Below are 55,042 nucleotides of genomic sequence, written 5' to 3'. Positions count from 1 at the left end.
TGGCGCCGACCGCCGCCGCGCCGAGGAGGGCGCCGGCCTCGCGGTCGGGGACCGACAGCGGCAGCGACACGTCCCGCGCGGCGGCGAACCAGGCGGCGGCGGCGCCCACGCCCCCCAGCACGAGCGAACCCTGCACGGCCGCACGGGCCAGGTGGCGGTCGATGCCGGTCGACGCGACGACGACATCCCTGACCGGCCTCGCGGCGGCGTCGGTCAGGTTCACGTACGCCGCGAGCGCGACCAGCGCCCCGACGACGACGGTCAACTCGGCGGCGACCACGCGCGGGTCGCCGCCGCGGCGGGCGCGGACGGAGGGCGTCCGACTGCGACTCATGGGCACAGATGTAACGCAGACTGTAATAAAACGTGGCCCCGGTCGCCGGACGACGAAACCGGTTTCACGCGCGCGACCGAGGGCTCGGGCATGGACGCACGCGTTCGCGAACACGCCGAGATCATCTGTGACCACTCCGTCGACCTGCAGGCCGGCGACGAGGTCGTCGTCGACGCCCACCCGGAGGCCGAGGACCTGGTGACGGCGCTGCACGAGGTCATCGCCGACCGCGGCGCCCGCCCGCTCGTGATCCAGGACCGCACGGGCAAGCGCTTCCGCCGGGCGTTCCTCCGCAACCACGACGGCGACTTCGAGCAGCCGGACCACCAGATGGCGCTGTACGAGGAGATGGACGTGTACATCGTGATCCGGGGCAGCGACAACGTCACCCAGACCAGCGACGTGGACCCGGCGGTCTCGACGGCCTACGAGTCGGCCACCCGGGAGCTGCTGAACGAGCGCCTGTCGAAGCGGTGGTGTCTCACCCAGTACCCCGCGCCCGCCAACGCCCAGCTCGCCCAGCAGAGCACGGAGGGCTACGAGAACTTCGTCTGGGACGCGATCGTCCGCGACTGGGACGAACAGCGGGCGTTCCAGGCCCAGATGGTCTCGATTCTGGACGACGCCGAGGAGGTGCGCATCGTCTCCGGCGACTCGACGGACGTGACCATGAGCGTCGCCGGCAACCCCACCTTGAACGACTACGGCGAGCGCAACCTCCCCGGCGGCGAGGTCTTTACCGCCCCCGTCCCCGACTCCGTCGAGGGCGAGGTCCACTTCGACAAGCCGCTCTACCACCAGGGCCGCGAGGTGACCGACGTGTACTGCAAGTTCGAGAACGGGGAGGTCGTCGAACACTCCGCCGGGAAGAACGAGGAGGTCCTGACGAACGTGCTGGAGACCGACGATGGGTCGAACCGCCTGGGCGAACTCGGCATCGGGATGAACCGCGCCATCGACGAGTTCACGTACAACATGCTGTTCGACGAGAAGATGGGCGACACCGTTCACATGGCGGTCGGCCGCGCCTACGACGACACCGTCGGCGAAGGCAACGAGCAGAACGACTCGGCGGTGCACGTCGACATGATCGTCGACATGAGCGAGGAGTCGTACATCGAGGTCGACGGCGAGGTCGTCCAGCGGAACGGCACCTTCCGGTTCGAAGAGGGGTTCGAGGGGTAGCGCGGTTGGAGCAGCGGAGCCACCAGTAGCACACGGCGACGGAGCCGGACCGTTCAGGCGTCCGCGGCGTCGGGCTCTCCGCCCGATTCGAGCAGCGGGAGGTCGACTTCGAGCGCGTCGTACCACACGGTCGGCCGTTTCGACTGGCCGTCGGTCTCGAAGTCGATCAGGCCCAGTTCTTCCAGCTCCGTCAGATTACGGTGGACCTGCCGAACGTCGCGCTCGACGAGACGGGCCGTCTCGCGGATCCCGGACGGTTCCTCGCGGGCGATCGTCCGGAGCAACTCGAGGTTCTTCGGTCGCGTCACGCGGTGGAGCTGGTCGGCGTCGTGGAACGTGACCTCGAAGTACGGGTCGGGTCGTTCCCCGTCGTCGATCGTGCGGAGTGTCTCCTCGATGCGGTCGCTGTCGCTCCGCTCGAAGCGGATGTGCAGGACGCGGTCTGACGCCGGGTCAGTGCCAGTCGTGGCCATGGTCGTTCACCTCTGGTCGAAACTTCTCGTACGAAACGGGCGGGCCGAACTCGGAAATGCGTTCCGCCGGATCGAACCGGGCACTCACTCCACGAGCGCGCCGAAGACGGCCCGTTCGATCTTCTGGAGGTGTTCGCCGACGGTGGCGGGCGAACAGTCGGCGGCCTCGGCCACGTCCTCGTGGGTCGCCTCGCGGGGCGCCTCGTAGTAGCCGACGGCGACCGCCGCCTCCAGGACCTCCCGCTGGCGGCTCGTCAGCGCGTCGAGCAGGCGGCCGCTCTCGGGGTGGTACTCGCCGGTCTTCTCGACGGTGACCTCGTAGCCCTCTGGTTCGGGGAACTGCATGGCGCGGGCGAACGCCGCCTCGGTGCCGATCAGCGTCACTCGCTGGTCGCCCCGGTCGGTGAGTTCGATGGGCATGTCGCGGACGAGTTCGAGCTCGCGGTCGCGTTCGAGCATGTACTCGACGAGGTCGTTCGTCTCGACGCGGGAGTAGCCCCAGCCGCGGCCCTCCTCGCCCGCGGCGACGGTGAACTCGCGCACCTCGGGCGTCTCGGCCATGATCGCCCGGTAGCGGTCGATGTCGCCGGTCAGTTCGGTCAGCAGCGTCACCGTCCCGTCGCCCAGGTCGTCCATCCGGTGGATCGCCTCGCCCGTCACGTCCGGGTCGCGGGCGATCCGCTCGCCGACGGGGTGAAAGCCCTGCCCCTCCGTCGGACTCACGAGCAGCGTCACGTACCGCATGGGTCGGTGTACGGCCCGCTCGGCAAAGATTCGTCGGTCGAGTGGACGGTCCCCCGACGGGTCAGGCTTCGACCGCGTCCCGGCGCCGCCTGCGGCTGACGACGACGTAGGCGAACCCGACGAGCGCGAGCGCGGTCGCGACCACGGTAGTGACCCAGTACCCGAACAGCTCCGCCGCGGCGACGAGATACAGTACGACGAGCAGTGCGAGGACGATGTTCTGTCGGCGCTCGATGCGGCGGAGGCGCGCCTGGAGGGCGTCGTCGTCCATACCGCGACAGTGTGGCGCCGCCGCGTCAAAGTTCCTCCGGCCGTCGCGGTGGGGTTCGCCGCGGCCCGACGTACTTTGTCACTCGCTCACGAGATCCGGGTATGGAGGAACTCACCGAGGGCGTCTACGCGTTCACGGAGACGGTCGAGACCGACGACGGCGAGCGGGCCTTCCACCCGGCGGCCGTCGAGACCGAGCGGGGCCTGCTGCTAGTCGATGCGGGGCTCCCGGGCCAGGCCGAGGCGCTCGGCGCGGAGATCGAGGCGGCCGGCTTCGCGTGGGCGGACGTGTGGGCGGTCCTGATAACCCACCAGGACGGCGACCACGCGGGCGCGCTTGCGAGCGTGCAGGAGGAGACCGACGCGGTCGTGGTCGCCCACGAGGCCTGCGCCCCCTACGTCGACGGTCGAGAGGAGCCGATCAAGGGCGACGGCGAGCGCTACCCGGCGGTCCCGGTCGACGTGGAACTCGTCGACCAGGAGGTCTTCCGGACGAGGGCGGGGCCGATGCGAGTGGTCTACACGCCGGGTCACGCGCCGGGGCACGTCTCGCTGTACCTGCCCGACGAGCGGCTGTTGCTGGCCGCGGACGCGCTGACGGCCGCCGACGGGGAACTGCAGGGCCCCAGCGAGCGCTTCACCCTGGACACGGCCGAGGCCGGGCAGTCGGTCGCGCGGCTGGCGAGCCTGGCGGTCGACGGCGTCCTCTGCTACCACGGCGGGTTCGCCGCGGCCGACGACGACCGGATCGCCGCGATCGGCGAGTCCATCGAGGGCTGACTCCGCCCGGGTGCCGACTATTCTGACCGTCCCGGGCGCCGACTTCTCGGACCGGCCGCAGCGCCGATCCGCCGGGCTTACTCGCGCTCCGCGCACTGAAAAGCCCCGGCAGATTTTGCGGCGACCGTCCCCGCGTCGTTCGCACGTCTGACGGTCGTCTGACACCGGGTTTTCAATCCGTGAGAATCGTTCCGACAGGTATATAGGTGGTTGCTACATGTTGTCACACATGGCGCCGGATATGGTCGCTGAAGCCGAGGTGGAAACGAACGCCGAAGTCATGGCCTCCGTCGAGGAGGGCCCCACCGAGACGCTCGTAATCGCCGACATCAGCTGCGACGACGCCTATCTCACAGCGCCGCTGGCCGACGCCGCCACCCTCCCGGAGTGGCGGTGAGGGCCGCCCCGTTCTGACTCGTCGGCGGTCGCCCGGCGCCGAGTCGGTTCGGATTCTCGCATCGTCCCGTCCGATTCTCACCGTTCGTGACTGCAGTCGCTCGTTCGACCGCCCGACCGGGGTCGCCCGTCCGCCCCGACTGTGTCGACAGTGTCGATAGTGTCCTCGACCGTGTCCGGAGAAAACAAGCGTTATACCCCGGCGAGGGGATCTGACGCCCATGAAGGTACTCGTCACGGACCCGATCGCGGACGCGGGTCTGGACCGGTTACGCGATGCGGGCCACGAGGTCGAGACAGCCTACGACGTGGAGGGCGACGCGCTGCTGGACGCCGTCGCGGACGCCGACGCGATGGTCGTCCGGTCGGGCACGGAGGTCACCGCGGAGGTGGTCGCCGCCGCGCCGGACCTGCAGATCGTCGGCCGGGCAGGCATCGGTGTCGACAACATCGACATCGAGGCCGCCACCGACCACGGCGTCATCGTCGCCAACGCCCCGCAGGGTAACGTCCGGGCCGCCGCCGAACACTCCGTCGCGATGGCGTTCGCGACCGCCCGCTCGATCCCCCAGGCCCACAACCGCCTCCGGGACGGCGAGTGGGCCAAGGGCGAGTTCCTCGGCACCGAGCTCAACGAGAAGACGCTGGGCGTCGTCGGCTTCGGCCGCGTCGGCCAGGAGGTCGCCAAGCGCCTCGACGCGCTGGGCATGGATCTGGTCACCTACGACCCCTACATCAGCCAGGAGCGCGCCGACCGGTTCGGCGCCGACCTCGTCGACTCGCTGGACGAGTGCCTCGAACGCGCCGACTTCATCACGGTCCACACGCCGCTGACCGACGAGACCGAGAACATGATCGGCGAGGAGGAGCTCGCCCAGCTCGAGGGCGGGTACGTCGTCAACTGCGCCCGCGGCGGCATCATCGACGAGCCCGCGCTCGCCGAGGCCGTCGAGGACGGCCTCCTCAAGGGCGCCGCCATCGACGTGTTCGCCGACGAGCCGGTCGACCCCGACAACCCGCTGCTGGCCGTCGAGGACGTGGTCGTCACGCCCCACCTCGGCGCCTCCACGGAGGCCGCCCAGGAGTCGGTCGCCACCTCGACCGCCGACCAGATCCTCGCCGCGTTCAACGGCGAACCGGTCATCAACGCCCTGAACGCCCCCTCGATGGACGAGAGCGCGTTCCCCGCCGTCGAGCCGTACCTCGAACTCGCCGACACCGCCGGCACCATCGCCGTCCAGCTGTTCGGCGGCCACGTCTCCGACGTGGAGGTCTCCTACGCCGGCGACATCGCCGAGCACGACACCGACATCGTCACCGCGACCGCGCTGAAGGGCGTCTTCGAGGACGTCGTCGAGACGCAGGTCAACGCCGTCAACGCCGGGCGCATCGCCGAGGAGCGGGGCATCGACGTGACCGAGTCCAAAACCAGCTCCGCCGAGGACTTCCAGAGTCTCGTCACCGTCACGGTCTCCGACGGCGAGGACTCGGTCAGCGTCTCCGGGACGCAGTTCGCCGGCGACGACGCCCGCATCGTCCGCATCGACGGCTACCGCGTCGACGCCGTCCCCCACGGCCACATGCTCGTCGCCCGCAACGAGGACGTACCCGGCGTCATCGGCTTCATCGGCACCGTCCTCGGCGAGGCCGACGTGAACATCGCCGGGATGTTCAACGGCCGCGAGACCATCGGCGGCGAGGCGCTCACCGTCTACAACCTCGACGACCCCGTCCCCGACGACACCGTCGCGCGGCTGCTCGACGACGAGCGCGTCATCGACATCACGCAGATCTCGCTCAACGGGCAGTAGCGGCGCTCACGCTCGTCGACGCTACCGCCCGTCGACGCTGCCGCTCGTCGACGCTGTTTCTCGGGTTTCTCGAAAACGGCGGTCCTCCCCACGCGACGGCCGCGACTATCTCAGTAGCCCGCGGAGGCGGTCGAGCGCGCCGGTCGGGCGGTCGCGCTCGTCGTCCGCGGTGTCGCCGGCTTCGAGGTCGAACTCGTCGGCGACGAGTGGTTCGTCGCGGCAGGCGTCGCGTCCCCGGAGGACGCGTTCGTAGCGGTCGACGACGTGCTGGAGGTCCGCCTCCTTCGATTCGAGACGGCGTTCGAGCGTCGCGACTCTGGCTTCCAGCAGGGCGATCTTCGCCAGGTAGAACGTCTCGGGTCGCTCGTCTACCGTGAGAGCGGTCCGGTCGGCCGCTCCGGCGTCGGCTCGGCCGGTCGGTCCGGCGTCGGTCGTCGAGTGGCCGCACGACTCGCCCGCCGACTGGCGGTCGGTGCATGGATAGAGTTCCCCCTGTTCTGGTGGGTCGGCGTTCGCGGCCATGCCTCCGAACCGAGGTGTCGCCCGCGGAAAAAGACGGGGCAGACGAGCGCCCGACACGCGTCTGACGATCGGTGCTGTCCGGCCGCTTTCCTGCGATCTCCCGCAGTGGCTGTTTCGTGTCGGCCCGGTCGCTAGCCGGGAACGCCGCCGCAGTCTCCGGTGCGGTGAACGCCCTCGCCGCGCTCGCGAAGACAGCGAGAGACATCCGATCGCTCGGGCCACCCGAGCGATCGGATCGCCCGGGCGGCACCCGGGTCGCCCGCAGACCTCGCGCGATTCCGTCGCGTGAACGAACCCGCACTCCGGCGTGCGCCACCGCGGTTGCTCGGTGCCGATAGCATCCGGCGCGGAGCGCCGGTTCGCCGGACGCGAGGGAGCGAAGCGACCGCTGCGTCCGGTCTTTTTTCACCCATCTTTTTGCCGGAAGGGTTCCCCGCAGCGCGCTTCCAGCGCGCGAGGAAACCCCTCCGGGAAAAAGATGGTTCGTAACGCTCATTCCGCGCGGCGGAACAGTCGGGGGTATGCACGTCCTCGCGGCGACGAACAACCTCTATCCGGACCCGTCGGCGACGGGCTCGGGGCGGTACAACTACGAGGTCGGCCGCCGGCTCGTCGAGCGGGGACACCGGGTGTCGGTGATCACCAGACAGCGCGGGGACACCCCCGGGCGGGAGACGGTCGCCGGGATGGACGTGTACCGCTACGGCGCGTCGGTCCCGAAGCTCCCGGCGACGCTGCGGGAACTCGGCCGACTCGTCGAGTCGGTCCGGGCGACGGAGCCGGTCGACCTGGTCAGTTTCCACGGGGCGCTGAGCTCGCTGGGCGTCGACCGGGCGACCCCCGACGCGGTCCCGCGGACGTACACGGTCCACGGGCTGTGGGGCGTCGAGTACCGCGACCGGCTCGTCGACCCGAGCCCGTGGGCCGCGCCGTGGCACTGGCTCAACCGGACGCTGCGCCACCGGATCGAGGGTCGCGTGGTGGGCCGCAGCGACGCGACGGTCGTGCTGAGCGAGTTCATGCGCGAGCGGGTGCGGGACTACCACCCGGACGGCCCGCCGATCCGTGTCGTCCCGGGCGGCGTCGACGTCGACCGGTTCGCGCCGCTCGACAGGCCGGCCCCCGGGACCTTCGGCGACGAGGCCCTCTCGGTCCTGACGGTGCGGCGGCTCACGCCGCGGATGGGGCTGGAGACGCTACTCGACGCGTTCGCGCGGGTAGTCGGAGACGGACTCGACGCGCACCTGTACGTGGGCGGCGACGGGCCGCTCCGGGATGACCTGGTCGCGCGGGCCGAGCGCCTCGGCGTCGCATCGGACGTGACCTTCCTGGGGTACGTCCCCGAGGAGGACCTGCCGGGGCTGTACGCCGGCGCGGACGTGTTCGTCCTGCCGACGCTGGAGCTGGAGGGGTTCGGGCTCGCGACGCTGGAGGCGCTGGCCGCGGGGACCCCGGTCGTCGGCACGACCGCGGGGGCGACGCCGGAGATCCTCGGCCCGCTGGCCGACCGGTCGTCGGTCCCCGAGTCGCTGCTGGTGCCGCCCGGCGAGGCCGACGCGCTCGCCGACCGCCTGGCCGCGTGGGCGGGACTGTCCGCGGACGAGCGGGCAAGCGCGGGCGAGGCCTGCCGGGCGTACGTGCTGGCGGAGGGATACACCTGGGAAGCGGTGACCGACCGGCTGGAGGAACTGTTCGCGGACCACGTCGGGTGACCGTCGGAACCCGTTCCCGCGGTCGACCCGACGGGCTATCCGACCGGAGCGTCGCCGGACCGTCGCCGAACGCCGTCGGTCGCCGTTCAGTTGCTCCCGTCGCTCCGGACGGGGACCCCTTCGGGCGTGAGCACCCACCAGACCTCGTTGACGCCCTGGCCGGTCGCGTCGCCGGGTTCCTCGTCGTCGACCCAGTAGTACAGCGGCCACCCGTTCGCCGCGACCTGCACGGCCCCGGTGGTTCGCTCGAAGGTCGTCAGCTCGGCAGCCACGTCGACGCCGGCAGTCGGGTCGCCCTCGACGGTGAGCGGCGGCCACGCGTCGGCACACCCGTCGTAACAGGTGCTCGACCCCGAACCCTGCGGGTCGGGGTCGTACATGTACAGGGTTATCCCCTCGCCGTCGACGAGGGTCTCCCCGAGGTCGGGGTGCGAGCGGACTCGTACGGTCGGCGTCCCCGACCCCGCGGCGGTGCTCGTTGGGGACGCCGGTTCGGTGTCCGTCGGCGCGGGCGTCCCGGTCCCGGCCGCCGGGTCCGTCGCCGCCGGCGTGGGCGTCTCAGTCGGGGCAGCGGTGTCCGTCCCCGCCGGTTCGGTGCCGCCGCCGGACCGGTTCGAACACCCCGCGAGCAGTCCGCCGCCGACGACCCCACCGACGTACGTCAGGTACTCGCGCCGGGTGGCCGACCCGTCGTCAGTACTGAACCCTAACATGTTTTTTAGGCAGTCCTAAAACACAATAACTGCTGTGGTCCGTTGCGGCGGCGGGCAGTCACAGGGTGACACAACCGTTATGTAGCCGTTTTCCGTACTCCCGGTGAGCGATGAGCCCGCGCGACATCGAACCGTTCTCCGAGTCCGCGACCTATCGGGTCCTGCGGACGCTGCGGCGGTGGGCCGAGGGGAGCGTCCTGCTCTCGCGGCTGGGCGGCGAGCGCGCCCTGTTCGCGGCGCTCGCCGCGGTCGTACTCCTCAGCGTCGTGTCGGTGTTCGGCTCGAACCTAGGCGCGGGGGTCAAGTTCCTCAGCTTCGCGCTGGTGTTCGTCTCGGTCGCGGCGCTGACCGAGCGGTACCTCTACCCGGAGGCGGAGTGACCGCCACCACGATTCGAGGGCCGGCGCGGCGAAGACGGCCAGCAGGAAGACGAACACCGACCGGTGTCTGATCGTCGTGCCGAAGTTGGAGTCGATCAGGCCGTAGCCGACGATCCCGCCGAGGTAGACGACCAGCAGGGGGAAAGCTACGACTGGGTCGTGCTCGACGCGCCGGAGCGTCAGGTACGCCGTCGTCGCGAGGACGACCAGCAGCGGCAGCGAGAGGACGGCGACGAGGTCGAACGCCGAGTCGACGTGCAGCGGGAAGGGCGCGAACTGGAAGTAGATCGCCCGGACCGGCGCGGCCAGGAGCACGTCCAGCCAGGAGCCGTACCGCTCGAAGCCGAGGTAGGCGGCGCCGCCCATGATCCGATACTGCAGCCGCGAGTTGAGGGCGTCGACGGGGAACAGCCGGGTGAACAGCGCGAACCCGGCGACGCCGACCGGGACGCCGGCGAGCGCCAGCGACGCGAGCGTGACCTCCCGATCGGCGACCCGCCGGAGCCCCGCGACCAGCAGCGACCCGGCCGCGCCCAGCAGGACGAGGAGGGCCAGCTCCTCCCGCAGGAAGAAGAGCATCGCCCACAGCGGCGGGGCGGCGAGCCCCCACCAGTGGCGCCGGTCGGCGATCGCCCGCACGCAGACTGCGAGGAGGGCCAGCGCGAGCAGCGTCGAGAGGCCGTCGCGCATCGGGAGGCTGCTGAACAGGAACGGGAAGGGGAGAAAGAGCATCGCCAGCAACAGCCCGTCGGTCGATTCGAGAGGGTCGTACAGCCGGCGGGCGAGATAGCACGCCGGCAGGGCCATCAGCACGGCCAGCAGGCCGTTGACGACAGCCAGCGTCGTCGGGTCGGCGCCGAACATCGCGTAGAGGACCGCCTGGACGGTCCCGAAGGCGTCGAGCGACGAGAACGGGTTCGCCTCGGCGCCCCGGAGCAGGCCCGTCGCGATCGCGTGGAACTCGCCGATGTCCCAGGTGTAGGGTAGCAGCGGAAGGACGACCAGCGCGAACGCGAGGTGGGCCGCGAGCGCGAGCCCGCCGGACGCCTGGAAGAGCCGCGAGCGGCGCCGCGCGAGCAGCGCGAACGCCAGGACGACCGCGACGACGGCGAGGGCGACCATCGGCCGCGGGTTTTCGCGGGCGAAGTATATACCTGCGGATCGGCGAGCGGGGGCCGACTCCCGCTGGACAGTCGAGTGTGAGCTACTCCCCGGCGAGCACGTCGTGGTAGACGGCGCGCGTCTCGTCGAGCATCCGCGCCCGGGTGAACCGCTCGCGGACGCGCCGCCGGGCGTTGGCCGAGTAGCGGCGGTACCGTTCGGGGTCTCCGAGGAGCGTCCGCGCGGCGTCGGCGATCGCCGCCGGGTCGCCAGGTTCGACCGTCAGGCCCGTCTCGCCGTCGACGCTGACGAACGGGACCCCGGTCGGCAGCGCCGTGTTGATCACCGGGAGCCCGCGCTGCATCGCCTCCAGCTGGACGATGCCGAACGACTCGTTCTCGCCGGCCGAGGGGAGGACGAACAGGTCGGCCTCGCGGTAGAGCCGGTCGAGGTGCTCCTCGGAGACGAACCCCTCGAAGGTCACCCTGTCGGCGACCCCCGCCTCGCGGGCGTGCCGTTCGAGCGCCTCGCGGGCCGGTCCCTTGCCGACGATCGAACACGTCGCGTCGAGGTCCGACATCGCCGAGATGAGGTACTCGACGCCCTTGAACTCGACGAGCCGGCCGACGAACAGGAGGTGCCGTCCCTCGGGGGACCGGGGTTCGACGGGGTCGTCGTCGGCCTCGATCCCGATCGGGACGACCTCGGCCTTCTCGCGGAACTTCGCGACCTGCGCGCACTCGTCGCGCATGTTCGGCGAGGTGACGATAACCCTGGACACGTCGCCGAGGAACCGGTCGAGGACGGGCCTGTAGGGGTAGACGACCGGCCCCTTGCCGATGATGTCGTCGTGGAAGGTTGCGACCGCCGGCGTCTCCACCCGGTTGCACAGGTGGCTGACCGGCCCGAGTGGGAAGGGGAGGTGGTAGTGGACCAGGTCCGCCCAGTCGAGTTGCCGTCGCAGCCGATAGGGGAAGGTCGGGCTCATCGGCGTCGACTTGACCGCCCCGAGCGAGCCGGCCCGGACGACACGCGTCCCGTGTTTCTCGTCGACGCCGCCGCGCCCGCGTTCGGCGCACGTGAGTATCCGGAAGTTCGCGTCGTCGATCCCGGTCACCAGCGTCCGGACCAGCTTCTGGATCCCGCCGGTGAACGGGTAGTAGTAGGTACAGACCTGCAGGACGTTCGGCGCGTCGGCCGGCTGGGAGTCGCTGGACATGACTGGTGCGCGGTCGATCCGGACCGGGGCCGACGGGGTGCCGGACGGCCCCGAATCCCGTACGTCCACACCGGAACGATCCCGGAATAAGCGCTTCGATTCTTAGGCCGGCCAAAAACAGCGCGGACAGGGGGCACGTCCGCCCGAAACCGTCACGAGTCGTCGCCGAGCGGGGCCGGCAGGGCGACCCGGGCGCGCGAAGCGAGGTCGGCGAGGCGGACCGGCGGGGCGGGCCCGCCGACGGCGGCGCCGGCGAGGATCCAGTAGACCGCGTTGACCGACGGCCACCGGTAGGCGACGACCCACAGCGAGTACAGCGAGACCCCGACCAGCGCGGCGAGGACGCCGGCCCAGCGCCAGCGGTCCGCCGGCCGGCCCCACAGCAGCCGCTTCGCGGCGAGCCAGGTCGCGCCCGCCTGGGCGGTCACGTACGCGAGCAAGCCGGGCACGCCGGTGGCGGCGAGTTGCTGGAGCGGGAGGCTGTGGATCAGCCGGCCGGTCGTCCGGTGGACGTTCAGCCCGCCGCCGAGGCCGAACAGCGGGTAGCGGGCGGCCAGCTCCAGCGCGAGCGCGTACTGTTCGAGCCGGATCGCGAGGGTGTTCGTCCTGACGAACAGGACCCGGTCCGCGCCGCCGAGGACGGCGACCGCGGCCCAGAGCGCGACCGCGCCGCCCGCGGCCAGCGAACCCGGCCAGACCAGCCGCCGCGCCCGCGCCCCGCCCAGCCGGTCGGCCACCAGCGACAGCCAGTAGACGGCCACGACGCCGACGGTGCCGTACAGGCCGACGATCGCCGCGTGGGAGCCGCTCGCCACGACGCTGGCGACGCCCAGGAGCGCGCCGACCGGGGCGAGCGCGCGCCACCGCGACCGCGGCACCGCGGCCAGCGAGAGTCCCACGAGGGCGATTCCGAGCCCGACCGTCGCCCGGCTCTGGCCGACCGCAGCCCCCTCGTATATCACCGTCGCGCCCGCCGGGAACGCGGTCGGCGACGGCGAGGGCCACCACCGGGCGACGGCCGGTCCGAGCGCCCCGAAGTTGACGAGGTACCCCGCCCGCCCGGCGGCCACCTCGTCGACGGCGAACACCAGAGCCCCGCAGAGCCCGAGCGCGAGCGGCGAGAGCACCGCCCGCGGGTCGGCCTCGCGGGCGACGACCGCGGCCGTCACGAGCAGGAGGAGGTACCGCAGATGTTCCTCGGCGTACTGGACGGCCGCGCCGGTCGACGGCCCGTTCCCGACGGCGGCCGACAGGTACGCCCAGCCGGCGAACGCCGCGAGCGCGCCGACGACGAGCCACCCGTCGGTGCCCGGGAGCCACTCCCGGAGGGCGCCTGCTCGCTCGCGCCACGTGCCGATGGCCCGATTCCAGCCAGTCCGGTCACCGATGGCGCGAACGCGCCCGACCCGCTCCCGGATGGTCCGGGGGGAGCGGGGCCGGTCGAGCGCGCGGTCGGACAGCGCCACCCCGAGCACCCCGACCGCCAGCAGGTCCACGAGCAGGGGATCCGCCAGCGGGACGGGGTACGGTCCCGGGTAGGCGTTGACGTTGAACGCGACCGTGACGAACAGAGCGGCACAGAGCCCGTCGAACGGGCGGCCCGACACCGCGACTGCGAGACCGTACAGGCCCGTGCCCGCGGCGAGTAGTGGAGCGACCGGGAGCCCCAGGAGGTGGTATCCGGCCGGGACCGCGACCACGAGCAAGCCGACCAGCGCCGCCGCGAACGCGGTGGCGGGTCGGACGGCGTCGAACGCACTGGCGGCCGCGGAGCGCGCGTCGTGGCGGATCGTCCCGAACCGGTCGACCATCTACGTCTCACGATTACGGACGACCATATTAATCCCGCCCACTCCCCGGACCCGGTGGACTCCGGTCGCGGGCGCACACCTGTGACTGCCACAGACGGCCGCACACGGGCCGTCACAGGGCAACGCCGACGCCGCCCGGAGTGTCGTTCCCGACACGAACGCCACCCGAGCCCTCGTGTCAGCTGGGCGACTCCGACGAGGACGAAACCTGTACTCTTTTAATTTAGGTATGCCTAAACCATCTCGATGGCCGCGGATACCGGGTCGAACACGGAAGCGCGTTCACGCCCGACGCTGCTCGGCAGTGACTCGACCCGGGATCCGAAAAACGTCTATCGGGTTCTCTCGGGCGCGGGGCTGGTGGGGATCACGGCCCTGACGCTCGCCGTCGTCGGCCTCGCGGAGGCCCGCGGGGTGTTCGACCGCCACGCGCTGCTCTGGCACGCCAGCGACATCGGCGGCCACAGCGGGGACCTGCCGACGATGCTCGCGCTGACGGGCGTCGTGACGGTCGTGGCCGTGCTGCCGCTGTGCAAGCCCCAGCCGCGGCGGATCCTCGACACGGTGACGGGGACGGTCCGCTCGCTGCTGGTGGTGACGGCGGCCCTGGCCACGGTCGGTTACTTCGACTACACGCTGCGGCTGCCGCGGGTGGTACTGCTGTCGACCGTCGGGACCCTGTCGGTCGCCCTCCCGCTCTGGTTCGCCGCCCTGCAGCACTGGCAGCTCAAGCGGGGCGGCGGGACGCTGGTCGTCGGCAACAACCCCAAGCGCATCGAGGCCGCGGTCCAGGCGGCCGCCGAGCCGGTCGTCGGGTACGCCTACTCGCCGACGGACGCCCGCGACCCCGTCTCGGCGGAGGGGGTCGACGCCGACGGCGGCCACGCCGGGATCCCGGAGAAGCTGACCCAGTACGAGTGTCTCGGCGGGCTCTCGCGGCTGGACGACATCCTCCAGCGGTCGAACGTCGAGACGGTGATCCCCGCCCTGCCCCAGACCGACCGCGCGGAGTTTTTCGGCGTGCTGGAGACCTGCCACGACCACGACGTGAACGTGGAGATCCTCAACGAGCACAACGAGAGCGTCCTCGTCAAGGAGGAGGGCGCCATCTCCGCCGAGCGGACCAAGCGGCTCATCGGGATCAACATGGAGCCGCTGGACCTGCAGAACCGCCTGACCAAGCGGCTGTTCGACCTGGCGTTCGCGACGGTCGGGATGGCCGTCCTCGCCGTCCTGTTCGTCCCCATCGCGGTCGCCATCAAGCTCGACAGCCCCGGCCCGGTCTTCTACCGGCAGGAGCGCACCACCCAGTTCGGCGACACCTTCCCGGTCTACAAGTTCCGGAGCATGCGCCCCGAGGGCGAGCAGGCCGCCCCCGGGGAGGAGCAGGATAGGATCACCCGCGTCGGGCGGTTCCTCCGGCGGACGCACCTCGACGAGCTACCCCAGCTGTGGGCCATCTTCACCGGCCAGATGAGCGTCGTCGGCCCGCGCGCCGCCTGGACCGCCGAGGAGGAGTTCCTCCAGAACGAGATGGACACCTGGAAGAAGCGGTGGTTCGTCAAGCCCGGGCTGACCGGACTGGCCCAGATCAACGAGGTCTCCAGCGAGAACTCCCGCGCGAAGCTCCAGTACGACCTCACGTACATCCGCAACCAGTCGTTCTGGTTCGACGTGAAGATCGTCGTCCGGCAGGTCTGGATGGTGGTCACCGACTCGCTCGGCCTCGCCCGCCGGTGGCTCGCCGACCGCCGCGGCGCGGACTCGAACTGACGCCCGCCGCCGCCGGGTCCCACCCCCGTCGCGCCCGACGCGGAACCGCCACCCGAAACCGCACCCTTTATCTTTTAGGTTTGCCTAAATGCTCGCAATGGCCGCCGGTACTCAGTCGCACGTCGCCGCCACACCCGACGTGGAATCGCGCGAACGGCCCGAGATCTCCGTCTGCGAGGGCGGGCCCGGGACCTCGGTGTTCATCGAATCGGGCAACACCGACGGGTGGATCGCCAGCGACCTGACGGTCGACGTGACGCAGTAGCGACCGCAGGCGCGAACCCGACTCCTGAACTGCCCCCGAGCGGTGGGAGCGGCTCCGGACTGCGGACCCGGCTCGGACCGCAATCTGGCTCCGGACCGCGATCCTGACTCCGGACTGCGGTCCCGCTTCCGAGTGCGGACGGGGTCGACAGGGTCCGCTCTACGGGACGGAGCGGACGCTTCCGGACGGGTCGACGAAAAAACGGCTTCCGCGAGCGGCGGGTACTCGCTGGCTCGTCAGTCCATCGCGGCGTCGGTGACGAGGGTGTCGTCCTCGAGGTAGTGGTCGATGACGTGAGCGTGTTCCTCGAGGTCCTCGAGCTGTTCGCGGAGCATCTCGGCGGTGGCGTGGTCGCCGAGGCCCTCGGCGAGTTCGATGTGTTCGCGGTAGCTCTCGATGATGTCGCCGTACATCTCGAGGTCGTTCTCGAAGGAGGTCCGGATGTCGTAGACGTCCTCGTCCTCGGGCTCGACGCTGGCGTTCTCGGAGAGCGCGGTCATGCTCGCGTGCGGGACGCCCCCCAGCGCCTGCAGTCGCTCGGCGAGCTCGTCGGCGGCCGCCTCGACGTCCTCGTAGGCCTCCTGCAGCCACACGTGGATGTCGCGGAACTCCGCGCCCTCGACGTTCCAGTGGTGCTTGTGGAGCTGGTGGTACAGCACGTACGCGTCGGCCAGATCCGCGTTCAGCGCCTCGATGACCTGCTCTGCCTTCTCCTCGTCGAGGCGAACGGGGTTCTCTCCGACTGTCCCAGCCTCCTGACGGACTGTCTTCTGGGTGCTCATTGCACTCGGTGCTACGCGCCTGAACCACTTATAACTTTTCAAGATCCAGACATTTTTCGGACGGCCTAAACCGGCGCCGTCGGGGGATCGGAGGGGCGGTCGGCCGCAACCGACGGCGGTCGATCCGGGTTCCGTACGAGGTGGTGACCGAGTATTGGCCGTGTCTTTATCACACTCGATTCGAAAGGGTTGGTACTGAATGAGCGAGGACCACCGGCCGGCGGCCGCGTCGGAGGCAGAGGAGTCGTTCGTCTTCGACGAGCTCGACCGGGCGGACGGCGACGGCGCGCTCGACGCCGCGCCCGACGGCCCCCCGGGAGCGGAGACGATGTCGCGGGAGGCGGTCGAGTCGGCCATCGTCGACGACGTGGTCGAACACTTCGCGGCCGACTACGACCCGGCGGCGCTGGGGATCGACACGCCGAGCGAGGAGTCGGTCCGCGGGCGGTGGTTCGACTTCGGCTATCTCGACGACTGCGAGGTCGTCTCCTGGCGGTGGTCGCGCCGACCGTACTCCTACACGGCCATCGTCTACGACCCCGCGGAGAACGAACACCGCTACCGCGCGGAGACGCCGGTGTTGACCGAGTTCGAGCAGTACGTCCGCGAGGACCTGACGCGGATCCTCCGGCAGGACCTGATGCACCGCGACGTGGGCGCCGAGGAGGAGCGCGACGAGATCTTCGAGCTGGAGGTCCAGCGGATCTTCGACGAGCACGCCGCGGCCGTCCCGGCGGCGACGCTGCTGCGGATCCTCTACTACCTGCGCCGGGACTTCGTCCGCTACGGGAAGATCGACCCGCTGATGGGGGACCCGGCGATCGAGGACATCTCCTGCGACGGGGTCGGCGTCCCGCTGTTCGTCTACCACGGCGACTACCGCGACCTGGAGACGAACCTCTCCTTTTCGGAGGAGCGCCTCGACGCGTTCGTGACCCGGCTGGCCCAGCGGGCCGGCAAGTCGCTGACCGCCGCGGACCCGCTACTGGACGCGAGCCTGCCCGACGGCTCCCGGGCGCAGTTCACCCTCGGCTCGGACGTGAGCCTCCGCGGCTCGACGTTCACGATCCGGCGGTTCTCGGAGGACCCCTTTACGCCGACCGACCTCATCGACTTCGGGACGTTCAGCCTCGACCAGATGGCCTACCTCTGGCTGCTCGTCGAGAACGACAAGTCGGTGATGTTCGCCGGCGGCACCGGGTCGGGCAAGACCACCAGCCTCAACGCCATCTCCTATTTCATCCCGCCGGGCAACAAGATCGTCTCCATCGAGGACACCCCGGAGGTGCGCCTGCCCCACGACAACTGGGTGCGCAACGTCACCCGCGAGTCCTCGACCGCGGAGGGCCGGGGCGCGGTGACGATGTACGACCTGCTGGAGTCGGCGCTGCGCCAGCGCCCCGAGTTCCTGCTCGTCGGGGAGATCCGCGCCAACCCGCAGGTGGCCTTCACGTTCTTCCAGGCCATCTCGACGGGCCACACCGCCTACACGACCTTCCACGCCGACTCCGCGGACGGCGCGATGCGCCGCCTGGAGAACGAGCCGCTGAACATCCCCCGGCAGATGCTGGGCAGTCTCGACGTGATCTCCATCCAGCGCCAGGTCACGCAGGGCTCCCAGCGCGTCCGGCGCAACCACAAGCTGGTGGAGCTGACGCCGACGAGCGACGCGGCGGGCGGCGTCGAGGTCCGCGACGTGTTCGAACGCGACCCCGCGGCCGACGAGATGGTCCAGCGGTCGGCCTCGTCGCTGCTCCAGGAAGTCAAATACGAGCGCGGCTGGGACGACGACCGGCTCAGGCGCGCGCTCTCCCAGCGCCGGGAGGTCCTGCAGTACCTCCAGCGGGCCGACATCAGACACCACGAGGAAGTGGGCCGAGTGATCCACACGTTCTACCGCCAGCCCGAGACCGTCCTCGAACGGGTCCGCGCGGACGAACTCGACCCCGCGGAACTCCCCGCCCACCGGACGGAGTGACCGATGCCCGGAGACAGCGACGATCCGACCGGTTCGTCCGACGACGACCCACGGGACGGGCCCGACGACCCGCCGACGGGCGACGGTGAAGGGGACGCCGGCACCGGCCCCGACCGCGACCCTGACCCCGACCGACCGCTGGACACCGGGACGGACGCTGACGGAGATACCACCGAGACGGACGCAGATGCAGAAGCCGACGACGAGTGGGGCGTCCGCCACGGGGCGGCCGGCGGCGACGAGTCGGACGGTGACGGCACGGACGAACGCGGGACGAACGAGAGGACAGCCGGGGACGCGGCCGACGACGGCACGGGCGTCGGACCCGACTCGCCGGGCGCGCCGGCAGAACGGGACGGCGCCCCGGCGGTCGAGTGGGACGACACCGACGGTGCGGCGGCGCGCAACCCCGAGGAGTCGTTCCTTGGGCCGACGGAGGCGACCGCGGGGTTCGAGTCGATCGACCGCGAGGACCTCCGGGAACACTACGGACCGGTCCGGACGTTCTTCAAGCGCCGCGCCGACGAGTACGGGCGCTTCCAGCGCCAACTGAGCCGCGCCTGGCTCCGGGACACCTACGACATCTACCTCACGAGGCTGGTCCACCGGATGGTGCTCGTGGTCGGCGTCGCCGTCGCGCTCGCCGCGCTCGCGGGCGTCGGCGTCCTCGTCGCGGGCCGCCTGTGGGGGCTCCCTACGCTCACCGGGGCGACCGGACTGTCGGCCCCCGTGCTGGCCGGGACCGTCGCCGGCGCCGTCCTCGCCGCCGGCCTCCTCGGGGCAGTGCTGTACTGGGTGTGGCGCCGCGTCTACCGGATCCAGACCCGCATCGGCCGCCGGCGGCGGGAGATCAACTACAACCTGCCCTACGCTATCACGTTCATGTACGCGCTCTCGCGGGCCGGCGTCAGCTTCGACCGGATCCTCGTCCGGCTGGCCGAGGCCGAGGAGACCTACGGCGCGGCCTCCCAGGAGTTCGACCGCGTCGTCCGCGATGTGGAGATGTTCGGCAACAACCTCTACATCGGGCTGGAGAACCTACGGACGGTCACGCCCAGCGACGAACTCCGGCGGTTCACGGACGACCTCATGACCGTGCTGGAGAGCGGCGGCGACGTGTCGGCATTCCTGCGCGACGAGGTCGACGAGCAGCTCGACGCGGCCGTCGAGGCCCAGGAGTCGTTCGTCGAGCGGCTGGAGCTGCTCAGCGAGGTGTTCGTCGTCGGGTTCGTCGCCGCGCCGCTGTTCGTACTCGTGGTGCTGATCGTCGTGAGCTTCCTCGGCGAGGACACGCTGACGGCGATCAAGTGGCTGATCTACGTCGCGATCCCGCTGGCGCTGGCGGGGTTCGTCGTGCTCGTGGACATGGTCAGCCAGCCGTTCCGGTCGGCCCCCGTGGAGTTCACGCCCGGCCGGGAGCGCCCGGACCCGCCCGAGCCCGCCGAGGGCGACCCCGAGTGGCGCGAGGACTACGAGCGCACCAAACTCATCCGCGGGCTGCAGGCCCGGCTGCTGGCTCAGGTCGGCCGGGTCCGCGAGGAGCCCGAGCGAGCGTTCCTGTTTTCCGTCCCGGTCGCCGTCGCGCTGCCGGCCGCCGCCGTGGCCACCGGGGCCGTCACGGCCAGCGTCGCCGCGGTGGTCGAGGACCCGGTGACGGCGACGACCCAGTTGGTGGTCGCGCCGCTGGTCCTCGCGACCGTCCCCGTCGCCGTCGGCTACGAGGCGCGCGTCCGGCAGGAGGCGGCCTTCCGGCGGCGCTTCCCGGACGTGCTCGACCTGCTGGCGACGAGCAACCGCCGCGGGCTGTCGCTGACCGCGGCCCTGGCCATCGTCGCCGACTCGACGACCGGCCGCGTCGGCGAGCAGTTCGAGCGGCTGCGCAACGACATCCGGTGGAACTTCGACACCGCCGAGGCCTTCGAGGCGTTCGGCGACCGCATCTCCTCGCCGGCGCTGACCCGGACGGTCAAGCTCATCGCCGAGGGGAGCCGCGCGACCAGCGACCTCCACGCGGTGCTGGACGTGGCCGCGACCGACACGACCGAGCGTGTCCGCCTCCGCCGCCAGCGCCAGCAGGCGCTGCAGTCGTACCTCGCCATCGTCGTCATCGGCTTCCTCGTCTACCTGCTGGTCGTGCTGATGCTGTCGGCGAACTTCCTCGACCCCATCGAGACCTACGCCGCCGAGATGCCCGCGGACATCGACCCCGGCCCGGTGAACGTCGCGGCCATCCCCGTCGACCAGCTCCGGATGGTGCTGTTCCACTCGGCGCTCATCCAGGGCTTCGGGAGCGGCCTGCTCGCCGGCAAGCTCGCCGAGGGCAGCCTCTACGCCGGCCTCAAGTACGGCGTCGGCCTGGTCGTCGTCGCCGTCGTCGCCTTCATGCTCATCTGATCCATGTCCAGAAACGAACCCACACCACGGTCGCCGTCGCCGCTCGCCTCCGGGAGCGACAGCCGTTGGGCTTCGCCCGGCTTCGGGGACGACCGCGCGGTCTCGCCGGTCGTCGGCGCCGTGTTGATGCTGGCGCTCGTCTTCCTGCTGGTCGGAGTCATCCAGACCACGGCCATCCCCGCCGCCAACGCCCAGCTGGAGTTCCGCCACAGCGAGGAGGTCAGGTCCGACGTGGTCGGCCTCGCGGCCACCGCCGACCGGGTCGCCGACGGCGGCCACGCCCAGCTCGCGCAGGTCGCCGTCGGCTTCCGCTACCCGACGCGGCTCTTCTTCGTCAACCCGCCGCCGGTCGCCGGCACGCTCCGGACGACCGACGCCCGGACGGTCACGGTCGACAACGCCCGCGCGACCGGCGAGACCGGCCACTACTGGAACGGGTCGGCCCGGACGTTCCGCACCCACAGCGTCGTCTACGCCCCCGAGTACAACGAGTACGGCGCCGCGCCGACGACCGTCTACGAGCCCTGGGCCGTCTACGGCCGCGCCGACGGGCGCACCCTCCCGCGGACGGCGACGGATCTCGTCGACGGCCGACGGATCTCGCTGGTCGCGCTCGACGGCCGCTACTCCCGGTCGGTGCCCGGTACCGTCGGCGTCTCGGTCACGCCGACCAGCGCCCCCGTCCGGACCGTGACCGTCGCCAACGCGACCGACCCCGACACCGGCGAGCCCGAACCCATCACGCTGACCGTCCGGACCGGGATCCGCAACGACACCTGGGCGGAGTTGCTCGACGAGGAGATGACTGACAGCGACGGACACGTCGCGGGGTTCAGCTGTCTGCGCGAGCCGCCCGAGCCCTGTGGGGAGTTGACGCTCACGCTCGAACCCGGGACCTACGAACTCCGCCTCGGCGAGGTGGGGATCGGCAGCGGCGCCAGCGAGGAGCCCGCAGCGTATCTCACCGACGTGGCAGGCAACGCGACGGCCGTCACCGAGACCGGCCGCCAGCGGCTCGCGGTCGAGGCGCGCGACCGCTTCGACAACCCCGTCAGCGGCGTCCCGGTGACCGCCACGGTCACGAACGGGTCCGGAGAGGTCCGGCCCACCTCGTCCGTGACCGACGAGGGCGGGCGGGCGACGTTCGTCTACCGGGCGCCCGAGACCGTCAACGAGACGGCGCCGGTCACCGTCCGCGCGCAGTTCGGCGCCGGCGACGCGCCCCGCAACGTCACGTTCGACCTTCTGCTCGTCGACCGGACCGTCAACGCGTCGGCGGGAACGGCCGGTGACGGTACCGGTGGCGCCCCCGGGGACGGCGGACCGGGCGACGGCGGCGCCGGCGACGGCACCAGCGCGGGCGCGGTCGGGACCGTCGGCGGGACCGTCGACAGCGGGCCCAGTCAGGGCGAGGGCCGCGAGGTAACCTTCTCGCTCGACGCGGATCGGTCAGTCACGGTCACCGGGATCTCGGTGCGGACGGGGAACGACCTCGCCGACGGGGAGTACGTCGAGCGGAACACGACGGTCGACGGGTCGGCGCTCCCGACCGAGGTGTCCGGCGAGTTCGAGGTCGCGCTTCGCGACGTCTTCAAGAGTGCCAATCGCCGCGGGAGCGGCGACCTCGGCGTCGGCGAGTTTGTCGATCCCGCCGAGGCCGACCTCGTCGTCACGCTCCAGTTCGACGACGGGAGTACGCTGGAAGTCGGGATCGGATGATCCATCCGCTTCGGGGTTTCGCTCGCTTACGCGTTGATCTCCCGGTCAATCCGTCGCCGGCTCGACGTGCAAAGCCCGGTTCTCGTGGGCGATCTGGACGTTGTAGGTGCCGGGTTCGTCCGGCCCGATCTCGAAGGTCACGGGTACGCGACCGTGGGCCGGGAGCGCCACTGTCCGGGTCACGGTCTCGGCGCCGACCGAGAGCGGCACCTCGTAGGTCCCCTCGACCCCGGCCGTGTTGACCACGGTCAGTGACACGGTCGTCCGCTCGTCGGTCGCGATCCGCTCCCGTTCGACGGCGAAGTCCTCGACGACGATAGCCCGCTTGGGCACCGTTCGCCTGACCACGAAGGTGTCCCCGGCGTCGAGCGCGAGGTCGTACGCGGGTTCGTCGGCGTCGTGGTCGAACTGCGCGGTGACGTCCTCGCCGAGTCGCTCACCGCCGTCGCTCGGGTCGAGGCGACGAACGGACCAGTCGACGAGCGTACTGGTCTCCCCGCTGAGCCGAGCGTCGTAGGTTTCTTCGGCCCCGAGCGTCGTGACGTGCCAGGTGTGGTCGTCCACCCGCTCGACCGTCGTCGGGCCGTCGACGAAGAGCCTGACGCCGTCGTCGAGCGGGTAGTACTGCTGGGTCGCCACCTCCGGGTAGGCCCCGGCGCCGTAGAGGTCCTGGCCGACCGCGCCGAGCGTCTCGAACATCGGTTCCAGCGCGCCGAACGGTTCGAGCGGGAGCGCCCAGTCGTGGTTGACCCGGCGGCCCGACTGGGGGGAAACGCCGTCGAACACCAGCGACGTATCGGGCTGGAAACGCGCCAGCGAATCCGCGAGCGACGACCCTTTGTGTCGCAGGAGTTCGCCGGTTAGCCGGCGGGCCTCCGGGGTCAGGGCGTCCCCGGCCTCGCGGAGGTAGCGGTCGAGGTAGTAGAGCAGCGACCACTCCTCCAGCGCGTTCGCGAAGAAGTTCCCCTCGTAGCCCTCCGGCGGCATCGCCTCGTTCAGGAGGAAGACGTTCCGCCCCGCGAACGAGCCGTACTCGGGGTCGAAGAAGTACGCGTGTCGGAGCACGTTCGCCAGCCCGATGTACGAGGCCTCGACGTAGCGGTCGTCGTCGGTCCGGTCGGCCAGTCGCGCCATCGCCAGCGGGGTCAGCGGGGTCGTGGTGAACTCGTAGGGGAGTTCGAACCCGTAGTCGAGCAACTGCTCGGCGGCGGCCTCGGCCTCCTCGACGTAGCGTTGCTCGCCCGTCAACTCGTGGTACTGCAACATCAGGTAGGCGTAGGCGCCGGTGCAGTCGTACTGGTAGCCGTCCCACTGTCGGTCGTCGGGCTCGTGGCCCGACAGCGAATCCACGTCGAGCCACATGGGGAACTCGTAGTCGAGCGCCCGGCCGACAGCGACCATCACGTCGGCGGTGTCGACGACCATCTCCGCGACGGCGTCGTCGTCGAAGGCGATGGCGAACTCGGCCGCCTGGACGACCGGCCAGAAGAGGTACCACGCGTCGACGTGGGTCAGCGTCAGCGGGGCCGGCGAGTTGCCGATCATGCCGGTGTTGCCGGCCGCGTCCTCGTAGTCGGGGTCGTAGTAGGTCTCGACGAGCGAGGCCACGTCCGCGGCCAGGTCGGCGGCCGCGTCGTCGTCGAACCGTTCGGCGTAGGCCCGGAACGGGGTGACGATACTCAGGACGGTCACGAGTTCGACGCCGCCCGGGTGGAACTGTCCGTCGTACTCGTAGCGGTTCTCGGGGGCGCGGACGGCGTCGAGGGTGTCCTCGCTGACCGCCGGCCAGTCGACCCGTTCGGGGTCCGGTCGGTCCAGCCGGTCGTAGATGGCCGCCAGGTCGGTGACGAACCGGTCGCAGTACGCGTCCGGGGCGTCGACCGGCGGCGCGTCGGGGGTGAGGACGAGTGTCGCGCCGTGGACCGTCAGCGGGTCGTCACCGGGGGAGTCGCCCGACGGCGCGTCGGACGGGTCCGGAGGGACGTAGCCGACCCGTTCGGCGGAGTCCGTGACGGTCCCGCGCATGGTCGTCCCGGTGCGTCGGAAGTACTCGTCGAGCGCGGGCCAGTCGGCGAGGTACAGACACGTCGCGTCGAGCGCGTCGACGCCCGCGTAGACGAACTGGTTCAGGTCGCTCGTCCCCGCTGCGGGGTTGCTCCCGGGCGTCCCGTCGAGGTACGAGGTGAACGCGTCGGCGTCGGCGTCGCCCGTGGCGCCCCGAACACCGAGTTCCGGGTCCCAGCCGGCCGTCGGGAGCGCCGCCGCGTCGTCGGCTCCCATCGTCACCTCGTAGGAGAGCGTCCCCGGGTAGTCCGAGGGGAGAACCAGCGAGAGGGTGTACGGCGCTCCGTCGAGCGTCCCCTCGACGGTGACACGCACGTCGCCCGCGTCCGTCCGGGTCGTCACCTGCGCGACGGAGCCGGCCGAGAGCGGGCCGTCGTCGGGACCGCCGGGTGACAGCGTCAGCGTGCCGCCGGGAGCGGAGCCCCCGTCGTCGGGTCGCCGTCGGATTTCCACGCAGTCGTCGTCGGGATCGACGGTGACGGCGAACGCCCCGGTTCGAGCGACCGCGCGCCCGGGCTCGTCCGCGGTCACCGCGACCGAATCCGCTCCCGTCATGGTCACAGGGAAGCCAGGTCGAGCGTCACTTCGTCGACGGCGAGCCTGAGCTCTTTTTTCACGCCGCCGTCGTCGCTGACCGCGTAGTTCGCCTCGAAGATCCCCGCGTCCTCGAACTTCGAGATGTGGACCGAGATGGTCCCCTTCGAGAGGTCGAGGGCGTCGACGAGTTCGTCGATGGTGTGCGGTTCCTCGGCGACGGTCCGCAGCAACCGCCACCGCGGTTTGGAGCCGATCGCGTCGGCGACCGCGAACACGTCCTTGTCCTCGACCGACAGTTCGACGCCTCCGTCGTCGGCGCCGGTCGCCGTCGGCATCCGTCTCGTGAAGTTGTTCTGGCCGCTCATTGTGACACTGACCCACGCTTCTCCATCGCCGAGCAAAAATGTATGGGGTGCTTTTGGATCTATCCAAATATAATTTGACGAATCCGATTGAACGGGTGCGGCTTTGGCACTTCACTACATTTAGGAGAGACGAACGCTATCATGTCAGTAATGACCACTGGGGACGCCCGCGGCTGGTGGGAGACGGAGGGTGTTCGAGCGGTGACGCTCTACCCCTGGGCGACGATGGACGTGGACTCGGTGCTCGCGGACCTGGCGGAGCGGAACGTCAACACCGTGATGGTGATCTGCAAGGAGAGCGACGGTCGGGTGTTCTACGACTCGGACACCGTCCCGAACCAGGTGCCCGAACGCGACCTGCTGGCGGAGTTCGTCGCGGCGGCCGAGCGGCGCGACCTCAGGGTCGTCCCCGTCTTCCTCGCGCTCACGGACAAGTACCTGCTCGAACAGCACTCGGAGTTCGTCCAGGTGGCCCGCGACGGGACGGCCATCCGGTATCCGAACGTCTCCTTCGAGTGGATGCACTGGGTCTGTCCCAGCCGCGAGCCGGTCAGGGACCACCTCCTGACGCTCGCGGAGGAGATCAGCGAGTACGACATCGACGGGATCCGCTTCCAGCACCTCGAGTACCAGCCCATCCGCAACGGCGAGAGCGACTACCTCTCCTGTTACTGCGACGAGTGTCTCGGTATCGAGGACGGCGACGAGACGGCCCAGCGCGACCACGGCGAGTGGATCGACCACCGCGTCTCGACGACGACGGACCTCCTGTCGTCGCTGGCTGCGCCGTTCGACGACGAGCAGATGGTCAACCTCCAGTTCGAGGTGTACTCCGACATGGAGTCGACGCTCCGGGACAGCCGCGAACAGCTCGGGCTCGACATCGAACGGCTCGCCGAACACGTCGACACGCTCTCGCCGCGGACGGCCCACGTCGACATGGGCGTTCACCCCCTGTGGGTCCGGGACGTCACGCGCTCTCTCCGGGACGCCGTCGGGAAGCCGATCGTCCCGTCGATCCGGACCGCCAGCAGCGACGACCCCGGGGACCACCTGAGCCAGGGCGAACTCCTCACGGCCATCCAGATGGCGCTTCACGGGGGAGCCGCCGGCGTGAGCCTGTTCTCGGCCGGCGCGAACATCGGCCGGATCACCGACGACCAGTGGACCGTCGTCGAGGAGTCGTTCGAGGGACTCGCCGACCTGAACGGTCGATAAACGCCGGCGAGCATATCGAGATACGATCCGTCCCGAGGGAGAATCGAGAAACGACCGTCTCGGGGTGGGGCCTTACCGGCAGTCGTCGAGGTACGACAGCGCCCGCGGTACGGCGGTCGCGTCGTCGGTTTCGCCCTCCCACTCCAGCGTGACGTACCCGTCGTAGCCGGCGGCGGCCAGCGAGTCCAGTTCCTCGGCGTAGTAGGGATGTTCGGGGTCGCGACCGCGCTCGTCCACCGCGTCGTACGCGGCGTGGACGTGGTCGGCGAGGTGGCGAGTCCGCTCGATCGACGGGCGACCGTCGACGTAGTTCGCCAGGTCCAGGACGAAACCGAGGCCGCCGTTGACCCGGCGGCGGACGCCGAAGACATCGTCGGCGGTCCGGATCAGCCCGTCGTGGTTGTGGTTCTCGACCGCGAGAGTCGCCTCACAGGTGCGGGCGTGGTCGAGACACTCCTGCAGGCACCGTCCCACGTCGCGCCAGACCGCGGGGTCGCCGTGTTCGCGGTCGTGGAGGCCGGGAAAACCGGTGAACGCGCGCACGACGTCAGCGCCCAGCACGTCCGCTCGGTCGGTCCACGCGGTGACGTGGTCGACGTCTTCCCGACGGTCCGAGCGGTCGGGCTTCGCGAAGTCGTTGTAGAACACCGAGAGGCAGGCGACCTCGACCCCGTTGTCGGCCGCCGCGTCGCGGACCTCGCCCAGCGTCGCCTCGTCCCCACCGGGGAGGTGCTCCTCGATGAGTTCGACGCCCTCGACCGGGAGATCGCTCCCGGCGCGCTCGAGGAAGCCGAACACGTCGAGGTCGCCGCGCTCGAAGGCGTCGTGGTAGGAGTAGCTCGAACAGGCGAGTTTCACGCGTCCCCCTCCAGCGGCAACGAGACCGGGCGTCGCGCCTCGGCGGCCCGGTAGATCGCCAGGACGAGTTCCAGCGCGTCCCGTCCCTCGCGGGCAGTCACCGGCGGTTCCTCGCCGTCGAGTGCGGCGTCGACGAACCGCGCGATGGGGCTCCGATACTCGGGGACCGGGACGTCGACGCGCCCGCGGTCGTCGTCGAGGTCGACAGTCAGCTCGCCGGCCACCTTGTCGACGGTGAGGACCCCCTCGGTCCCGACGACCTGCGTCTCGATGCGTTCGGGATCGGTCGTCCAGGACACCTCGAAGGTGCCGAGCCCGCCGTCGGCCAGTCGCATCGTCGCGACGGCGGTGTCTTCCACGTCGGCGTCCATCGCGAGTGTCGCCGTCTCGGCGGTCACGGACTCGACGTCGCCGGCGAGCGACAGCACGAGGTCCGCGTTGTGGATGCCGATGTCGACCATCGCGCCGCCGCCCGACGCCTCGGCGTCGGTGAACCAGGTCGACCGCGGGGCCCACCCCTCGGGACCGCTGTGGCTGAATCGCGCGCGGATCGTCTGAATATCGCCGACGAGCCCGCTCTCGAGCACCGACATCGCCTTCTGGTAGACCGGGGCGAAGCGCTCGGACTGGTCGATCATCAGGATCCCGTCGCTCGCGTCCGCGGCCGCGACCATCTCGTCGGCCTCGGCCAGCGTCGTCGCCATCGGCTTCTCGCAGAGGACGTGCAGGTCTTCGGCCAGCGCCGCGGTGACCGCGTCCGCGTGCAGATGGTTCGGGAGGCAGACGCTGACGGCGTCGACGGTCCCCGACTCGACGAGGTCGCCGGTGTCGGTGAAGGTGTGCTCGGCGCCGACTTCGTCGGCGACGGCGCGCGCTTTCCGTTCCTCGACGTCACAGACCGCGGTGACCGTGGCGTCGGAGTGGTCGGCGTACCCGGGCAGGTGGAACCGCTGGGCGATCGCACCCGTGCCGATGACCCCGACCCGGAGGGTGTCCTCGTCTACGCCCTCGTCGGGCGAATCGATCATGATCTCGCGTTGCATACGCGTCCAAGAGCGCGTGGGGCGGGCTTAACGGTACGCGAGTGTTTGATGGCGACAAAATGTCTTTGGATGTATCCAAAGAGTCGCCAAATTATAAATCACCATAAACCGCTTGTTTGGGATGTCATGGAACCTCATGATCGCAACGCCTACTCGCGGCGTCGAGTGGTGAAAGGCATCGGGCTGACCGGTGTCACGCTCGGTCTCGCGGGTTGTTCGGGCGACACCGACGGCGGCGGTGGTGACGGTGCGAGCGACGGCGGTGACGGCGGTGATGGGCAGGGCGGCGCCACCAGTAGTGACGAGACTCCGTCCCCCGAACCCGTCGAATCCACCTGGAAGGGCGTCCTCACGAAGCCCGGCGAGGACGGCCAGCACAACCCCTGGGGCAAGAACTACAACTTCGACGGGTTCTTCCTGTACGACCACCTGGGCCGGTACCACGGGAACAACCACGAGTTCGTCGGGTTCGTCGCGGACGACTGGAGCGTCGACGGGACGACAGCGACGCTCCAGCTCAGGGACACGTACACCTGGCACGACGGCGACCCGGTGACCGCCGACGACCTCGTCACACAGCTGGACATCGAGTCGCTGCTCGGGTCCCCCTTCGACACCGTCGACTCCTACGAGAAGACGGGCGAGCGAAGCATAGAATTCTCGCTGAGCAAGCCGGCCAACGAGTTCATGGTCCTCAACCAGATCCTCAGCCGCCGGCTCCAGGCCAAGACGAGCATCTACGGCGAGTTCGCCGAGCGAGCGCGTGACGCCGGGAGCGAGGAGGAAAAGCAGGCGGTCATCACCGACCTCCAGGAGATGGAGCTGCAGTTCGGGGCCGAGAAACACCCCATCGGGAACGGCCCCTGGCAGTTCAAGAGCGCCTCGAACCAGGAGTGGACCTTCGAGCTCTACGAGGACTACGACAACGGCCACTTCAGCGCCGACGAGCGCAACTTCAGCCAGGCCGGCTGGCGCTACGTCCCGAGCAAGTCCAAGCGGTCGCTCGCGCTCGCGAACGACAGGATCGACTACTGGACGAAGACCCACCCGACCCAGGCCCAGATCGAACAGCAACCCGACGCCGTCGACTGGAACAAGGTCCCGCTGTACAACGGCTACGGGCTGGTCGCGAACTTCAACAAGGAGCCCTGGGACGACCGCCGGGTCCGCCAGGCGATGCTCTACGCGATCGACTTCGGGCTCGTGGCGGAGAACACCTCCGGCGCGTACCAGCGCGACGCTATCGAGATCCCCTGCGGCGTCTCGAACAGCATGCTCGACACGTACCTCGGCGACGCCCAGGACCAGTACCTCACCTACGAGAAAGACCGGGAGAGAGCGGCGCAACTCCTGCGCGACGCGGGCTTCTCGAAGTCCGACGGCACCTGGCAGAAGCCCGACGGCGAGCCGTTCGCCCCCACCATCAAGGAAGGGCGGGGCGGCTACTGGGTGTCTATCGGCCAGAACGTCACCAGTCAGCTGGACAACTTCGGCGTCGACGCGGAACTCCAGAAGGTCGGTCACACGCAGATGTACGGCGAGATCGTCCCGAACGGGAACTTCGACGTCATCGGCGACTGGTGGTCCGGCGTGTGGTTCCAGGCCGGCTATCCCGGCTATCACATCCGCGCCGTGACGCTGGGCTGGTGGGCGGACCAGACGAACTATCCCGAACAGATCGACATTCCGATGCCCGTCGGTGACCCGAACGGCTCGACCGAGACGGTCGACGTCGCCCAGCTGTTCGAGGACCTCTCGACGGCACAGGACCCCGCGGAAGAACAGCGTCTCAACCGGAAGGCCGCGTGGCTGTACAACATGACGCTGCCGAAGATGCCGATCACCGTCGAGCACGACATCAACCTCTTCGACACCAAAAACTGGGAGCTCCCCCCGCTCGACGGCGAGCTCATGCAACAGGGCGAACCCCACTGGTGGGCCGACCGGATGGGCGAGATCCAGGCCCGGACCAAGTAGCGCGGTCGCCCGTCACTCATCATGGCAAGTAACCGTTACTACGCGAAACGAATCGGGCAGTCGTTCGTCACGGTGTACGCCGTCGTGACGCTCTCGTTCGTCCTCATTCGACTGATGCCCGGTGGGCCCATCGACTACCTCCGGGCCCAGTACATGCGACAGAACCTCAACCAGGAGGAGATCCAGCAGAAGATCGCCCTCTACACCAACATCGAGACGGACGCGCCGATGTGGGAACAGTACGTCGAATACATGGCCGCGCTCGCGCAGTTCGACTTCGGGCGGTCCATCTTCTACGCGGAGCCCGTCGCCGGCCTGCTGGGAGGCGCCGTCCCGTGGACGGTCCTGTACATGTCCATCTCGCTGTGTCTGATGTTCGCGATCGGCGTCTCGATGGGCGCGTTCATGGCCTACCGCGAGGGGAGCCGGTTCGACACCGCCTCGACGCTCCTGTCGATCGTCGCGAACTCGGTCCCCTACTACATCGCGGCGATCCTCCTGCTGTACCTGCTCGGGTTCGAGTGGTCGGTGTTCCCGACGGCCGGCCGGATGAACCCGCAGACGAGCGTCGGACTCAACCTCCCGTTCGTCGTCGGCGTCCTGACCCACGCGGCGCTGCCGGTGCTCTCGCTGGTCGTGACCGGATTCGGCGGGAAGGCCATCACCATGCGAGGCAACGCGATCAGCGAACTCGGCGAGGACTACCTCCGGGTGGCGCGCCTGCGCGGGCTGCCCGAGCGCCGGATCGCGCTCCGGTACGTCGCCCGCAACGCCATCCTCCCGATGTACACGGGCATCATGATCTCCATCGGGACGATGTTCGGCGGGTCGGTCATCCTGGAGAAGATCTTCGCCTACCAGGGCGTCGGCTACTACGTGTTCAGGTCGATATCGTCGCGCGACTACCCACTGATGATGGGCGGGTTCATCCTCATCACGGTCGCGGTCGTCATCGGCGTCCTCATCGCGGACCTGACCTACGGGAAACTCGACCCCCGCGCCGGAGGTGAGAGCGATGAAGCGTACTGACGACGGGACCGGCGACGACGACGGGGACAGCGACGAGCGCTTCCAGTCGTTCGCCGCGTCGGGCGGGGACGACCCCTCGTCGTCGGACCCCCGGGCGGTCTCGACCGACGGCGGCGCGGCGGGGTCGGTCTCGCCGTTCGAACGCGTCGCCGACGACAGCGTCGAGGGGACCGACCGGCTCCGCCAGCTCGTCGACCTCTGGCTGCTCGCGCCCGCCCGCATCGTGTGGTCGGACTGGCGGGCCCGCGCCGGAGCGGCTATCATCCTCCTGTTCGTCCTCATGGGGACCGTGGGGCCGCTACTCGTGCGGTACCCCGAGCCCAACACCGGGCCGCGACTGCTCGCGCCGTTCCAGAACTGGGCGTACCCCCTCGGGACCGACCCGAAGGCCCAGGGCGTCTTCGCCAGCGTCGTCCACGCGACGCCGGTGATGCTGAAGATGATCCTCGGCGGTGCCGTCTTCTCGATCATCGTCGCGACCGCCATCGGGATCGTCTCCGGCTACAAGGGCGGCTGGACCGAGACGGTCCTGATGACGATCACGGACATCATGATGACCATCCCGGGCCTGCCGCTCATCATCGTCGTGGCGGCGATCGTCCAGCCCGAGAGCCCGATCGTGGTCGGGGTGCTCGTCTCCATCAACGCCTGGGCCGGCCTGGCGCGGGCCGTCCGCTCGCAGGTGCTCACGATCCGCGACGCCCCGTACGTCGAGGCGTCGCGGACGATGGGACTCGGGGTCCCGACCATCCTCGGGCGGGACGTCCTCCCGAACCTGATGCCGTACATCCTGGTGAACTTCGTCGGGGCGGCCCGCGGGGTCATCTTCGGCTCCGTGGGGCTGTACTTCCTCGGCGTGCTCCCGTTCTCGAACCTGAACTGGGGCGTCATGATAACCCGGGCGTACAACTCCGGGGCGCTGTACTCCGACTCGCTGCGCCACTGGTTGCTCGCCCCACTGTTCACCGTCGTGTTCCTCTCGTTCGGGCTCATCCTGTTCGCCCAGGGCTGTGACCGGCTGTTCAACCCGCGCGTGCGAGCCAAACACGCGTCGACGGTCGACGACGACGAGGAACCGAGCGACGGACAGGCCGCTACGACCGCGACTCGAACGTAACCATGTCACGGACAGACCCAACTGCCGATACCCAGACGGACCGAGCCGAGACGGAAGTCGCCGGCCCGGGAACGTCGACACCCACGGCGGACGACCCGATCCTCGAACTACGGGACGTGAGCGTCACGTTCGACATGAGCCGGGGGGTGTCCCGCGTGCTCGACGACGTGAGCGTCGACGTGGCCAGACAGGAGATACTCGGCGTCGTCGGCGAGTCCGGGTCCGGCAAGTCCATGTTCGCCTCGGCGCTGCTCGACGCGGTGGTCGACCCGGGACAGCTCTCGGGAGAGATCGTCTACCGGCCCGACCCCGACACGGAGATCGACGTGCTGGGCCTCTCCGACTCGGACCTGAAGCGCCTGCGCTGGGAGGAGATCGCCATGGTCTTCCAGGGCGCCCAGTCGTCGTTCAACCCGACGCTGTCGGTCCGGGGCCACTTCGTCGAGACGCTGAAAGCCCACGACTACGACGTCGACGCGGGACTGGAACGGGCCAGGGACATCATCTCGGACCTCTACATGGACCCCGACCGGGTGCTCGACTCCTACGCGCACGAGCTGTCGGGCGGGATGCAACAGCGGGCGCTCATCGCGCTGTCGCTCGTGCTCGAACCGAACGTGCTGGTGATGGACGAACCCACGGCGGCGCTGGATCTCCTGATGCAGCGGTCCATCCTGAGCCTGCTGAACGAACTGCAGGAGAAATACGACCTGACCGTCGTGTTCATCACGCACGACCTGCCGCTCGTCGCCGGCCTGGCCGACCGCCTGGCCGTGATGTACGCCTTCGAACTCGTCGAGGTGGGACCGGCCCGCGAGACGGTGCTCGACGCCGCTCACCCCTACACCAGGGCGCTGTTGCGCTCGGTCCCGAACCTGGACATCCCCCTCGACGAGATGCAGGCGATCGAGGGGTCGGCCCCGGACCCGGTGAACACGCCGGAGGGGTGCAGTTACCACCCCCGGTGTCCGCTGTCGACCGAGGAGTGTCTGGTCTCCGATCCGGAGTTCCGGGCGGCCGGCACCGACCACCACGTCGCCTGTTTCCACCACGAGGATGCGGCCGAGGGCGTCCCGTTCGACATCGAGGACCACGCCCCCGAGGAGGAGGCGGAGTGGCCATGAGTGCGGAGCCGGTCGTCTCGCTGTCCGACGTCGAGGTCCACTTCGACCAGAACGATGGGCTGGTCGACCGACTCCGCGGGGACGGCAAGGCCCCGGTCCGGGCGGTCGACGGCGTCTCGCTGGACATCGAGGAGAACGACGTCGTCGCGCTCGTCGGCGAGAGCGGCTGCGGGAAGACCACGCTCGGGAAGGCGGCGATCGGGCTCCAGCGACCGACCGACGGCCAGGTACGGTACCGCGGACAGGACGTCTGGGACGCCTTCGACGGAACCGGCGACACGACGGTCGACGCGGAGGATATCCGCAGGTCCCTGCAGATCGTCCACCAGGACCCCGGGTCGTCGCTCAACCCCAACCAGACGGTGATGGCGACGCTCGCCGCGCCGCTGAAGCGCTGGTACGACGACCTCTCGCGGGAGGACCGCCGCGCTCGCATCCTCGGGATGCTCGAGACCGTCGGGATGGAGCCGCCGGCGGACTACGCCGAGCGGTATCCCCACCAGCTCTCCGGCGGCGAGAAACAGCGCGTCGCGCTCGTCCGCGCCCTGCTGATGAACCCGGACCTCATCCTCGCCGACGAGGCCGTCTCCGCGCTGGACGTCTCCCTGCGCGTCGAGATGATGGACCTGATGCTGGAGCTGCAGAACCAGTTCGACACCTCCTTCCTGTTCATCAGCCACAACCTCTCGAACGCGCGGTATCTGACCAAGCGCGCCGGCGGGCGGATCGGTATCATGTACATGGGCGAACTCGTCGAGGTCGGCCCCGCAGAGGAGGTTCTGCAGGACCCCAAACACCCCTACACGCGGGTCCTCAAGTGGGCGACCGCCAACCTCCACCCGGACTACGTTCAGGTCGAGGAGCCACCGGTCCGGGACATCGACATCCCCGACCAGACCGACCCCCCGAGCGGCTGTCGGTTCCACACGCGCTGTCCCGTCGCCAGGGAGGCCTGCCGCGAGGAGCACCCGTCGCTCGGTGACGACGGCGGCCACGCCGCGGCCTGCTTCCGGGACGACGATTCCCACCGGTACTGGTCGAGCCCCGAACTCGACGACTAGCGGTCCCGCGCTCGCCGACGGCCGGTTCGTCGGCCGGCCGGTACGCAGGAACGGGGCGCTTTCCCGCGGCGTGGACGACGTGCTGCCTGGATTTCGTCCGGTGTCGTGAATCCCAGTACGGACGGTGTGTTCACTCGGGTGTCCGTTTCGTGACCAGTATCCGGTCTCCACCGTGGAAGCTGCCGTGTCTTCGTCGTCACCCCCGGTTCAATCGAAGACGCTCTCCTCGTCGTCCTGGTCGTCCTCGAAGGGGCGCCACCCGACGTAGATGATGATCAGGGACCCAACGACGGGGATCAGGAGGAAGGCGACGCTCAGCTGGACGGCGACCGCCTCGGCACTCCCCGCTTCGACGTAGAGCAGGGAGAACGCGAGCAGGAGGGCGAGCGTCGCCCCCATCGCCAGCGTGACGGTCCAGAAATTGATCCCCTCGTCCATCGATTCGTCTTCGTCGTCCATCGGTAAAACGTCTCCGCGGCTGTGGTCAGAACAGGAGGGCGCCGCCGGCGCGCTCGTCGACCGCCACGCGAAGCGGGTCGGCCGCGTCGACGCGGAGGTCCCCGAGCGCCTCCCGGACAGTTCCCGTCTCAGTACACTGCAGGTCGACGGTGCGAGACTCGTCGGTGGGGTTGAGGACGTAGAGCAACCAGCCGGCGTCGGTCGCGTGGAGTCGCGTCTGGACCGCCCCGTCCGAACACCGAACGGTCGGACTCGCCCCGCCCCGGTCGAACAGGTGCGAGAGCGTCGACCGGACCGCGCCGAGCGCGTCACTGTCGGTCGCTGCACGGCCGAGAAGGGTACCGACGGCCATCGCCGTCCCGTCGCCGTGCGAGTCGACCGTCGCGCCGACGCCGCCGTCGCTCCAGCGACCGAGCGCGGTCGCGGTCGTGGGGTCGAAGACGTCGCGTCTCGCGGCCGCCGGAGCGGTCGCGACATCGGGCGTTCCGCCGTCGGCCGAGACTGCCGCTCGCGCGTCAGCGACTTCCAGCGTCTCGTCGTCCGCGTACCGGGTGGTGCGCAGGCGCGTCCCGAAGACCTCGTCCAGGTCGTGGCCGGGCGATTCACGGAGGCATCGACCGTTCTCGTCGTAGACGGCGGGCGCACCGCCGGTGACGAGCGTGCCGCCCCCGTCGACGTACGCCTCGATAGCCTCGACGGTCGACGGTTCGAGCAGGAGCGGAAAGGGGAGGTAGACGGCGTCGTACCCGTCGAACTGGTGGGGCTTGGCGAAGTCGACCTGATAGTCGGTCGCCCACAGCGCCCGGTAGACACCGCGGACGGCCGTCGCGAACTGCTCGGTGTCCTTCTCGGCGACGTAGTTGAACAGGGGCGCCTCCGCGAGGGTGCCGACGGCGACATCGCCGCGGACGGGTTCGGACGCCTCGAGGACGGGTCGCTCCGAGACGAGGTCGGCGAACGAGGCGGCGACTTCGGTGCGCTCCGTTCGCGACCCGTCCCGACGGACGAGGCCGAACCCGGGGCTCTCGTGGCCGAGCAGCTCCGGCCGGTACTGCCAGTAGAGCAGGCCGGTCGCCCCGCCGGCGAGCGCGTTCCAGTTCCACAGCGCCATCGACTCCGGGTCGGGGTCGGGGCCTCTCGTCAGCCCCATGGGGTCGATACTGTTGCCGCTCCGGACGTGCCCGCCCTGAAGCTCCGTCTGCCAGAACGGCTTCTCGCCGGCGGCACCCCTGGCGACGTCGAGCATCAGGTGGTGGTCGAGCGTCTGCCGTTCGGCGTCGGTCGTGATCTCGGGATGGTCGGGCCCCCAGTGAGGGAACGTCGTCGTTCCCCACTCGTCGACGGTATCGGCCGACCGCCAGTCGTCGTTGAACCGGTGGGGCAGGTCGCCGAGATTGCCGGAGATGCCGTGCGCGCGGACCGACGCGGTCGCGTCGCTCTCGTCCAGGGCGCTCGCTCGCCACTGCATGTGTTCCTGCTGGGAGTCGAGGCGGAACCGCAGCCAGTCCAGGTACCGGGGGTACCCGCCGTGGTATTTCGGCGGTTCGACCTGGGACCACGACGTGTATCGCGTCTCCCAGGCCTCGTTCAGGCCGTCGATGTCACCGTACCGGTCGCGAAGCCAGTCCTCGAACTTGTCCCTGCAGGCTTCGCAGTAACAGAATCGCTTGTCGGGAAAGTGGAGGTTCGGCTCGAAGAACGCCTCGTCCCACGTCGTGTAGGAGGTGACCGTCGGGTCCTCGGAGTAGCGGCCGGCCAGCCGTCGCGTGAACCGCTCGGCGTGGTCGCGGACCGCGTCGTGGTTCAGACAGAGTCCGGGCCACCCGCCCCCGGGCGTGTTCGGCCGTGCCCGCACGTCGACTTTCCCGCCGTCGTGGTCCTCGTAGCGGGCTTCGGGGTACCGGTCGACCAGCCAGTGGGGTGCGTTCTCCAGAATCAGCGAGATGACGACGTCGAGATCGCGCTCACTGGCGAGTTCGACCAGTTCGTCGAGTTCGCCGAAGTCGAACTCGTCTTCGGCCGGGTGAGCGTGATTCCACATCGCCCACAGTTTCACTGTGTTGAACCCGAGATCGGCCATCTGAGAGAGGTCGTCGGCCCAGGTGTCCGACGGCGGATTCGGAGGACGGTAGTACTGAGCGCCGTACGCGAACATTGTCGAATTGTGGGCGAGTAAATTATTTAATCGTACGCCTGAATTCGGATATTTCCAAAGATAGTTTGTACTCTTCTAGTGGATCCGTATCGGGCGCCACGGCCGGGACGACGGCTCGCGAGAACGCGGAATCGTGGGGTCGTAGCGCCGAGAGAGCGCCCGCCGACACGACTCACGCCGATCTGCCATAGAGATCAACGGCTACTGTTGGACCGTGGAATGATCTCAGTTGCAGTAGGGTGCAGTAGTGGTGAGCAAACAGATAGAATCGTTTATTCCAGCGCTTTCAGGTTGTGAACGGGGTCGAGCCAGTCGACGGTCTCGGCGGTCGGTTCGACGGCCTCGGCGATCGCCTCGGCGGGTTTGTAGGCCATCGGCGCCTCGTCGAGGACGTCGTCGACGACCGACTCCGAATAGACCCCGTCCATCGCCGCCTCGAACGCGTCGAGCGAGAGTTCCTCGTGGGCCTCGCGGCGCCCCATCACGCGACCGGCGCCGTGGGGGGCCGTCCGGTGGTAGGCCTCGTTGCCCTTCCCGCGGGCGAGCAGCGACCCCTCCGCCATGTTGAACGGGATCACGAGTCGCTGGCTACTGACCCTGTTAAGATGGCTTTAGTTCAGTATACGCTTTATAAGTCTCTGCCCACTTGTATTCAAAGCCAGGCGGTGCTTTCCCTGCCCATTCTAAGAGACGGGACGTATCTTCTACGTTGAATACAAATCTTCCATTTCGATGCGTTGGTTCGAAGCCCACGTCTTGAAACAAGTTTGTGATGAATTCAGCTCGGTCTTGTTCATTTTTACAGACGATTGTTGCACGAGGATTCGTTGCTTTCTCTCGTATATTGAGTGTCCCATCACCACAATACCATTGCTGGAACATTGCCGGTGTTAATGAGAGATTGGATGGATACCGCTTTTGCTCAGTATCATACCAGCTACGGAATCGGTTTAACTGTGGTGACCGACGGGTGACAAGAAGATATGAGGGTTGCAGGGCTGTTGAATTACGGATGGGCTTCAAAGGTGCATCTTTCGCTCTTTCCAATTGTTCCGACGCACTGTGTTTTAATTTCACCCCCGTAGAAAATGGTTTCAGTCGCTGATCTAACCACTGGAGGTATTCTCGATTGGCCATCTCAATGGCGATACAACAATTCGTCCCATCACGGAGTAGTGTGCCATCCCCCATTAGCACTCCTGTCAGTAACTCCAATTGAGTTGACGAAAGAGTTGGCCATCTGCACGAAGAATTGTTCCAATGCTTCCCAATATGAGCAAATCTTTTTTCGCATCCCTTACATTCGACAGTATGAGTTTCCCCAACTCCGGCTAATTCCTTAGCTCGCGTCCAGCTTCCAAACCGGTTCACAGCGCCCGTATAACTCGGAAACCTGTCGTCCTCATCGAAAGTCGTTGGAGTTACCTCACCATGTATCTCATCGCATTTCCGAAGTGATCCTAGCCATTCTTCATCAGAATACGTCATTTTGATTTAATATTACGTATTGTCATGAACCGATGGTCAATATCTACAATTGGAAGGATATTCTCTAACATTGGACATGAATCTTTGTAAGCACTGGGCGCTTCATCAATTGGAATATACTCTGTGTAAATATTTACCGCATCTGCATTTATATTTTCGTCATTAAGGACTTCTTTTGCCTCTGTTCTCCCCATCTGTCGCCCAGCACCATGCGGTGCTGTCTTGTGCCACGACTCATTCCCAAGACCTCTACAAATCACAGATCCATCTGCCATATTGAACGGAACAACCAGCCGTTGATCTTCGCGAGCAGCAGTTGCACCTTTGCGAATTACAAGATCCTGAGCATCAATCAGATTATGGGGGCTTTGAAGCGCTCGACCGGGTCGACGCCGAGCGCCTCGCAGATGGCCTCGCTCATCAGCTCGCGGTTCCAGCGGGCGTACTGCTGTGCGAACAGCATGTCGACGTAGTAGCCGTCGGCCTCGCGACCCTCCAGCCAGTCGAGCGCCTCGTTGCGGTCGCCCCCACTGGGATTCGAGAGCGTCCGGAACACCTCGTCGATGCGGTCGTCGGCGAACTCCTCGCGGATGCGCTCCTTCCGGAGGTGGGACTCGCCCATCCCGCCCGTCACCCACGCCTGGAGGTCGCTATCCGAGACCGACTCGGGGTCGAACTTCACGTACGCGGCGTACTCGTCGGGGATCGACGAGCGGATGGCGTCCGCCTCCCGCCGCTCGGTCGCGCGGGCCTGCCAGAACTCGGCGACGGCCTTGCCGAGGTAGCGCGACCCGCTGTGGACGACCAGCCAGTACTCGCCCGATTCGCGAGCGCGGGCGAACTCGACGAAGTGATTACCTCCTCCAAGACTGCCCGCGCTCCGGATGACGTGGCCCATACCGGCGCGGCCGGTCAGCACGCGGTCACAGAGCGTCTTGAAGTACTCGCCGTCGTAGCCGTCGAAGTCGAACTCGACGGGGTCGACCGACCGGCCGAAGCGCTCGCTGACGGCGGCGTCGAACGACTCGAAGACCTCGTTGGCCCGTTCGAAGGGGAACTCGTCGACGAGGTGGACCGACGCCTCGTAGTCGTGGACCGACCGCCCCATCGGGACCGCCTCGCGGACGCGGCGCTCGCGTTCGGCATCGGATAGCGGGAGGTCGTCGCCGAGATTCGTCGCGGCCATGCCACAGCCGACGTCGACGCCGACGATGTTCGGGACGACGCGGTCGGGGAGCGGCATCGTGAACCCGATCGGCGCGCCGGCGCCCCAGTGGGTGTCCGGCATCACGCGGACGGGCTCGGTGAACGCCGGGTGGTCGACCAGTTCCTGGATCTGCGCCAGGCAGTTGTCCTCGACGAGTGACTCGTCTTCGACCAACACGCGAGCGGTCGTGTGCTCGCCCTCCAGTTCGATCGTCATCGCGGTACCGAGAAATCGGAGGGAGCGCCGAGTAAGCCTTCCGGCGCCGTGTGAGGGTGTATCAGTGCTGTCGAGAAGACACCGGGTTCGACGGGTCGATCGCCATCAGTTGTCATCGACCGACGATTCCAGTTCGGACAGCGCCCGCTGGAACCGTTCTCGATGACCGGGCGCGCCCGTCTCGGCCCGCTCTGCGAGGAATGCTGTGTGGGATTCGCTCTCTGTCAAGTCGAGGTCGGCTTCGGTGAGACACTCGACGTAGGCGTCCAGTGCCTGCTGGAACACGCTGGCGTAATGGTCGTACGCCGCGTCGACGAGATTCATGTTGTCGTCGATGCCGGCGACAAGGCCGCGATAGACGGCCGCACCCTGTCGATACCGCCCCCGTTCGCGGTAGCGGTCGCCGAGTTCGGTGAACTGACTGAAGTCGATCGCTTCGGTCACGACGGGGTATTGTTCGGTGTGTTCCTCGAACAGTTGGTCGACTTTGACGCGGTACTCGTCGTGAGACTTCCCCTCTGCGGTCCCGAATCGGGCGAGAAACCGGTCGAGCAGGTCGCTGTCCGAGCGAGTTCGTCGCGGACGAACGCCCGCAACGCTTCGTCGTCGACGGTCTCGAAGGCGTCGTCGATCCGGTCGCCCTCGTCGGATGGCACGTCGTCCGCGACCGAGAGCAGGACCGCGACGACGTGTTTGCAGTGGCCCGGTCCGTCGTAGGGGCAGCTACACGAGGGATCGTAGTCGGCTTCGGCGAGCGAGAGACGCAGGTCTACAGTTGTGATCCCTCCACAGTGGCGGTGACGGTGTCGTCGACGCGTGTCCGCTCGCGGACCCGACCCTTGGCGTAGTAATTCTCGCAGCGCTCGAAGACGTCGTCGGGATACAACTCTTGAACGTCGGCCCGGTCCACGGTCGGGTGGTTCTCGTCCGTCATGGGTCACTCGTTGCGGGAGATCGAAACCAGTTGTCCGTCGGTGAACTTCGCCTCTAAGCTGACGTACTCGCCGTCGAGTGAGGTGTGGAATTCGAACGTTCCGTGGTACTCCGTATCCGTCCACCCGTGATGGGTCTTCCGTCGACTGCCGCGCATCTTCTCCATCGGGCTCTCGAAGCCGCCGATCTCCTCGTCGTACCCCGGCCGCTCCTCTTCGGGCACGCGTTCGTACTCGGCGTCTTCTTCGAACAGGCGGCCATCTGCAGTGACCTTGTAGTTGGCCATCATCGGCTGCCGGCGGGCGAGTGATTTGGTCTGCCAGGTGATCTCGAACGGGTCTGCATCGATATCCGGAAACGCGATGTCGAGCCCGTCTTCGAAGATCAATCTATCGTAAAGTCCCATATCCCTTCTCGTCAGAAGCTTCGGACGCGTATCAGATGAATCTACAGGTGGGGCAGGCCCAGTGCCTCGGGGTCGTCCGAGACGGCTTCGCCGTCTCGTGATGACGAGAGAGCTTTGCTCTCTCGAACCACTTGACCCCGAGGCGGTTCACAGGTGGCACCCATCGGGACTTGACGAGAAGGAAGTCATCGGAGATATCCATCGATCGCCTTGAGGTTGTACAGTGACCAGCGGTCGTCCAAGTCGTCGGCGAGCCCGTCGACGAACCCGCTTTTCGAGAACAACGCGAACTCCTCCTCACGAGTGTCCGGCCCCCAGCGGACGCGCTCGGCTTTGTCGCGTAGCTGTGAAGCGAGCGAACGACCGACAGGGTCAGTCGTCCACTTGCACTCCGCGAGCAGAATACGGTCGGCGTCCGGGGCGAGTCCGACGATGTCGATCTCGTCCTCGCCGTACCACCACCGACCGACTTCGGAATACGGGCCGAGTTCATCGCGCCGGATCGCCTCCCAGACGACTTCCTGACAGACATCCTCGAACGTCGTCGCGACGTGGTCCGGAAGGTTCGGTTCGATCGTCCCGTCGTAGACGACTCCCGGCGCTTCTTCGATACCGGAACGGTTCGGTTCGACGAAACGAAACCAGAAGCGGAGAAACTCGTCGGCGACTCGGTACCGCGACCGTTTCGACTGCTTTGGCGATGCCGTCACGGGGACATCGCGCTCGATGAGCCGCAAACGGCGGAGCGTCTGGAGGTACTTCGATAGCGGCCCGGAATCGATTCCCGTCGTGCCAGCTATCTCGTTTGGAGTCGTATGTCCCGTTGCGATTGCTTCGAGGATACTCAGATACCGGGCGGGACTGCGGAGTTCGGTTCGGAGAAGAAACTCGGGTTCGTTGTAGAGAACGGCCGTCGGTGAGAGGATCTGTGTCCGGATGTTCTCACCAAGTGGTCGGTCGTAGTCGAAGCGCGTGAGGTACATCGGCGTCCCACCAGTGACTGCAAATGACCGGATCGCGTCCGCGATCTCGTATCCGATGATATCACGTGCTTGCTGGAACGAGAAGGGCTGAAGGTCGATCTGTCCCGTACGACGACCGTATAACGGACTCTCGTGACCGAGGACCTCTGACTCTATCGTGCTCACGCTGGAGCCACAGAGCACGAGCATCGATTCGGTGTCCCGGAGTCGTTCGTCGACGAACGACTGGATATACGAGGGGAGCGAATCGTTCTCCTCGACGAGGTACGGGAATTCGTCGACGACGACAACGCACTGGTGGTTCGTGAGCTTCTCACCGAGGTAGTCGAACGCCTCGTCCCATCCGTCAATTCGGGGAACCCGGTCGTCGAAGTGATCGGCGATCGCCTCGACGAACTTCTCACGCTGGCGAGTTTCCGCCTCCTGTGCCGCGAGGAAGTAGATGTGCGGCCGATCGGCGCAGAACTCCTTGAGAAGTTCCGTCTTTCCGACGCGCCTGCGCCCGTAGACCACGTAGAACTCGTGACCCACGGATTCGAATGCGGTTTCGAGGGCGTCGAGTTCGTCCGCCCGATCGTAGAAGGTCATACTTTAGATAATGATTACTGCGAGAATGACTTGTAGTTTTCCTCGATTTCACGAATTTGGGTGATGATCGGGCCACCATCCGTGTCCCGAGTCCAGTCAGGTTCCCCTCGGCCGTCGCCAGTACTGATTCGAACCGGGGGAGCACCGCCGCGGGAGCGAACCGATCGCGGGACTGAAAACGAATCGTCGTATCGCCCACAAGGATAATCGCACGACGAGAAGCGAATCCTCTTGTCGGCGCATGACCTGACTGGATGTACGACTGCGATGGACGGATCGATATCTTCGATAGGGGACAGACTACCGGACGAACTGACGACTCGCGACCAGTGGGTCTGCTGGCGGACACAGGAACGCAGCGGGAAGGAGACGAAGGTGCCGATCAACCCACACACGGGAGCGTTCGGTTCGGCGACCGACCCGAAGACGTGGGCGTCGTTCGAGACCGCATGCGAAGCCACGGAAACGCAGACCGTCGACGGGCTGGGCTTCGTCTTCGCCGAAGATGGCCCGCTCGTCGGTGTGGACCTCGACGACTGCCGGGTCCCGGAAACGGGAACGCTAACCGACGACGCTGTCGACATCGTCGACCGCCTCGCCTCGTACACGGAGGTGAGTCCGTCCGGGACGGGTGTCCACGTTATCTGTACCGGCACGCTTCCAGGCGACCGAAGCCGGAAGGGCTGGGTCGAACTATACGAGGAGGCCCGCTTTTTCACCGTGACTGGCGACCACGTCGACGGGACACCGACGACCGTCGAATCCCGTTCGAGTGAACTCGCGACGGTACAGGCGGAGTACGTCGCCAGCGAGCCGTCCGAAACCGATGACACAGCGGACCAGCAAACAGAACCAACAGATTCGGCAGCAAACGCAGAGACAGAGTCGGCCGCCGACCAGCCCGCACGAGCCGAACCGGATGGGACCACAGGGAGCAACGAGTTGAGTGATACCGAGGTCGTCGAACGAGCGCAGGCTGCGGCGAACGGCGAGAAGTTCACGCGGCTGTGGAACGGCCAGACGAGCGGTTACGAGAGCCACTCGGAGGCCGACATGGCGCTCTGTGCACTGTTGGCCTTCTGGACAGGCGGGGCACGCGACCAGATCGACCGGCTGTTCAGAGACTCCGGGCTCATGCGCGAGAAGTGGGACGAACGACACTACGCCGACGGGAGTACCTACGGCGAGAAGACGATCCACCGCGTCCTCCAGGGGACCGACGAGTTCTACCAGCCGACCGGCGGCTCCCCCGACGAGAGCGCGATAGACGGTGGCGCGGCAACCGAGACCACCGGCAAGCCGGCAGCAGCCCAGTCGAGCGAGGCCGACGAATCGTCCGAGGACTACGCGTTGCGCGAACAGCTCTCCGAATTGCAGGCCCGGGAAGAACGCCACCTCTCGGTGATCGCCGATCTCCAGTCACAGGTCGAGCGGCTCGAAACGGAAAACGAACGACTGGCCGAGGAGTTGGCGACCGTCCGCGCGGAACTCGACGACCAGACAGACGACCACGGTGACACGGCGACCGTTGGCACACGCTTGCGACGATTGCTTCCGTTCAGCACCTCCTGACCCGGGAGTTGACCAGCCAGTCGACTGGATATTTCATCCGCTCCACCGGAAATTGGGGTGTCGAATCGGATGGTGCCGTCGGACCGATCAGCGGTCGACCGGAGGCTATCACCGGTGCGATGAGAGCGTTGCAATACCACTACCCCCCAGTACATCGCCGTTTCAGGAACTCTCACAGGAGAATTCGTGTTCAGATCCGGACCGCTATCTCGGGAATCACCAGTACATTGTTCCGCCATCCCGCAATATTGTGTGTATCAGAGCGTGTACTGACTAGATAGCGCTCCGAGCGGGTGGATTCGGGGGTCGACCCGAACAGTGGGGCCCGAAAATACGCCGCAAACGACAGCGTACGACCGCTGGCTGCAATGGATCCGAGCGCAGAGAGCGGCGAGAAGGGTGACTGAAAATCAGAGAACCAGCGTACAAGCGCCACTCGCAAGGAGAAACAGCCGTTTCGCGATCGATACCGAGACAGAACCAGCAGAGATCTCGCATCCGATTTCCCGCGACAGAGCAGCTGAAACGAGGAGTCAGAGCCAGCGAAGTAAGACCGACGAACAAGGGGAGCGCTACCAGTCCCAAGCACCAAATCGAGAACCACTGCGTGACTACCGGACAACGGGTAGCTGCCGCGAAGCGTGCCCTCGCAGACTCGGGCAACCCCGTCATCAGGCTCTCCAAAATCCGTCGGAAACTCCCTGTACGCCCGATTCAGATATCCCCGTTCGTCGGACCGCAACGGCCCTTCGACACTCGGCGGCCCGTCACAGTACGTTCCCACAGAGAACACCTATTGCGGGCGTGTACCGGCGTGTACCTCGTTCAGCCTGCCGAATGCCCGCGAAATTTCCCGTTTGAATTCGTAACTCGCACACATTCCGCGGATTCGGGGGCAGCGAACGGCCCGTGGAACACCCGACCGCTGTTGAGGCCCGATCTACTGTCCTCGATGGGACGGAGACAGCACAGGAGATCCACCGATCGACCACCACTTCAGGTGGAGTGGAATCGGCGGTGGTGGCTGCGTCGTGGCGACGGACTCGCGACGATAGGCCGTCGACGATGGACCGGGATCGGCCCAGAAGCGGCGGTCGGCCAGTCCCGCTCGCGAAGCCACCGACGATACCGAACCCCGTCGGTCACTTGCCGTCGGTCACTCGCCGTCGGTGTCGAGGAACTGGTTGTGGAACGAGCCGATGGTGTAGATATCGGTAAAGCCCGGTTCGTCGAAGTCGATCCGCGAGAGCGCGTAGGACTCACTGTAGGTCCTGTCGACGCGTGGCTCACCCGAGCCGGGATTGTGGAGCGCCCGGATGATCTCGTGGCCCTCGCTGCGGCCCTCGACGATCCAGACGGCCCGGTCGGGATCGCAGGCCGCCATCTTGTCGTAGTCGGCGGGGACCGCCCGGAGCGTGTCGTGGTTCGACCGCTCGGCCTCGCCCGTGACCAGCACGTCGCCAGCATCGTCGAGGACCGCGACGTCCAACCGGCCGTCCTCGACCGGATAGTAGGTCTCGACCGTCGCGCCGGCGTGGTCGGGGTCGTCGACGAAGTGTGCCTCGAAGCCCCGGGCTATCGATTCGACCATCATGACGTGGAGACTCGACTCGCTGAGGTCGCCGACGCCGTCACCGTGTGCCCGGCCCTCGCGGTGGGCGGCATCGATGACCTCCCGTCCATCGGGAGTGACCGTATAGAGGGTATGGGGGTAGTCGCCGTCGACGGTGAGCAGCCCGTCGCGGACGAGCTGGTCGAACTCGGCCTCCGAGAGGCCGGCATAGGCTCGCAACGGCTCCATGCCGTCGCGGACGATGTCGTACTCCCAGTCGGGATCGTAGCGTTGCTGGTGGGCGTTGTAGACGAGTTGCAGGAAGACCAACTGGGCATCCGAGTACGCCAGCGTCGAGCGCTCGCCGGGCGAGAGCGTCAGGCCGACGTGGATCGGCGGGACGTTCGCCCGGTCGATCGCGCTGCGGTCGCCGTGACAGTCGACGGCCGCGAGGAGTTCCGACAGGCGCCGCCCGTAGCGCGTCTCACAGGCGTCACAGACGACCGAACCCGACGGTTCGTGATAGGAGACGCCCGCGGGCAGGCGGCGCGTGAACGGCAGTGTCGTCTCGATCGGCGCGTGTTCCGTCGCCGGGGTCGACTCGGTCACCGCGTCGGATTCGTCGCTGGTGGCGTCGCCGTTCGTGACGACATCCGCGGTAGGCGTGACCGAGACACCGTGCCGACGGGTGCGCTCGCTGCGCTGTGTCTGGGCGGCCTCGAAGGTGGCCTGCTGGGCAGCCGAGAGTGGCTCGTCGCCCTCGGGGTGGCCCGGCGGGAGCGACAGTGATTCCAGGAGGACCGGCCGCGGTGGCTCGCTGTCGAACTTGGCCGGGAGCGAGGCGAGCCACTCGCCGGGGCCGAGCTGACCCAGCCGCGTCGCGACCGCTTCGGGTGGCATGTCGTCGGTCGCCAGGCGCTTGGCCAGCGCCGGGTCGTCGGTGACCCTGCCCGTGACGACCGTGCCGATGTTGTTGATGGCCTCCTCGTAGGTCGCCTCGTCGACGCGCTTGAGCTGGCGGGGGTACTGCAACGAGAGGGTGACGCCGACGCCGAAACTGCGCCCCTCGCGGAGGAGATCCGCGAGGATGCCCGAGGCGGCGACGGTCGCAGCCTCTTCGATGTGGACGGACACCAGCGGCGGGTCACCGACCGCGTGACCCTGTCGGTGCTCGCGGTCGCGCCGTTGCAGTGCCGTCCACAGCTGTGACAGGACGGCCAGTGTCATGACCCGCTGGGGTTCGTCGCGGAGCTTGCTCGTGTCGATGATGATGACACAGTCCTCGTCGAGTCTGGCTCGCCAGTCGATGGGCTCGGCGGCGCTGTCGCCGTCGGCCTGCGGGGCGTAGTTGAACAGCGGGGCGATCCGGCTGTCCATGGCGGCCGTGGCGATCCGGCGGGCGGCGCCGGCGACGATCTCCTGGAAGGTGTCCTCGCTGTTGTCGGCGATCCGCTGGAGTTCGCGGCGCAGCCCCTCGTCGACGACCGGCGGCGCGTGGCCGGTCTCGGCGAACCGGCTGAGTCGCTGCTGGAGGTCCGCAAGCGTGAACTGGTCGCTGCCGTGGACGGGGTCGAACATCGCCTTGACGACCGCCTCGATGACCGTCGAGGAGGTGAACGCCTGGTCGAACTGCTCGGCGCCCATGATCGCCCGCAGGAGTTCCTCGAAGTGGTCGGCCACGTCCTCGACGGCCTGCGAGCGGGCGATGCCCGATTCCTGCTGGCGGGTCACGTCGAAAAACGGCGTCGCCGGGACCTGTCTGGCGGCGTCGAACCGATACACCGATTCGAGGGTGCCGTACTCGGCGTAGTGGGCTCGCTCGTAATCGTCGGCCATCTGGCCGTCTTTGGACTCGATGATGACGGTCGCGCCCTCGGTCGCGTCGTGGTTGGCGAGCAACCCGTTCGTCCCGAGGACGCTCTTGCCCGACCCCGTGCCACCGGCGATGAGCTGGTGACGGTGCTGGAGGGCGGGCGGGACGGCAATCGGCTCCGGGGCGTCCGTGCGGTCGCCGGTCTGGGGGACGCCCAGCGCGTATCCCTCGGTTCGGTAGGTGTCGAGTGTGCTGTCGGGCGGCAGCGGAATGGCGGTTCGCTCGCCGGTCCGCGTCTCCATGGCCCGGCTGGCCTGTTCCGGGAGGGTGCCGCCGACGAGGCAGAACTGCCCGACCGTCGTCGGGTCGGCGACGATCCGCGGGTGTGTGTTCGTCGAGAAGGGAACGGAGACGTCCAGGAGGCGTTCGAGTCGACGACTCAGCGCGACGCCGCGGACCGTCCGCGTGGCGAGGTCGTCGGCGAGCGACGCGGCGCCGTCGCTGTCGTGGGCGTGGCGGGTGGTCGTCACCCAGTAGTGGTTCTGGCCCACTTCGGCGAACGCGCCGTCGATATCTTCCAGCGGCGCGGTGGTGGCGTCCGGGTCGGTGCCGAAGGCGACCACCCGCGTGTTGACTCGGAAGGACGTGCGGGCGTCGGCCGCCTCGATGCTCTCGATGCGCGAGCGGTTTTCGGCAGCGACTTCGTCTCTCGACAGACGCTCGAACTCCGGTTCCATCCCGGGGACGAGCCCCTCGAGGATCACATCCCCGAGCCCGCGCTGGGGGTAATGATACTCGTCGATAGTCGCGTGGGCCTCAGCCTGCCAGTCGGCCTTCGGTTCGAGCAGCGTCTGGCAGACGGTCGGCACCTCGGCGTCGGCGAGGGCGTCGACGACGGTCGTCAGCGGCCAGTTCGTCCGCTCGTCGTCGGTGAGTTCCGCGACTGTTCTGAGGCGGGTCTGCCAGTCGCCCGCCTGTTGCTCGGCGGCCTGGACTTCGAGGCCGGCGACCGGACGGTCGGCCAGCGGTGTGGGTTGCTCGGCGTCGTGTTCGGTGGGGTCGGCGACAGTTGCGTCGGTGGCGTCTGTCGTCGTCAGTGTTGTGGCCAGCGAAGTCGTCGTCGTGGTCAGTTCGTAGTCGGTCGGCAGCGCGCGGCGCAACTTGGCACGGAGGCGATCGGTATCGATGCCCTCGGCGCCGAAATAATAGGAGACGCCGTCGTCACCCCCGCTCGTGAGCAGGAGCATCTCGATGGTCGGTGGGTCGTCGGCGGTCCCGTGGAGCGCACGAACGGCAGTCGTGACGTGACCCGGCGTGATCGCGGTCGTCGTCGGCCGGATCTCGACGTACGTTCGGTCGGCCGTCAGTCCCTCATCGCGAGTCGGCATTTTCGCCGGACAGCGGCCGGATCCATTTGTGCGTCACGGTCCGTCAGTGGGTCGGCGTGCGGTACCGCTACTCGCGAGAATAGGTATCTTCCCACATATCGGCTGGTTCTTCCCGCGACAGTCTCCGCTATCGATTCCACTCTCAACGATAGACGTATCCTTGAATCGGTGTAGTTGGAATCAAGACGCAGGATGCCCTCACGGGTCAGTTCTTTTCGTTTGCTCGCCTGATCTTTCGCTAGTTGCTCAGTTTGATCCGGATTTGTCTTCGCTTCCGGCTGCTGAATAATGATCTGTTCCGCCTGGGAAAACGGCTTGATTGACACTGCCTTCGTACCCACATTCCGGGCAAGCGACGAGTTCGTGGCCAGCATGGAGTGAGCTTCCGACGAATGCGTTCGCCACTCCCCAGACCGCTTCAGAGATCCGCTCGTACTCCTGCTCACTCCCTACGCCAAACACGCGGCGCTCTGGGAGTGCTCCGATTTCATCAATATTCGCGTCTTCACCGGAAGCACGAAGACGTCCAGGCATCGACGGTGGAGCTATCCCATCTGGGTCGAACCGGATGATCGTCTCACGCAGTGGTCCAGTTTCCGTATCGTCTCCGGTATCGACCAGTTTGCGGTCTTCGGCACTGATCTCACCGACGCACTCTTGAAGGTCTCCATGATCGACCTCTTGTTCACCCATTTCAAGATCGCCAAGTCTCTGGTAGAGATGGCCGATCACGTGCGACAGCTCATGATGGCCCTGCTCCTCACAGAAAGCTGACGCAGCGATCAGTCCGTCAAGTGCATCTTCCAAATCTGGGTCTTCCATATACTGCAGCACACAGCACCATACCTTGATATTTATCTCTAATACTTGGAGGACACTATCACTGTCTTCGGCGGGATTGAGTCCCTTCCCCGCAGGCGACAGCAGACATTGGACGCTCTCGCCGCGCTCGCTCTGAATCGGATCCACCGCAGTCGACGGCAAGCGTTGAAAGCCCTCGCCGCGCTCGCGGTCGCTGTCGCCGGAAATCGAAGATTTCCGAGATGACGAGAGAGCGAAGCTCTCTCGAACCAAGCGGGATATCCGCGCTCTCGGCACCGCCCGCGCGGATAGTAGCCCGCTCAGACGACTGTCAGCGCGAGCGCGCCTCGCCCTTTCAGTCCGCCAGGGTGGTGGTTGGGTACCTGGTTTTGGCTGTCGGCTGGCCAGGTGCGTCGTCTCGTCCCGCCCCGCTCGCCGCGTACCGCCCGGAGCGTCGCTCGCGACTGACCATTCCGGGCGTGCGGGCGCTCTCCGCACCGCGAGCGCCCGTACCGGGCTAAAGTGCATGTGCCCTCGCGCCAGCGGGTCTCCCGTTTCGGTCCCGGACTTCCGGCGGCTTCCGGGACGCGGGGCCCCGCGACGGACGTCGTTGCGTCGCGGGCGAAACGGGGACTCCGCTGGCCGCGCGCTCCGGGCGGGTCGGCGCGCGGTGCTGGATGCGGGGTCCTCGACAGCGCGCGCTCGTCGCGCCCGAGGGGCGCGAGCGAAGGCGCGAACGAGCGCGCGCAGCTGTGTCTCGTCGGACGTGTTGCCGGAAAACCGCGATGGTGGTGCATCGCGGTGGCGGCGCGTGAGCGCCTTCTGGAACCAGTGTGATTCCAATGTCTAGTGAAACGCGATTCGGTAGTAAAGTTTCGGACGCACAGGCGGACAATCAAGAAGTCGATGCGGCAGTCGAGGAACAACCGGAGCTGCGGCGGTCGGTCGACCAGGAGATACAGGGGAAAGTGGACACGAACCACCCGGAGGCCAGGCCGGAAGGCATGACCCTGGAAGGCGAGGAACGGTTCAGAGCGCGGGAGGGCGAGATTCGAAGCACCCGCCAGCGGCTGGATAGACGCCAAGACTCGGACCGAGAGCAGCGGACACGCGAGGTGGTCGGTAGCCAGACGCGCTATGCTCAGGAGGAACCCCACGAAGATCCACGGACCAAGCTGAGTCAGGAACAGTTGGCGGATGTCAACGAGCGCGCAGCACAGATAGCTGATGAACTGGACGAGCGTTCCAGAGCCGGGGCGGCGTATCGGCTGGCGAAGAAGGTCGCCGAAGGCGTGGACATGCTCCAGGCGGCGTTGCTGGTCAAAGAGGAGTTGCACGCATCCCCGGGAGTTCCAGTCCCGATCGGAACGCTCGAGGCGGTCCCACGGTCGACGGTCGATATTGAGGGAACAATCAAGCAGTTGTGGGATGCGGACAATCCCCGGATTCAGCAAGTCGGACTCATCGAAGACGACTCGGGACGGACGAAGTTCACGGTCTGGGAGAAGAGTGGACAGCCGTGGGTCGAAGAAGGCAAGACGGTGCGATTGCGCGAAGTCGAGAAGAGCTGGTACGAGGGGCGCGTCTCGGTGGCCGTCACCGGCTGGTCGCAGGTCGAATTCCCGGATCGCGGACGGTGGTGGGACGAGTAGAGCGGAGCGGCCACTCTCGTTTTTTTATTCGGTGCCAGACCGACCCAGCCCCACCGCCCCACCCTCCGCTCCGTGCTCGCGTCCTGCCGTCGCTGCGCGCGCAGCCACGACCGGTTGCGGAAACGAAGCGTGCGATTCACTCGAGAAACTCTGGCTCCTGATCGCAATCAAGCGGGACGCCCTCCCAGATTCGTTTTAAAGCGTTATAACTGGTCCACCCCTCCCGCTCGGCGATCTCATTGATATTGGCGCAAGCCTCATCTTCCGAGAGGATCCCCTGTTGAGACAGAAGACCGATCGGAACCCCAAGAGACGGCATGGTAACCCCGATATCCCTGAGATCGAGTTGTCGACGAATGTAGGATCGGCCACCGTCCGCCATCTCAGTGTCGCCGCGATCCATCATTAGGATGATCTCGAGATCATCCGAGTTCTGCTTCACCATCTCAGCGACGCTCCACTCTCCTTCTTCCTGGATCGAACCACAGAACTCGTAGTCAAGCGTACTTTCTTCGTCATCAAGAGCGTCTAAAACTCGCTGTGCGGCATCAGCTTTTTGTTGGTCTTCCTCATCAAAGCTGTCAGTTCCCCGTGAGTGCAGATTCAATTCCCGATAGCAGGTGGTCGTCGTCGTGATCCCTAGATTTTCCCGGATTGCTGGCCAGCAGTCCAATCGTGCATATGCGATCAAGGCGTCAGTATCTGCGATGATAGAGATGCAAGCGCATACCTCCGCCTTTAGGCGGAGGTCGAGCGACACTCGGCCCGTTTGTCGATGGAGTTAAGCCCGTGGCCCCTGTCAACACGGATGCTACGGAGTCGGTGAGATGCCGTCCCCGAACCACAAGGGGTGGCGAACCGGCGGTGGTTCGCACGGCGATGACACGGACTCTGATGGGGCCTCATTGACCGGGCCACAGCCCTACGAGGGAGACAAACGAGAGTTCCCCCGGTGTGTCGCCGGTTCCCTCCGAGTGCGGGTTGGAACCGAAGGATGTCAACCGCCCGAATCCGATGGCCGGATTCCTCCGCCTTCAGGCGGAGGAGGAGGTCAATCGATGAATAGCAGTCCCTCCTTGTCTTTCGCTTCTGAGTGAGCTCAGACTCAGACAGCTATTCGTCTATAAAACGGCTTGTGTCGCCCGAGAGCATCATATCCGCGCCACGTGCCATCTCGACAGCGTTTTCAAAGTCCTCGTCTCCGAGGAGTCGGCGAGCGGTCTGTTCAGCAATAACTCCCTCGTCGTAGAGATCCAGAATCCGTGTGCGATCGGAATCGTCTAGATTAGCGTGGATAGCCGAGACGACAGGTCCCTCAATCGACTCTTCAGTTACCTCTTCAGCAGCCCGGACAGCCTCACTCAGAGAGTCGATTGATTTAGACATCTGATTCCTCTTAGGGGGAAATTGGCGGTTATGACGAATAAATCTTGCTGTCAGAACCCGGTATCAAGACTGTCTCTTGAGAGCTTCCATCTGGATCGTTGTGGGTGGACCGAGCCACGAGACGGCCCCTATTCAGCGTCCGCATCATTGTTCAGATCCGACAGGAGCGAACGCAATTCCTCGTTCGACTGGAGTCCCTCGGAAGTGAACGTGAGAACCCCGGTAATCGTGTCCGGATTGTCGTCTCCCAGTCCGGACGTGTTTCGTGCCGTAGCTCATCCAACCAGGCGTTCACCCAGAGCGAAATTAGCGATGCGACTGCTGTGAAAACCGGCAGCATCAGCGTCGTGCTCTCGCGCTTCGAAGACCGCGGGCTCGTCCGCCACAAAGGCAACTACTGGGCACTCGGGGAGGCCGACGAGGTGACTGCCTACACGAGCATGGTCGAGAGCACGCGCATCGCAAACGACCGCTTCGGTGAAGAAGACATAGACGGGTGGCTGGAGCACGCCGTCGACAACGAGGACTCTGGATGAGCTACCAACGAGGGGATGTCGTCTGGGGCCCGGATCCGTTCAAGTGACAAGAGTGGAAATGTAGATTTCTGAAATCGCGATTTCCAAAATCGCGAGTTCCATTCACAGAGATGTAGAGCCGAAGATCACGGTTGGAACCGTGGGAGGGATCCGAGTGTAGGGTCAACCGCCGGGCTACGACTTTGTTTGAAGTGGCTGCCTCTATTTTTCTAGAGTCTTGTCTCGCTACCCGTTGCACCCCATCGCAAGATATAGAAAATACATGCACGTACATGCATACATGGGAACGACAACGATCTCGCTCAAAGACGAAGCGTACGAACGGCTCAAGGAAGCCAAGCAGGAAGGGGAAAGCTTCAGCGATGTCGTCCTTCGGCTGACCGACTCACCGGATACCGAAGCACAGATCGCCGAACTTGCGGGTGGGCTCGGCACTGAATTCGCCGAGGCAGTCGAGGACTCTTCGACTGAAGTGAGTGAGGCGCTCGACATGGAGTCGGGCACTCACGAATGAGGCTGCTGGATACGAACGTCCTCGCCAAGTGGGGTGACCCTGCGGCGAGCGACGAAGTCGTCCCGTACCTGCAGGACCATGCAGACGAGCAGTTTGTTACCTCCTCGTTCGTGCTGTTCGAGTTCTTTCGACCAGCAAAACGACGGGATAACTCTCGGGAAGTCCATGCGTGGCTGGAGCGGGTCTTGGACGGCGTCGAACCGTTCACACAGAGCGCAGGGCTGACAGCGGCGGGTGTCGAAGCAAAGCTCCAGGCCCAGGATACGTCGCTCCAGATGCGTGACCTCCTCATCGCATCCCATGCCAAGGACCTCGGGGCGACGTTCGTCACCGTCGACAAGGGCGACTTCGCGACCGAGCCTGTCCAGCAGTTGCTAGACGTAGATGTCATCCGGTAGATTTCAGACCGGCAGCCGACACGAGCTGGCGGAAGCGAATCCGGGAACGGCCTGTGAACCGAACTGATCGCGGGATATCTCTGCACAGCGGGCAAACCGCTCAATCCGTTTACTCGAAATCTGCCTTGTTGAATCCGCGGACGACGTAGCGATCACTCCTTGATGGCTTGTTCGAGGTTGTAGACCGCAGCGGTCAACACCAGTTCACGGAACTGGCGGTACCAGGCGCTTGGCCCGACA

The 55,042-nt window shown here is 67.2% G+C and carries 47 protein-coding genes and 3 pseudogenes; 22 read left to right on the top strand and 28 right to left on the bottom strand.

Features of this window, described 5'->3' with window-relative positions:
• Positions 1-334 (bottom strand): hypothetical protein (locus ACMGFG_RS22475; RefSeq protein WP_436932523.1); only part of this gene is annotated, 334 nt, incomplete at its 3' end.
• Positions 335-424: 90 nt separating this feature from the next.
• Between ACMGFG_RS22475 and ACMGFG_RS22470 the strand changes: the two genes are divergently transcribed.
• The gene (locus ACMGFG_RS22470) at positions 425-1,519 is read left to right on the top strand and encodes an aminopeptidase (protein ID WP_436932522.1); all 1,095 of its coding nucleotides are present in this window, start codon (positions 425-427) and stop codon (positions 1,517-1,519) included.
• A gap of 53 nt (positions 1,520-1,572) precedes the next feature.
• On the opposite strand, the gene ACMGFG_RS22465 is transcribed toward ACMGFG_RS22470, so the two are convergent.
• From ACMGFG_RS22465 to ACMGFG_RS22455, 3 genes are all read right to left on the bottom strand, one after another.
• On the bottom strand, positions 1,573-1,992 hold the full coding sequence (locus ACMGFG_RS22465; protein ID WP_436932521.1) for an HVO_A0114 family putative DNA-binding protein: 420 nt from the start codon (positions 1,990-1,992) through the stop codon (positions 1,573-1,575).
• Between the two features lie 84 nt (positions 1,993-2,076).
• Positions 2,077-2,736 (bottom strand): helix-turn-helix domain-containing protein, encoded by a 660-nt coding sequence (locus ACMGFG_RS22460; protein ID WP_436932520.1) that lies wholly within the window; start codon positions 2,734-2,736, stop codon positions 2,077-2,079.
• Positions 2,737-2,797: 61 nt separating this feature from the next.
• Positions 2,798-3,007, bottom strand: coding sequence for a hypothetical protein (locus ACMGFG_RS22455; protein WP_436932519.1), 210 nt, complete (start codon positions 3,005-3,007; stop codon positions 2,798-2,800).
• Between the two features lie 101 nt (positions 3,008-3,108).
• Between ACMGFG_RS22455 and ACMGFG_RS22450 the strand changes: the two genes are divergently transcribed.
• The 3 genes from ACMGFG_RS22450 to serA all read left to right on the top strand — a co-directional run bounded on the left by ACMGFG_RS22450 (position 3,109) and on the right by serA (position 5,993).
• Positions 3,109-3,786, top strand: a complete 678-nt coding sequence (locus ACMGFG_RS22450; protein ID WP_436932518.1) for an MBL fold metallo-hydrolase — start codon at positions 3,109-3,111, stop codon at positions 3,784-3,786.
• 229 nt (positions 3,787-4,015) lie between these two features.
• Positions 4,016-4,183, top strand: coding sequence for a DUF7556 family protein (locus ACMGFG_RS22445; RefSeq protein WP_167837472.1), 168 nt, complete (start codon positions 4,016-4,018; stop codon positions 4,181-4,183).
• 220 nt (positions 4,184-4,403) lie between these two features.
• Positions 4,404-5,993, top strand: a complete 1,590-nt coding sequence (serA, locus tag ACMGFG_RS22440; protein WP_436932517.1) for a phosphoglycerate dehydrogenase — start codon at positions 4,404-4,406, stop codon at positions 5,991-5,993.
• 105 nt (positions 5,994-6,098) lie between these two features.
• On the opposite strand, the gene ACMGFG_RS22435 is transcribed toward serA, so the two are convergent.
• Positions 6,099-6,515 carry a hypothetical protein gene (locus tag ACMGFG_RS22435; protein WP_436932516.1) on the bottom strand — a complete coding sequence of 139 codons (417 nt, stop codon included), beginning with the start codon at positions 6,513-6,515 and terminating at the stop codon, positions 6,099-6,101.
• Between the two features lie 521 nt (positions 6,516-7,036).
• Between ACMGFG_RS22435 and ACMGFG_RS22430 the strand changes: the two genes are divergently transcribed.
• Positions 7,037-8,227, top strand: a complete 1,191-nt coding sequence (locus tag ACMGFG_RS22430) for a glycosyltransferase family 4 protein (protein WP_436932515.1) — start codon at positions 7,037-7,039, stop codon at positions 8,225-8,227.
• An 86-nt stretch (positions 8,228-8,313) separates the two neighbouring features.
• Here ACMGFG_RS22430 and ACMGFG_RS22425 read toward each other — a convergent pair whose 3' ends face one another.
• Complete coding sequence (locus tag ACMGFG_RS22425; RefSeq protein ID WP_436932514.1) at positions 8,314-8,940, bottom strand: COG4315 family predicted lipoprotein; 627 nt, start codon at positions 8,938-8,940, stop codon at positions 8,314-8,316.
• 110 nt (positions 8,941-9,050) lie between these two features.
• On the opposite strand from ACMGFG_RS22425, the gene ACMGFG_RS22420 reads away from it, so the two are divergent.
• Positions 9,051-9,320 carry a hypothetical protein gene (locus ACMGFG_RS22420; RefSeq protein WP_436932513.1) on the top strand — a complete coding sequence of 90 codons (270 nt, stop codon included), beginning with the start codon at positions 9,051-9,053 and terminating at the stop codon, positions 9,318-9,320.
• Here the strand turns inward: ACMGFG_RS22420 and ACMGFG_RS22415 are convergent.
• The 3 genes from ACMGFG_RS22415 to ACMGFG_RS22405 all read right to left on the bottom strand — a co-directional run bounded on the left by ACMGFG_RS22415 (position 9,228) and on the right by ACMGFG_RS22405 (position 13,451).
• Positions 9,228-10,442, bottom strand: a complete 1,215-nt coding sequence (locus ACMGFG_RS22415; protein ID WP_436932512.1) for a hypothetical protein — start codon at positions 10,440-10,442, stop codon at positions 9,228-9,230. The genes ACMGFG_RS22420 and ACMGFG_RS22415 overlap by 93 nt on opposite strands.
• Before the next feature lie 82 nt (positions 10,443-10,524).
• Complete coding sequence (locus tag ACMGFG_RS22410) at positions 10,525-11,709, bottom strand: glycosyltransferase (protein WP_436932511.1); 1,185 nt, start codon at positions 11,707-11,709, stop codon at positions 10,525-10,527.
• Positions 11,710-11,792: 83 nt separating this feature from the next.
• The gene (locus ACMGFG_RS22405) at positions 11,793-13,451 is read right to left on the bottom strand and encodes an O-antigen ligase family protein (RefSeq protein WP_436932510.1); all 1,659 of its coding nucleotides are present in this window, start codon (positions 13,449-13,451) and stop codon (positions 11,793-11,795) included.
• A gap of 246 nt (positions 13,452-13,697) precedes the next feature.
• On the opposite strand from ACMGFG_RS22405, the gene ACMGFG_RS22400 reads away from it, so the two are divergent.
• Both ACMGFG_RS22400 and ACMGFG_RS22395 read left to right on the top strand, forming a co-directional pair.
• Positions 13,698-15,224 (top strand): sugar transferase, encoded by a 1,527-nt coding sequence (locus ACMGFG_RS22400; protein ID WP_436932509.1) that lies wholly within the window; start codon positions 13,698-13,700, stop codon positions 15,222-15,224.
• 97 nt (positions 15,225-15,321) lie between these two features.
• A complete protein-coding gene (locus tag ACMGFG_RS22395) occupies positions 15,322-15,489 on the top strand; it encodes a hypothetical protein (RefSeq protein ID WP_167837471.1) in 168 nt (55 codons plus the stop codon).
• Between the two features lie 236 nt (positions 15,490-15,725).
• Here ACMGFG_RS22395 and dpsA read toward each other — a convergent pair whose 3' ends face one another.
• Positions 15,726-16,271: a DNA starvation/stationary phase protection protein DpsA gene (gene dpsA, locus ACMGFG_RS22390; protein ID WP_436932508.1), complete on the bottom strand. Its 546-nt coding sequence runs from the start codon at positions 16,269-16,271 to the stop codon at positions 15,726-15,728.
• A gap of 199 nt (positions 16,272-16,470) precedes the next feature.
• Between dpsA and ACMGFG_RS22385 the strand changes: the two genes are divergently transcribed.
• Genes ACMGFG_RS22385 through ACMGFG_RS22375 form a run of 3 tightly spaced genes read left to right on the top strand, consistent with a single transcriptional unit; the run spans position 16,471 to position 22,362 of the window.
• Positions 16,471-18,249 carry a type II/IV secretion system ATPase subunit gene (locus ACMGFG_RS22385; protein WP_436932507.1) on the top strand — a complete coding sequence of 593 codons (1,779 nt, stop codon included), beginning with the start codon at positions 16,471-16,473 and terminating at the stop codon, positions 18,247-18,249.
• Positions 18,250-18,252: 3 nt separating this feature from the next.
• On the top strand, positions 18,253-20,643 hold the full coding sequence (locus ACMGFG_RS22380; RefSeq protein ID WP_436932506.1) for a type II secretion system F family protein: 2,391 nt from the start codon (positions 18,253-18,255) through the stop codon (positions 20,641-20,643).
• Between the two features lie 3 nt (positions 20,644-20,646).
• The gene (locus ACMGFG_RS22375) at positions 20,647-22,362 is read left to right on the top strand and encodes an Ig-like domain-containing protein (RefSeq protein ID WP_436932505.1); all 1,716 of its coding nucleotides are present in this window, start codon (positions 20,647-20,649) and stop codon (positions 22,360-22,362) included.
• A gap of 45 nt (positions 22,363-22,407) precedes the next feature.
• Here ACMGFG_RS22375 and ACMGFG_RS22370 read toward each other — a convergent pair whose 3' ends face one another.
• Both ACMGFG_RS22370 and ACMGFG_RS22365 read right to left on the bottom strand, forming a co-directional pair.
• Positions 22,408-24,981 carry a hypothetical protein gene (locus ACMGFG_RS22370; protein ID WP_436932504.1) on the bottom strand — a complete coding sequence of 858 codons (2,574 nt, stop codon included), beginning with the start codon at positions 24,979-24,981 and terminating at the stop codon, positions 22,408-22,410.
• A 2-nt stretch (positions 24,982-24,983) separates the two neighbouring features.
• Positions 24,984-25,328, bottom strand: a complete 345-nt coding sequence (locus tag ACMGFG_RS22365; RefSeq protein ID WP_436932503.1) for an ArsR/SmtB family transcription factor — start codon at positions 25,326-25,328, stop codon at positions 24,984-24,986.
• A gap of 150 nt (positions 25,329-25,478) precedes the next feature.
• On the opposite strand from ACMGFG_RS22365, the gene ACMGFG_RS22360 reads away from it, so the two are divergent.
• On the top strand, positions 25,479-26,546 hold the full coding sequence (locus ACMGFG_RS22360; RefSeq protein ID WP_436932502.1) for a family 10 glycosylhydrolase: 1,068 nt from the start codon (positions 25,479-25,481) through the stop codon (positions 26,544-26,546).
• Positions 26,547-26,618: 72 nt separating this feature from the next.
• Here ACMGFG_RS22360 and ACMGFG_RS22355 read toward each other — a convergent pair whose 3' ends face one another.
• Together ACMGFG_RS22355 and ACMGFG_RS22350 are read right to left on the bottom strand one after the other, a co-directional pair.
• Positions 26,619-27,404 carry a sugar phosphate isomerase/epimerase family protein gene (locus tag ACMGFG_RS22355; RefSeq protein ID WP_436932501.1) on the bottom strand — a complete coding sequence of 262 codons (786 nt, stop codon included), beginning with the start codon at positions 27,402-27,404 and terminating at the stop codon, positions 26,619-26,621.
• Positions 27,401-28,447: a Gfo/Idh/MocA family protein gene (locus ACMGFG_RS22350; protein ID WP_436932500.1), complete on the bottom strand. Its 1,047-nt coding sequence runs from the start codon at positions 28,445-28,447 to the stop codon at positions 27,401-27,403. Before ACMGFG_RS22350 ends, ACMGFG_RS22355 begins: the two co-directional genes overlap by 4 nt.
• A gap of 126 nt (positions 28,448-28,573) precedes the next feature.
• On the opposite strand from ACMGFG_RS22350, the gene ACMGFG_RS22345 reads away from it, so the two are divergent.
• The 5 genes from ACMGFG_RS22345 to ACMGFG_RS22325 are packed head-to-tail and all read left to right on the top strand — an operon-like array spanning position 28,574 to position 34,755.
• On the top strand, positions 28,574-30,424 hold the full coding sequence (locus tag ACMGFG_RS22345; RefSeq protein WP_436932499.1) for an ABC transporter substrate-binding protein: 1,851 nt from the start codon (positions 28,574-28,576) through the stop codon (positions 30,422-30,424).
• Positions 30,425-30,445: 21 nt separating this feature from the next.
• Positions 30,446-31,453: an ABC transporter permease gene (locus ACMGFG_RS22340; protein WP_436932498.1), complete on the top strand. Its 1,008-nt coding sequence runs from the start codon at positions 30,446-30,448 to the stop codon at positions 31,451-31,453.
• Positions 31,440-32,570, top strand: a complete 1,131-nt coding sequence (locus ACMGFG_RS22335; RefSeq protein WP_436932497.1) for an ABC transporter permease — start codon at positions 31,440-31,442, stop codon at positions 32,568-32,570. Before ACMGFG_RS22340 ends, ACMGFG_RS22335 begins: the two co-directional genes overlap by 14 nt.
• 2 nt (positions 32,571-32,572) lie before the next feature.
• Positions 32,573-33,694 (top strand): ABC transporter ATP-binding protein, encoded by a 1,122-nt coding sequence (locus ACMGFG_RS22330; protein ID WP_436932496.1) that lies wholly within the window; start codon positions 32,573-32,575, stop codon positions 33,692-33,694.
• Positions 33,691-34,755 carry an ABC transporter ATP-binding protein gene (locus ACMGFG_RS22325; protein WP_436932495.1) on the top strand — a complete coding sequence of 355 codons (1,065 nt, stop codon included), beginning with the start codon at positions 33,691-33,693 and terminating at the stop codon, positions 34,753-34,755. The genes ACMGFG_RS22330 and ACMGFG_RS22325 overlap by 4 nt, the downstream gene beginning before the upstream one ends.
• A gap of 207 nt (positions 34,756-34,962) precedes the next feature.
• On the opposite strand, the gene ACMGFG_RS22320 is transcribed toward ACMGFG_RS22325, so the two are convergent.
• From ACMGFG_RS22320 to ACMGFG_RS22275, 10 genes and pseudogenes are all read right to left on the bottom strand, one after another.
• Entirely contained in the window at positions 34,963-35,214 is a 252-nt protein-coding gene (locus tag ACMGFG_RS22320; RefSeq protein WP_436932494.1) for a hypothetical protein, read from the bottom strand.
• 25 nt (positions 35,215-35,239) lie between these two features.
• Complete coding sequence (locus ACMGFG_RS22315; RefSeq protein ID WP_436932493.1) at positions 35,240-37,369, bottom strand: beta-galactosidase; 2,130 nt, start codon at positions 37,367-37,369, stop codon at positions 35,240-35,242.
• Between the two features lie 272 nt (positions 37,370-37,641).
• Positions 37,642-37,956: pseudogene (locus ACMGFG_RS22310) on the bottom strand (RtcB family protein); the annotation flags it as partial.
• A gap of 13 nt (positions 37,957-37,969) precedes the next feature.
• Positions 37,970-38,857 carry a homing endonuclease associated repeat-containing protein gene (locus ACMGFG_RS22305; protein ID WP_436932492.1) on the bottom strand — a complete coding sequence of 296 codons (888 nt, stop codon included), beginning with the start codon at positions 38,855-38,857 and terminating at the stop codon, positions 37,970-37,972.
• Positions 38,854-40,280, bottom strand: a pseudogene (locus tag ACMGFG_RS22300) (RtcB family protein). The gene ACMGFG_RS22305 and the pseudogene ACMGFG_RS22300 overlap by 4 nt, the downstream one beginning before the upstream one ends.
• A 105-nt stretch (positions 40,281-40,385) precedes the next feature.
• On the bottom strand, positions 40,386-40,724 hold the full coding sequence (locus ACMGFG_RS22295) for a hypothetical protein (protein WP_436932491.1): 339 nt from the start codon (positions 40,722-40,724) through the stop codon (positions 40,386-40,388).
• Positions 40,721-41,047, bottom strand: a complete 327-nt coding sequence (locus ACMGFG_RS22290) for an SWIM zinc finger family protein (RefSeq protein WP_436932524.1) — start codon at positions 41,045-41,047, stop codon at positions 40,721-40,723. Before ACMGFG_RS22290 ends, ACMGFG_RS22295 begins: the two co-directional genes overlap by 4 nt.
• A 2-nt stretch (positions 41,048-41,049) precedes the next feature.
• On the bottom strand, positions 41,050-41,214 hold the full coding sequence (locus ACMGFG_RS22285; RefSeq protein WP_436932525.1) for a hypothetical protein: 165 nt from the start codon (positions 41,212-41,214) through the stop codon (positions 41,050-41,052).
• Positions 41,215-41,217: 3 nt separating this feature from the next.
• Positions 41,218-41,619 (bottom strand): hypothetical protein, encoded by a 402-nt coding sequence (locus ACMGFG_RS22280; RefSeq protein WP_436932490.1) that lies wholly within the window; start codon positions 41,617-41,619, stop codon positions 41,218-41,220.
• A 185-nt stretch (positions 41,620-41,804) separates the two neighbouring features.
• Positions 41,805-43,190, bottom strand: a complete 1,386-nt coding sequence (locus ACMGFG_RS22275) for an ATP-binding protein (protein WP_436932489.1) — start codon at positions 43,188-43,190, stop codon at positions 41,805-41,807.
• Positions 43,191-43,457: 267 nt separating this feature from the next.
• Here ACMGFG_RS22275 and ACMGFG_RS22270 point away from each other — a divergent pair, with 267 nt between their 5' ends.
• The gene (locus ACMGFG_RS22270; protein WP_436932488.1) at positions 43,458-44,762 is read left to right on the top strand and encodes a phage NrS-1 polymerase family protein; all 1,305 of its coding nucleotides are present in this window, start codon (positions 43,458-43,460) and stop codon (positions 44,760-44,762) included.
• A gap of 1,156 nt (positions 44,763-45,918) precedes the next feature.
• Here the strand turns inward: ACMGFG_RS22270 and ACMGFG_RS22265 are convergent.
• Both ACMGFG_RS22265 and ACMGFG_RS22260 read right to left on the bottom strand, forming a co-directional pair.
• A complete protein-coding gene (locus ACMGFG_RS22265; protein ID WP_436932487.1) occupies positions 45,919-49,515 on the bottom strand; it encodes an ATP-binding protein in 3,597 nt (1,198 codons plus the stop codon).
• A 246-nt stretch (positions 49,516-49,761) separates the two neighbouring features.
• Positions 49,762-50,484, bottom strand: a complete 723-nt coding sequence (locus tag ACMGFG_RS22260) for a hypothetical protein (RefSeq protein WP_436932486.1) — start codon at positions 50,482-50,484, stop codon at positions 49,762-49,764.
• Positions 50,485-51,158: 674 nt separating this feature from the next.
• Between ACMGFG_RS22260 and ACMGFG_RS22255 the strand changes: the two genes are divergently transcribed.
• Positions 51,159-51,968: a DNA-binding protein gene (locus tag ACMGFG_RS22255; RefSeq protein WP_436932485.1), complete on the top strand. Its 810-nt coding sequence runs from the start codon at positions 51,159-51,161 to the stop codon at positions 51,966-51,968.
• A 136-nt stretch (positions 51,969-52,104) separates the two neighbouring features.
• Here the strand turns inward: ACMGFG_RS22255 and ACMGFG_RS22250 are convergent, their stop codons facing one another.
• Both ACMGFG_RS22250 and ACMGFG_RS22245 read right to left on the bottom strand, forming a co-directional pair.
• A complete protein-coding gene (locus ACMGFG_RS22250; RefSeq protein ID WP_436932484.1) occupies positions 52,105-52,728 on the bottom strand; it encodes a hypothetical protein in 624 nt (207 codons plus the stop codon).
• A gap of 353 nt (positions 52,729-53,081) precedes the next feature.
• The gene (locus tag ACMGFG_RS22245) at positions 53,082-53,354 is read right to left on the bottom strand and encodes a hypothetical protein (protein WP_436932483.1); all 273 of its coding nucleotides are present in this window, start codon (positions 53,352-53,354) and stop codon (positions 53,082-53,084) included.
• Positions 53,355-53,635: 281 nt separating this feature from the next.
• Between ACMGFG_RS22245 and ACMGFG_RS22240 the strand changes: the two are divergent.
• The 3 genes and pseudogenes from ACMGFG_RS22240 to ACMGFG_RS22230 all read left to right on the top strand — a co-directional run.
• A pseudogene (locus ACMGFG_RS22240) lies at positions 53,636-53,890 on the top strand (MarR family transcriptional regulator); the annotation flags it as partial.
• Positions 53,891-54,170: 280 nt separating this feature from the next.
• Positions 54,171-54,404, top strand: a complete 234-nt coding sequence (locus ACMGFG_RS22235; RefSeq protein WP_436932482.1) for an antitoxin VapB family protein — start codon at positions 54,171-54,173, stop codon at positions 54,402-54,404.
• The gene (locus ACMGFG_RS22230) at positions 54,401-54,802 is read left to right on the top strand and encodes a type II toxin-antitoxin system VapC family toxin (protein WP_436932481.1); all 402 of its coding nucleotides are present in this window, start codon (positions 54,401-54,403) and stop codon (positions 54,800-54,802) included. Before ACMGFG_RS22235 ends, ACMGFG_RS22230 begins: the two co-directional genes overlap by 4 nt.
• Positions 54,803-55,042: the final 240 nt, after the last annotated feature.

The sequence above is a fragment of the Halosimplex halobium genome (assembly GCF_051414055.1).
In the GTDB taxonomy this organism is placed as follows: domain Archaea; phylum Halobacteriota; class Halobacteria; order Halobacteriales; family Haloarculaceae; genus Halosimplex; species Halosimplex halobium.
The sequence above is the reverse complement of the archived record's forward strand: the minus strand, read 5'-3'. Positions and strand labels throughout refer to the sequence as shown.

Coding starts and splice junctions, on each gene's coding strand:
- ACMGFG_RS22350 (WP_436932500.1), bottom strand. CDS start 28,447: ATGCAACGCGAGATCATGATCGATTCGCCCGACGAGGGCGTAGACGAG.
- ACMGFG_RS22400 (WP_436932509.1), top strand. CDS start 13,698: ATGGCCGCGGATACCGGGTCGAACACGGAAGCGCGTTCACGCCCGACG.
- ACMGFG_RS22320 (WP_436932494.1), bottom strand. CDS start 35,214: ATGGACGACGAAGACGAATCGATGGACGAGGGGATCAATTTCTGGACC.
- ACMGFG_RS22395 (WP_167837471.1), top strand. CDS start 15,322: ATGGCCGCCGGTACTCAGTCGCACGTCGCCGCCACACCCGACGTGGAA.
- ACMGFG_RS22270 (WP_436932488.1), top strand. CDS start 43,458: ATGGACGGATCGATATCTTCGATAGGGGACAGACTACCGGACGAACTG.
- ACMGFG_RS22265 (WP_436932487.1), bottom strand. CDS start 49,515: ATGCCGACTCGCGATGAGGGACTGACGGCCGACCGAACGTACGTCGAG.
- ACMGFG_RS22305 (WP_436932492.1), bottom strand. CDS start 38,857: ATGACGTATTCTGATGAAGAATGGCTAGGATCACTTCGGAAATGCGAT.
- ACMGFG_RS22450 (WP_436932518.1), top strand. CDS start 3,109: ATGGAGGAACTCACCGAGGGCGTCTACGCGTTCACGGAGACGGTCGAG.
- dpsA (WP_436932508.1), bottom strand. CDS start 16,271: ATGAGCACCCAGAAGACAGTCCGTCAGGAGGCTGGGACAGTCGGAGAG.
- ACMGFG_RS22385 (WP_436932507.1), top strand. CDS start 16,471: ATGAGCGAGGACCACCGGCCGGCGGCCGCGTCGGAGGCAGAGGAGTCG.
- ACMGFG_RS22360 (WP_436932502.1), top strand. CDS start 25,479: ATGACCACTGGGGACGCCCGCGGCTGGTGGGAGACGGAGGGTGTTCGA.
- ACMGFG_RS22340 (WP_436932498.1), top strand. CDS start 30,446: ATGGCAAGTAACCGTTACTACGCGAAACGAATCGGGCAGTCGTTCGTC.
- ACMGFG_RS22425 (WP_436932514.1), bottom strand. CDS start 8,940: ATGTTAGGGTTCAGTACTGACGACGGGTCGGCCACCCGGCGCGAGTAC.
- ACMGFG_RS22370 (WP_436932504.1), bottom strand. CDS start 24,981: ATGACGGGAGCGGATTCGGTCGCGGTGACCGCGGACGAGCCCGGGCGC.
- ACMGFG_RS22235 (WP_436932482.1), top strand. CDS start 54,171: ATGGGAACGACAACGATCTCGCTCAAAGACGAAGCGTACGAACGGCTC.
- serA (WP_436932517.1), top strand. CDS start 4,404: ATGAAGGTACTCGTCACGGACCCGATCGCGGACGCGGGTCTGGACCGG.
- ACMGFG_RS22365 (WP_436932503.1), bottom strand. CDS start 25,328: ATGAGCGGCCAGAACAACTTCACGAGACGGATGCCGACGGCGACCGGC.
- ACMGFG_RS22380 (WP_436932506.1), top strand. CDS start 18,253: ATGCCCGGAGACAGCGACGATCCGACCGGTTCGTCCGACGACGACCCA.
- ACMGFG_RS22415 (WP_436932512.1), bottom strand. CDS start 10,442: ATGGTCGCCCTCGCCGTCGTCGCGGTCGTCCTGGCGTTCGCGCTGCTC.
- ACMGFG_RS22230 (WP_436932481.1), top strand. CDS start 54,401: ATGAGGCTGCTGGATACGAACGTCCTCGCCAAGTGGGGTGACCCTGCG.
- ACMGFG_RS22280 (WP_436932490.1), bottom strand. CDS start 41,619: ATGGGACTTTACGATAGATTGATCTTCGAAGACGGGCTCGACATCGCG.
- ACMGFG_RS22245 (WP_436932483.1), bottom strand. CDS start 53,354: ATGTCTAAATCAATCGACTCTCTGAGTGAGGCTGTCCGGGCTGCTGAA.
- ACMGFG_RS22330 (WP_436932496.1), top strand. CDS start 32,573: ATGTCACGGACAGACCCAACTGCCGATACCCAGACGGACCGAGCCGAG.
- ACMGFG_RS22325 (WP_436932495.1), top strand. CDS start 33,691: ATGAGTGCGGAGCCGGTCGTCTCGCTGTCCGACGTCGAGGTCCACTTC.
- ACMGFG_RS22435 (WP_436932516.1), bottom strand. CDS start 6,515: ATGGCCGCGAACGCCGACCCACCAGAACAGGGGGAACTCTATCCATGC.
- ACMGFG_RS22455 (WP_436932519.1), bottom strand. CDS start 3,007: ATGGACGACGACGCCCTCCAGGCGCGCCTCCGCCGCATCGAGCGCCGA.
- ACMGFG_RS22315 (WP_436932493.1), bottom strand. CDS start 37,369: ATGTTCGCGTACGGCGCTCAGTACTACCGTCCTCCGAATCCGCCGTCG.
- ACMGFG_RS22465 (WP_436932521.1), bottom strand. CDS start 1,992: ATGGCCACGACTGGCACTGACCCGGCGTCAGACCGCGTCCTGCACATC.
- ACMGFG_RS22335 (WP_436932497.1), top strand. CDS start 31,440: ATGAAGCGTACTGACGACGGGACCGGCGACGACGACGGGGACAGCGAC.
- ACMGFG_RS22405 (WP_436932510.1), bottom strand. CDS start 13,451: ATGGTCGACCGGTTCGGGACGATCCGCCACGACGCGCGCTCCGCGGCC.
- ACMGFG_RS22275 (WP_436932489.1), bottom strand. CDS start 43,190: ATGACCTTCTACGATCGGGCGGACGAACTCGACGCCCTCGAAACCGCA.
- ACMGFG_RS22345 (WP_436932499.1), top strand. CDS start 28,574: ATGGAACCTCATGATCGCAACGCCTACTCGCGGCGTCGAGTGGTGAAA.
- ACMGFG_RS22470 (WP_436932522.1), top strand. CDS start 425: ATGGACGCACGCGTTCGCGAACACGCCGAGATCATCTGTGACCACTCC.
- ACMGFG_RS22445 (WP_167837472.1), top strand. CDS start 4,016: ATGGCGCCGGATATGGTCGCTGAAGCCGAGGTGGAAACGAACGCCGAA.
- ACMGFG_RS22430 (WP_436932515.1), top strand. CDS start 7,037: ATGCACGTCCTCGCGGCGACGAACAACCTCTATCCGGACCCGTCGGCG.
- ACMGFG_RS22460 (WP_436932520.1), bottom strand. CDS start 2,736: ATGCGGTACGTGACGCTGCTCGTGAGTCCGACGGAGGGGCAGGGCTTT.
- ACMGFG_RS22255 (WP_436932485.1), top strand. CDS start 51,159: ATGTCTAGTGAAACGCGATTCGGTAGTAAAGTTTCGGACGCACAGGCG.
- ACMGFG_RS22420 (WP_436932513.1), top strand. CDS start 9,051: ATGAGCCCGCGCGACATCGAACCGTTCTCCGAGTCCGCGACCTATCGG.
- ACMGFG_RS22375 (WP_436932505.1), top strand. CDS start 20,647: ATGTCCAGAAACGAACCCACACCACGGTCGCCGTCGCCGCTCGCCTCC.
- ACMGFG_RS22285 (WP_436932525.1), bottom strand. CDS start 41,214: ATGACGGACGAGAACCACCCGACCGTGGACCGGGCCGACGTTCAAGAG.